The organism is Streptomyces hazeniae (genome assembly GCF_031845485.1).
GTDB lineage: Bacteria > Actinomycetota > Actinomycetes > Streptomycetales > Streptomycetaceae > Streptomyces > Streptomyces hazeniae.
The window spans coordinates 112,520-170,190 of the sequence record NZ_JAVREQ010000006.1; the positions used below are offsets into that span (position 1 = coordinate 112,520).

The window sequence follows — 57,671 nt, forward strand, 5'->3', positions numbered from 1 at the left end:
CGGCCCTCAATCGGTGTCCTCGGACGGATCCGGCGGGGTTCCACCCCGGTGCCGGGGCAGACCGCCCTTGTCCTGCGTGCTGCGCTCCTCCGGTGCCGTTTCGCGCCGGGAGGTGCGCCCGGTCCGCTCGCTCTCGATGAGCTCGTTGAGCCAGCGGACCTCGCGCTCCACGGACTCGAGTCCGTGTCGCTGAAGTTCGAGGGTGTAGTCGTCCAGGCGCTCGCGGGTGCGGGCGAGCGAGGCGCGCATGCGGTCCAGCCGCTCCTCGAGACGGCTGCGTCGGCCTTCCAGGACGCGCATCCGCACGTCGCGGGAGGTCTGGCCGAAGAAGGCGAAGCGGATGCCGAAGTGCTCGTCCTCCCAGGCGTCGGGGCCGGTCTGGGCGAGCAGGTCCTCGAAGTGCTCCTTCCCCTCGGCCGTCAGCCGGTAGACGATCTTGCCCCGTCTGCCGGTGAGGGGCGCCGAGAGGGGGTCCTCCGGCGGCGTCCCCGGCTCCTCTGTCAACCAGCCCTGCTGGACCAGCGTCTTCAGGCACGGGTACAGCGAGCCGTAGCTGAAGGCGCGGAACAGACCGAGCGAGGTGTTGAGCCGCTTGCGCAGCTCGTATCCGTGCATCGGGGACTCGCGGAGCAGACCGAGGACGGCGAACTCGAGGATGCCGGAGCGTCTGCTCATGGCCCGCCGTCACCTCCTCCCGGCGTTCGCCGGACGATGTAGCACCGTGATGTATCGAGTCGATACATCACGACGATAGAACGACCGGGGTACCTTCGGCAAGGGCGGGACGGGGGATGCGTGCGTGACGGGACGCACATCACGTATTCACAGCAGGCGAGTTGCACTGGATGGGGTGAATGTCGACAGAAGGGGGTTTTGGGGCTGCGTAGTCTGTCCGCGTGCAGACCAGACCGGGAACCGAGAGCCCCCGCCGGGCGTCCTCGTCCTGGGTGCAGTGCGGCCCCGCGCCGGATCGATCCGGTTCCACGGCCGCACTGATGGGGGGACCAACGTGAACTGCCGCCTTCAGGCGCGAGTGTCGCCTGCCCGAGGAGTAGCTGTTTCCCATGAGCGAGCACCGTCGTAAGCCGCCGCAGGGGCGCGGTCGACGCGCGCAGCAGCCGCCCCAGGCCCCGCAGGGCCGGCGCGCCGCACCACCGAACCAGGCGACCTCGCGCGCCTACGGAGCGGGCCCGGACCGCATGACCCCCGGGCCCCCCGGCGGGTACGCCGGACACCGGAGCGGAGGCGGCGACGAAACCCTCGTGGGCGCCCCCCGCCCGGGCGGCCGGGCCGAGGCCCGCCGCGCGGCGCAGCGCGGCGGCAGACGACGCGCCGCGAGCGCCGGCGCCGCCGCGGGAGCGGCGGTCGGCGGGCGCGCAGCGGCCCGCCAGCGGGCGCGCACGATGCAGCACGAGGGCACGAAGCGCTTCATCGACTACCCGCGCTCCGGCAAGTACGGCTGGCGCCGCTGGACGCCCTCCTGGAAGCAGTGGCTGGGCACCTTCGTCGGCTTCTGCGCGCTGATGCTGGGGCTGGCCGGCGTCGCCTACGCGATGGTCGAGGTGCCGGACGTGAAGAACGTCGACGCCACCTCCGAGTCCAACGTGTACTACTGGTCCGACGGCTCCCGCATGGTGGACCACGGCACGGGCAAGAACCGGCAGGTCATCACCTTCGAAGAGATCCCGGAGACGATGAAGGACGCCGTCATCTCCGCGGAGAACGAGACGTTCTACGAGGACTCGGGCATCTCCCCCGGGGGCATCGCACGCGCCGCCTTCCGGATGGCGACGGGTGGGCAGACCCAGTCCGGTTCCACCATCACCCAGCAGTACGTGAAGAACACCTACCTGAACCAGGATCAGACGCTCACCCGCAAGGCGAAGGAGCTGCTGATCTCCATCAAGGTGGACGCCCAGATGGAGAAGCAGGACATCCTCGCCGGCTACCTGAACACCGCCTACTACGGCCGCGGCGCCTACGGCATCCAGGCCGCGTCCCAGGCCTACTACGGCAAGAACGCCGAAGAGCTGGACCGCAGCGAGGCCGCCTTCATGGCGTCCCTGCTGAACGGCCCCAACCTGCACGACCCCGCCGGAGGCGAGGCGCAGGCCGTCAGCCCCGCACAGGCCCCGGAGAAGAACCGGGCCCGCGCCGAGAAGCGCTGGAGCTGGATCCTCAAGCGGCAGGTCGAGACGGGCGAGATCCCGGCGTCGGAGCGGCAGGAACTGCTCGCGAAGAAGTTCCCGGACCCCAAGGAGCCGGAGCGGGCGTCCTCCCTGGAGGGACAGATCGGCTACCTGGTCGAGCTGGCCAACAACGACGTCCTCAACGACCCGGACTCGACGCTCACCAAGAAGCAACTGGACGACGGCGGCTACCAGATCTACACCACCTTCGACAAGAAGAAGGTGCAGGCTCTGGAGAAGACCGTCCAGAAGGTGCGGAAGGACAACCTCAAGCCGGACAAGCGCGAGGAGGACAAGTTCGTCCAGTTCGGCGGCGCCTCCGTGCGGCCGGAGGACGGCGCCATCATGGCGGTCTACGGCGGCACCTCGGCCACCGAGCACTTCCGCAGCAACGCCGGCAGGACGGGAGCCGGCGTGGGCTCCACGTTCAAGCCGTACGTGATGGCCGCCGCGCTGGAGAACGGCATCCGCGACCCGGATCTCGGCGAGGACCAGGGCCCCGAGGACCGGATCGAGGTCTCCCCGAAGACGGTCTACGACGGCGACAGCAAGATCAAACTGCTGGACTACGCCGGCGAGACGTGGCTCAACGGCGACGGTGAACCGCAGTACACACCGAACGAGGGCGACACCGACTACGAGGAGATCACCCTGCGCGAGGCGATGAAGGTCTCCGCCAACACGCCCTTCATCCAGCTCGCCATGGACGTGGGGCTGGAGGAGGTCAAGGAGGCGGCCCTCGACGCCGGAGTCAGCGAGCGCGGGCTGATGGAGAACCCCACACCGGCGTTCGCCCTCGGCATCTCCAGCCCGACCGCCGTCGAGATGGCGAACGGCTACGCCACCTTCGCAAACAGCGGTCTGCAGAACGACACGTACGCGGTGAAGGAGGTCAAGGACGGCTCCAAGCGGGTGTACCAGCACAACCCGGGCCAGAAGCGGGCCTTCGACCCGAGCACCGCGGACACCGTCACGGACATGCTGGTGGACGTCGTGAAAGACGGCACGGGCACGGCGGTCATGGACTACATGGGCAGGCGTCCGGTCGCGGGCAAGACCGGTACCACGGACGGCAACAAGCAGGCGTGGTTCACGGGCTACACCCCGCAGCTGTCCACCTCGATCGGCATGTGGCGGTCCGACCCGGCGAACCCGAAGTTCCTGGAGATGTACGGCACGGCCGGGAAGCCGACCATTCATGGTGCCTCGTTCCCGGCGGAGATCTGGGGCAGCTACATGGGCAAGGCCCTGGAGGGCAAGGAGCAGCTGCCGTTCCCCGAGGCTCCCCCGATCACGGCCGAGGAGTACTGCGCACACGGCGCCTGCCCGACCGAGTCGCCGGAGCCGAGCCCGTCGCCCTCGGAGTCGAACCCGACGCCGTCGCCGTCGGTGCCCACCACCCCGTCTCCCAGCGTCACCCCCTCGCCGACCGGGTCGTGCGACAAGTGGTGGGGCTGTGACGACGAGGGCACCACGACCGGTCCCGGCGGCGGCCAGGACGGCGGCGCCAACCAGGGCACGAACGGCGGCGCCGATCAGGGCACGACCGAAGGAACGGACCAGGGGACCACCGGCGGAGACGACGGAGGCATCTTCGGCGGCCCGGACAACGACACGCGGGGCCGCATCCAGGAGGAGTAGCCGCTGCGTCGAGCACCTGGAAGCCCCGGCCGGGATCGTCCCGGCCGGGGCTTCCCGCATTCCGGTGTAGGCCCATGGGGCAGGATGTGCGCATGACGACCGTGCACACCGAGCAGCAGCCCGAGCGGGCGGACGACGACCCCCGAGAGCCGGTGCGCCCCACCGAGCAGGACGAGGTGGCCGCCGCCGGCAGCGAGCTGTTCGGCGGCCCGGTCGGACGCCGCGCCCTGACGGGCCGGGGATGGTGGTCTCCGGTGCGGGTGATCGCGCTGGTGATGATCGGGCTGTTCGCGCTCGGCATGGTGCAGAAGCTGCCGTGCTACAACGGCGGCTGGTTCTACGGGCAGACGACGCAATACGTGCACGCCTGCTACTCCGACATCCCGCACCTGTACAACGGGCGCGGCTTCGCCGACGGCCTCACGCCGTACTTCGACCGCATCCCCGCGGAGACCTCCGGCGGCATGGAGTACCTGGAGTATCCGGTGCTCACCGGCGTCTTCATGAAGGTCGCCGCCTGGATGACACCGGGAGGCGGCGACATCGTCGAGCGTGAGCAGATCTACTGGCTGGTCAACGCCGGGATGCTGATGGTGTGCGCGGTGGTGATCGCGGTGAGTGTCGCATGGACGCACCGGCGCCGCCCTTGGGACGCCCTCCTGGTGGCGCTCGCCCCGGCGTTCGCGCTGAACGCGACGATCAACTGGGATCTGCTCGCCGTGTCGCTGACCGCCGTCGGCATGCTGCTGTGGGCGCGCGGCCGTCCGCTCGGCGCGGGCGTGCTGCTCGGGCTGGCCACGGCGGCGAAGCTGTATCCGGTCCTCCTGCTGGGACCGCTGCTGGTGCTGTGCTGGCGTGCCGGGCGGTGGCGGGCGTTCGGCGCCGCGCTGGGCGGGGCCGCGTTGTCGTGGGCGGCGGTGAACCTGCCGGTGATGCTCGGCGCACCGCAGGGCTGGTCGAAGTTCTACACCTTCAGCCAGGAGCGCCCTGTGGACTTCGGCTCGTTCTGGCTGATCATCTCCCAGCGCACCGGCATCGCTCTGGACGGCGAGAGCGTGAACACCTGGGCGATCCTGCTGGTACTGGCCGGGTGCGCCGGGATCGCCGCACTGACCTTCTTCGCGCCTCGCCGGCCGCGGTTCGCCCAGCTCGCCTTCCTCGTGCTCGCTCTCTTCGTACTCACCAACAAGGTCTACTCGCCCCAGTACGTGCTGTGGCTGATCCCGCTGGCCGCACTGGCCCGTCCCCGCTGGCGGGACTTCCTGATCTGGCAGTCCTGTGAGGTCGTCTACTTCCTGGGCATCTGGATGTACCTGGCCTGGACCGGCAGCGGGGACGCCCACCAGGGCCTGCCGACCGAGGGCTACCAACTGGCCATTGCCGCACACCTGATCGGCACCCTGTACCTGTGTGCGATGGTCGTGCGGGACGTGCTCCGCCCCGAACACGATCCGGTGCGCCGGGACGGCTCGGACGACCCGTCGGGCGGTCCTCTGGACCACGCCCCGGACCGTTTCGTCCTGGGGCGGCGGGCCCGGTCCGCCCGGACCCCCGCACCGTTCGAGAACTCCCTGGTTCGCTGGGGGACTCGCCAGGCGGGCTGAAACGACAGGCAGGGTGCGCGATGTTTCACGTGAAACGTGTGTGAGGCTGAGCGCATGTCACTGGTCAGTGATCTCCGCACCCTGCTGAGATTCCCGGGCTTCCGTCGTCTCCTCAGCGTGCGACTGCTGTCCCAACTCGCCGACGGAGTCTTCCAGGTGGCCCTGGCCACACACGTGGTCTTCTCGCCGCAGAGCGAGACCTCGGCGGCAGCAGTCGCCTCGGCGATGGCGGTGCTGCTGCTCCCGTACTCGGTACTCGGACCGTTCGCCGGCGTCCTCCTGGACCGCTGGCGACGGCGGCAGGTGCTGCTCTTCGGCAACCTGCTCCGCGCCCTGATGGCCTCGGCGACGGCCGCACTGCTCATCGTCCAGGTGCCGCAGTGGCTGTTCTACCTCGCCGCGCTGTCGGTGACCGCGGTGAACCGCTTCATCCTGGCAGGACTCTCGGCGGCCCTGCCCCGGGTGGTGGACGAGGACCGGCTGGTGATCGGCAACTCGGTCTCTCCCACCGCGGGCACCGTCGCCGCCACGGCCGGCGGCGCAGTGGCGTTCCTGGTGCGCCTCGTCGTTCCCAGCGGCCCTGCCGCGGACGCGGTGGTGATGCTGTTCGGCTCGGCGGTGTACCTGCTCGCCGGACTGGCCGCGCTCCGTATGGGCCGGGACCTCCTCGGCCCCGACCCCCACCAGGTCCAGCCGCGGATCACCGCCGCCGTGGTCGGGACAGCCCGGGGACTGGTGGCCGGGCTGCGGCACCTGTCGCAGCGTCGTACGGCGGCGCGGGCACTCACGGCGATGACGCTGATGCGCTTCTGCTACGGCGCCCTGACCGTGATGGTGCTGATGCTCGCCCGTCACACCTGGGGGGACGGCGCGGGCGAGGGGGAGCAGGGTCTGCGCTGGCTCGGTATTGCCGTGGTGGTATCGGGCGTCGGCTTTCTGGCGGCTGCCGTGCTCACCCCCGTGGTCGTCGGACGCCTCACGGAGATGAGCTGGATGGCCGTGTGCGCCGCGGCGGCCGCGGTGCTGGAGCCCGCTCTGGCGTTGACTTTCGCCGCGGGGCCGATGCTGGTGGCCGCCTTCGTCCTGGGGCTGGTGACCCAGAGTTCGAAGATCGCCACCGACACCGTGGTGCAGTCCTCGGTGGACGACGCCTACCGCGGCAGGGTCTTCTCCCTCTACGACATGCTCTTCAACGTCGCCTTCGTCGGCGCTGCGGGCGTCGCCGCGCTGATACTTCCCCGAGACGGCCGCTCGGAGCTCTTGGTGGTCACGGTCGCCGTGATCTACGCCCTGGTGGCGCTCGGGCTCACGGCGCAGCGTCGACGTTTCACGTGAAACACGGGTGCCCGCGGGGCGCTCCGGGGCCGCTCAGCTCTGAGCGGCCCACCATTCCTTGAGGGCCGCGACCGCCGCGTCGTATCCCATGGGCCCGTGCTCCAGCCGCAGCTCCAGCAGATGCCGGTAGGCACGGCCGACTTCGGGGCCGGGTTTCATGCCGAGGATCTCCATGATCTGGTTGCCGTCCAGGTCCGGACGGATCGACTCCAGCTCCTCCTGCTCCTGCAGCAGGGCGATCCGCTCCTCCAGCCCGTCGTACGCCCGGGAGAGAGCGTTCGCCTTGCGCTTGTTGCGCGTGGTGCAGTCCGAGCGTGTCAGTTTGTGCAGCCGCTGCAGCAGCGGTCCGGCGTCCCGGACGTAACGACGCACCGCGGAGTCGGTCCACTCACCCGTCCCGTAACCGTGGAAGCGCAGGTGCAGCTCCACCAGGCGGGACACGTCCCTCACCAGATCCCCGGAGTACTTCAGCGCCGTCATGCGCTTCTTCGTCATCTTGGCGCCCACCACCTCGTGGTGGTGGAACGAGACCCGGCCGTCCTTCTCGAAGCGCCGCGTGCGCGGCTTCCCGATGTCGTGCAGCAGCGCCGCGAGCCGCAGGGTGAGGTCCGGACCGTCCTCCTCCAGGTCGATGGCCTGCTCGAGGACGGTGAGCGAGTGCTCGTAGACGTCCTTGTGCCGATGGTGCTCGTCCCGCTCCAGGCGCATGGCGGGAATCTCCGGAATCACCCGGTCCGCGAGCCCGGTGGCGACCAGGAGGCGCAACCCCTTGCGCGGTTCGGGGGAGAGCACCAGCTTGTTGAACTCCTCACGGACGCGTTCGGCGGAGACGATCTCGATGCGGTCGGCCATCGCCGTCATGGCCTCTACCACCTCCTCCGCCACCGTGAAGTCGAGCTGCGCCGCGAAGCGCACCGCCCGCATCATCCGCAGGGGGTCGTCGGAGAACGACTCCTGCGGAGTGCCGGGAGTCCGCAGCACCCGGTGCGCGAGGTCCTCCAGACCACCGTGGGGATCGATGAAGGTCTTGCCCGGCAGCGCCACCGCCATGGCGTTGACGGTGAAGTCGCGGCGGACCAGGTCTTCCTCGATCGAGTCGCCGTACGAGACCTCGGGTTTCCGCGAGGTGCGGTCGTAGGCCTCGGAGCGGTAGGTGGTGATCTCGATCTGATAGCCCGCCTTCTTGGCTCCGACCGTGCCGAAGGCGATGCCGACGTCCCACAGGGCATCCGCCCAGGGCCGCACCAGGGCCAGCACCTCTTCCGGGCGGGCGTCCGTGGTGAAGTCCAGGTCGTTCCCCAGCCTGCCCAGCAGCGCGTCGCGCACAGACCCGCCCACCAGCGCCAGGCGGTGGCCTGCCTGCTCGAAGCGGCGAGCGAGATCGTCGGCGACGGGGGAGACCCGTAGCAGCTCGCTCACGGCACGGCGCTGCACCTCGCTCAGCTCCTGCGTGGCGGGCGACGGGGACTGCGACATCGGCGGCACCTGCTGGCTGTTGTGGTCGGAGTTCGGCACGACAGAACAGAGTACGTGGCCCCTTGCCTGCGAGGAGAGGAGCACCCTGGCGCCCGGATCGCCCAAAGATCGTTCGAGGGCCCGAGCCGCGGCACTTCGGAGCCTCGGACGTCGTTACCATCAGAGGTTCAGGGCGACCACAGACCCCACGACAGACCCACGACGGATCGACGGGACGGACAAGCGCGTGGCCGAGGCGGCTGAGAAGCAGCACACCCAGACCGCTCCCACCACCCGCCGGCTACGGCGCGCAGCGGTGGCGGTACTCACCGCCGCTCCCCTGCTCGGCGGCCTTCTCCCGGCAGCCGCTGCGGCCCCGCAGCCGGCCACCGCACCCGTCACCGCCCCCGGGGACGCCACCCGTGCGCCCGCAGCGCCGCAGGACGGGGGAGCGGTCGAGGTCGAGCTCACCGAGCTCACTCCTGCCGTCCCCGACGAGGACGACACCCTCACGATCTCCGGCACCGTCACGAACAACGGCAGGTCACGGATCACCGAGGGCGTGGTCGACCTCCGCGTCGGCGCGACCCTGGACAGCCGCAGCGCCATGAATCAGGCCGCCGAACGTACCGGCTTCACCCCTGGCGTCGACCCGGCCGCGCTCGACGACCACGCGGCGAAAGTCCCGGAGCTCGCCCCCGGCGTGACCCGGCCGTTCACGCTCGAGGTCCCGGTCGAGGACCTCGGACTGGAGAGCAGCGGCATCCACGAGCTCGGCGTCTCCTACTCGGGCCACACCCCGTCCCAGCCCTTCGAGCAGATCCTCGGCATCCAGCGGACGTTCCTGCCGTGGCAGACCTCGGAGATGGACAAGCGCACCCGGTTCACCTACCTGTGGCCGCTGATCTCCTCCTCGCACCTGACCGCCCGTACGGAGGCGGACGAGCAGCAGACACCGATCTTCCGCAGCGACGACCTTGAGGAGGCCATCGCCCCCGGCGGGCGCCTCCAGCAGATGGTGCAGCTCGGCAAGGACCTGCCCGTCACCTGGGTCGTCGACCCGGATCTGCTGGCCAGCGTGCACGCCATGACACAGCCCTACGAGGTGCGCACCGAGGAGGGGGAGACCAAACCCGGCAAGGCCCAGGCGACCGCCCGCCAGTGGCTCTCGGACCTGACGAAGGCCGTGGAGGAGGACGAGGTGGTCGCCCTCCCCTTCGCCGACCCCGACGTGGCGTCCCTCGCCCACCGCGGGCAGGCCGTACCCGATGCCCTCAGCAGGCTCCGTTCGGCCACCACTCTGGCGCAGAAGACCGTCGGAAACATCCTCTACACCGACTTCTCCACGGACTTCGCCTGGCCCGTCGAGGGAGCCGTGGACACCTCGGTGGTGGACGTCGCCACCTCGGCCGGCGCGGACCACGTCATCGCGAGCAGCGAAAGCTTCAGCGACACGCGGAACCTGCCCTACACCCCGGCCGCGGCGCGGCCCATCGGCGGCGGCACCACAGCCGTCGTCGCCGACCAGGGCCTCTCCGAAGCCTTCGAGGGCGATCTCACCCATGCCGGCGCCTCCACCCTGGCCGTGCAGAAGTTCGTCGCCCACACCCTGGCGATCGGCATGCAGGTGCCCGGCAAACAGCGCAGCGTCCTCGTCGCCCCACAGCGCCGGCCCACCGTGTCGCAGGCCCGGGCCATGGCCGAGGCGATCGAGGCCCTCGACACCCACGACCGGTGGGCACAGCCCGCGGACCTCACCGAGACCGCGAACGCCCGGCCCGACCCGTCCGCCGACCGCAGCGTCCCGCGCCCCGGCGGCTACCCGGACCGGCTCCGGGAGAACGAGCTGCCCACGGAGGCGTTCCGCCAGATCCACGCCACCCAGGGCACCCTGGAGGACTTCCTCGAGATCCTCGCCGAACCGGACCGGCTCAGGGCACCGGTCGGCACCGCCACGGACCGTGCGCTGTCCACCTCCTGGCGCGGTCACCCCGGAGCGGCACGCGACTACCGGGAGTCGGTGCAGGACTACCTGGTCGGCCTGACCCGGCAGATCGAGCTCATCGACAAGTCCGACCTCACGCTCTCCGGCCGCAGCGCCACCCTCCCGGTCACCGTGCAGAACAACCTGGCGCAGAAGGTCGACGGTCTCACGCTGCACCTCACCTCCAGCCGCAGCATCGGCCTGCGGATCGAGGACCGGATGCAGCCAGTGGTGGTCGACGGCGGCCACAGCCAGTCGATCAAGTTCGACACCACCGCGAAGGCCAACGGCCGCACCACCGTCACCGCTCAGCTCTTCACCAAGGACGGCAAGCCGTGGGGCGATCCCGTGTCGTTCCAGGTGAAGGTCACCTCGATCACCTCTACGGTGCTCCTGGTGATCGCGGCCGGCGTCGGGCTGGTCGTCCTGGCGGGCATCCGGATGTACACCCAGCGCAAGCGGCGCGGACCGGCCGCCGACCCCGACGCCCCGCTGCCGGAACCGTCCGGCGACGACGAGCCGTCCCACTCTCACGAGAACCCCGAAACCCACGGGACGCAGGTCCCGGACGACGCGGAGCAGGCGGGTGAGCGGGAACAGGACACCCGGAAAACCGACGCCGAGAACGGTGGCCGGACGGGCACGGGTGAGAAAGTGGACCGTTGACCGAGCCGGGCGAGCAGGGGCAGGGAAGAAGACCGATGAACGCGCCGTACGACGGTGAACGTGGCAAGAACCCGCCCGGCGGTCCGTCGCCGGAGGGCTACTCCGGGATCGACGAGCTCTTCAGCGAGGTGCCCCAGGACCAGGCACGCCGTCGGCAGGACGCCTCACCGCAGCCCGGCGACGCGTTCGCCCACCTCTACCGCGACCAGGACCACCACCCCGACCCGCAGCAGCCCCCGCACCCGCGCACCGGCCCGGAGGAACCCGGTCCGCGCCGCGAGGACGACACCTTCCCGCTGCTGCCACCGATCCCCTCGGCCGCCCCGGAAGCAGCCTCCGGCCCCGCAGAGGCCGTCGAGGAACGCGATCTCGCCGACGAGCCGCCCGAGACGCCCACGGGCAAGCCCTCCGGCGGCAAGGCGGCCGGCCTGCTCCGCTCCAGCGCCGTCATGGCCGCCGGCACCATGGTCTCCCGGCTCACGGGCTTCGTCCGCTCCGCACTGATCGTGGTCGCGCTGGGCGCGGCGTTGCTCGGCGACACGTACCAGATCGCGATCACGCTGCCCACGATGCTCTACATCCTCACTGTGGGCGGCGGGCTGAACTCGGTGTTCGTACCGCAGCTGGTGCGGGCCATGAAGAACGACGCGGACGGCGGCGAGGCCTACGCCAACCGCCTCCTGACGCTGGTGTCCGTGATTCTGGGCGGGCTCACCGTGGCCTCCGTCCTCGCCGCCCCGCTGCTGGTGCGGCTGATGTCCGTGGACATCGCGAGCAACCCGGCGGCCAACGACGTGGCCGTGACCTTCGTGCGATTCTGCATGCCGTCGATCTTCTTCATGGGCATTCACGTCGTCATGGGCCAGATCCTCAACGCCCGCGGCCGCTTCGGCGCCATGATGTGGACGCCGGTGCTGAACAACGTCGTCATCATCTTCACCGTCGCGCTCTTCCTCGGCGTCTACGGCGCGGCCGACACCTCCGGGATGCAGGTCGACACCATCCCGCCGGAAGGCGTCCGGCTGCTGGGTGCGGGCACCCTGCTCGGCCTGGTGGTGCAGGCGCTCGCGATGATCCCGTACCTGCGCGCGACGGGCTTCCGCATCCGGCCCCGCTTCGACTGGAAGGGGCAGGGCCTGGGCAAGGCGATGAAGCTCGCCAAGTGGACGATCCTGTTCGTCCTCGCCAACCAGGCCGGTGTCATCGTCGTCAGCCAGCTCTCCACCGCGGCGGGGGAGACGGCCCTGACGGAAGGCGGGCACAACGGCACCGGCTTCATCGCCTACTCCAACGCCCAGCTGATCTGGAACATGCCGCAGGCCATCATCACCGTCTCCGTGATGGCAGCCCTGCTGCCCCGCCTGTCGCGGTCCGCGCACGACGGCGACACGGGCGCGGTCCGCGACGACATCTCCCACGGCCTGCGGAACTCCGCCGTGGCCATCGTCCCCATCGCCTTCGGCTTCCTCGCCCTCGGCGTCCCGATGTGCACGTTCATCTACGGCTCGGCCGGTACCGAGGGTGCCCGGAACATGGGTTTCATGCTGATGGCGTTCGGCATCGGTCTGATCCCGTTCTCGGTCCAGTACGTCGTGCTGCGCGCCTTCTACGCCTATGAGGACACGCGCACGCCGTTCTACAACACGGTCATCGTGGCCGCCGTCAACGCGGCCGCCTCCGCCCTGTGCTTCCTGCTGCTGCCCGCGCGCTGGGCCGTGATCGGCATGGCCGGGGCTTACGGCCTCGCCTACATCATCGGCGTCGGCATCGCCTGGCGGCGGCTGCGAGTCAAGCTCGACGGCGATCTCGACGGCGCCCACGTGGTCCGCACCTACGCACGGCTGGCCGGGGCGAGCCTGCCGGCCACACTGGCCGCAGGCGCTGCCGCCTACGGCATCATGCACGCTCTGGGCAGCGGCTACCTCGGTTCCTTCACCGCGCTGCTGGGCGGCAGTGTCGTCCTCGCGGTGGTCTTCGTGGCCGCGGCCCGGCGCATGCGGATCGCCGAGCTCAACGCCATGATCGGTATGGTGCGGACGCGACTCGGCAGATGACCGTGACGGCCCGCGAACAGCAGCGTTCAGGCGCGCGGCGCGGCCGACGCAACCTTCGCGCCCGGCCACGTGTCGTGCACCACGGCGACCTGTAGGCACAATTGTCGTTGGGCTGAGAGACGTACGACCCGACGCAATCGAATGGGGAGGCAGGAACGACGGTGGCGGAACGGAGCACGGCTGCCGTCGGCGTGACACACAGCGGCGGCGCACACGAGCCGCCGCCCGCCGACAAGGCGGGCGAGGTCACGGTCGACGGTGGAACCGAGGAACACAGCAGCCAGGACCCCACCGGAGCCACCGAGGAAAAGGCGGCGCCCGAGAAATCCCCGGCCCCGGAGCTGCACAGCGGCCACAAGATCGCCAAGAGGTACCGCCTCGAGGAGTGCGTGACCCGACTGGACGGCTTCAGCAGCTGGCGTGCCGTCGACGAGAAGCTGCGACGTGCCGTGGGAGTGCACATCCTGCCCGCGGATCATCCGCGGGCCCGGCGTGTGCTGGCGGCGGCCCGCTCGGCGGCTCTCCTCGGCGATCCGCGCTTCGTCCAGGTCCTCGACGCGGTCGAGGACGGCGACCTTGTCTACGTCGTGAACGAGTGGCTGCCGGACGCCACCCCCCTCACCGAACTGCTCGTCGGCGCACCCCTGCCCGCTCACGAGGCGTACCAGCTGGTGACGCAGCTCGCTCAGGCTCTCGCCGCTGCACACCGCGAAGGTCTCTCCCACCTCCGGCTCACCCCCGCCTCCGTCCTCCGCACCGGCTCGGGCCAGTACCGCATCCGCGGCCTCGCGGTCAGCGCCGCGCTGCGCGGGGTCACCAGCGACCACCCGCAGCGCACCGACACGGAAGCGATCGGGACGCTGCTGTACGCCTCCCTCACGCAGCGCTGGCCCTACGAGGAGGACGCCTACGGCCTGACCGGCGTCGGCAACCTGGCCAAGGGCACCCTCGTCGCTCCCGACCAGGTGCGGGCAGGCGTCCACCGCGGCCTCTCGGAACTCGCCATGCGGGCCCTCGTCAACGACGGGGCCACCGCTTCCCGCGAGGAACAGCCGTGCGCCACCCCCGAGGAACTCGCCAAGGCGGTGGCACTCCTCCCCCGCATCCGGACCCCTGAGCAGCACTTCGCGGCACCCCCGGGCTTCCGGCACACCACGCATCAGCACGGCACGTACGCGCCCGCGGCAGGAGCGGGCGGGGGCGGCAGGCCCGGTGCACACCCCGGTGAGACCACACCGCCCGCCCTCCCCGGCCGTACCGGGAAGGCCCTGAAGTGGAGTGTGTCCGCCCTCCTCATCGCCGCACTCGGGCTGGGCAGCTGGCAGGTGTCCGAGGCCTTGATGAACCGGGACTCGCCCACCGACAACACCTCCGCGCAGCCCGAGGAGGAACCGGAGGACGGTACGGGCGGCACACCGATCGAGATCGCCGGCGTCACCACCTTCGACCCCGAGGGCAACGGCACGGAGAACCCGGAGACCGCCATGCGTGCCGTCGACGGTGATCCGCAGTCCTTCTGGTACACGCAGAACTACTACGACCCGCTGCGCATGCTGAAGCCGGGCGTCGGTCTCGTCCTCGACCTGGGGAAGCGCCAGCAGGTCGGCAATGTGAAGGTGTACTTCGAGGGCCGTACCTCCGCCGAACTGCTTCTGGCGCCGGAAAGCACCGTCGGCATGCCCACCTCTTACGATTCTTTCGACCGGGTCACCCGGGCCACGGGCCCGGAGCTCTCCTACGAGGCAGGGGAACCGGCGACCACGCAGTACGTACTGGTCTGGCTCACGGAACTCCCGCAGGCGACCGACGGCAACTACCGTGGGCGCATCACGGAGATCCAGGTGTCGGGCTGACCGCACCAACGAGGACCGGGGACAGGCGACGGGAGGGGGTGGGGCAGTGCAGGAGGAGCAGGCGACCGGCACGGGGCGCACGCAGCCGGCGGAGGCGAGCGACGCCGAGTTGCTCGCCCGGCACGTGGGCGGCGATCCCGATGCCTTCGGTGAACTCGTACGGCGCCATCGGGACCGCCTCTGGGCCGTCGCCCTGCGCACCCTGGGCGACCGCGAGGAAGCCGCCGACGCCGTTCAGGACGCCCTGATCTCCGCCTACCGGCGGGCCCACACCTTCGCGGGCCGGTCGGCCGTCACCACCTGGCTGCACCGGATCACCGTCAACGCCTGCCTGGACCGAGCGCGCAAGGCCGCTTCCCGACGCACATCCCCCCTCGACGACACCGAACGCCTGGAGCAGATGCTCGAGCCGCACGAGTCGGCCGAGGCTCCTGCGGAGCGCAGCGACCTCCATCGAGAGCTGATCGACGCGCTCTCCGAGCTGCCGCCGGAGCAACGCGCCGCGCTCGTGCTGGTCGACATGCAGGGCTATCCGGTCTCGGAGGCCGCCGACGTCCTGGACGTGGCCGTCGGCACGGTGAAGAGCCGCTGCGCACGCGGCAGAGCCAGACTCCTGCCTCTGCTCACCCACCTGCGACCAAACAGTTCGCCGGCACGGGATTCCCGGAAGGTGAGCGGAAGAGGGAACCCACGCGGCGGGGCATCCGTCCCACCGGCGAAGGGCGCCCGGCGTGACGTCCCGGAACCAGGCGCAGTCAAGGGTGGAGGTGGAAGCAGGTGACAACCGAAGCAACACGGCACGGAGCCCGGGAACACCCGGAGGTCGCCGAGCTGTCCGACCTCATCGAGGGCCTGCTGCCCGAATCCCGGGGCGATGCGCTGCGGGCACACCTCGCAGAATGCCCGCTCTGCGCGGACGTCCACGCCTCGCTGACGGAGATCCGCGGCGCTCTCGGTACGTTGCCCGGCCCGCCACGTATGCCGGACGACGTCGCGGGACGCATAGACGCCGCACTCGCTGCCGAGGCGCTCCTCGACACCGAACGTCACGCCGCAGAGCCCGGTGTCGTTTCACGTGAAACCGCGCCGGACGAGCCGGTCGATGTTTCACGTGAAACCCGCCCTCACCGTCGAACCTCCCGGCCACCACGCTCGGGTCGGCGCACAACGAGCGCCTCCGGACCGGGCCGCAGGGCCAGAGCGTTCCGGCACCACCGTGCTCTCCTCACCGCCGCGGGCGCGGTGGGGGCCCTTGTCCTGGGCGGCGCGCTGCTCCAGGGCATCACCGGCGGCTCCTCCGCTGGTGGAGACGCGGGGTCGGCAGCCGGGGAACAGGACGCAGCGGGCGACGCGGGAGCGCTCGCCGCCGAGGGCCTCGAGCAGCGGGTCCAGGACCTGCTCTCCCGTTCCGCGAGCGGCGCGGAGGGCGGCCCCGACCTCAAGACGGAGACGAAGCCGCCGTCCAACGCTCCGTTGGCGGGCGGCCCCGCAGTGGTGCCGACGTGTGTCCGAGCAGGCATAGACCGGCCCGAGCAGCCACTCGCTGCCGAACCCGGCCAACCGTACAGCGGGCGCCCGTCCTACCTCGTCGTCCTGCCGCACCCCGGTGATCCGCAGCGCGTGGACGCGTACGTGGTGGACTCCTCCTGCACCACGGACGACAGCGGTGCCGCTGCGGAGCTCCTGCTCGAGCGCACCCTCCCGCGGGGCTGAGTCGTCCCGTACCGGCTCTGCCGCGGTAGGGACGCGCTGGGTCACCCCCGCCGTACCCCCGCGGGAATGTCCGGCCCCTAGGATCGGTTGGGTGTGGTGGAAGCGCCACCCGGCGACTCCGGACCGACACAGGGCCGGAGGGGCCCGATATGCAGTCGGCAGACAAGGAAGGCTCTCGTGAGCGACGTCCGTAACGTCATCATCATCGGCTCGGGGCCCGCGGGCTACACCGCAGCGCTCTACACCGCCCGCGCGTCGCTGAACCCGCTGGTCTTCGAGGGCTCCGTCACGGCCGGCGGCGCACTCATGAACACGACCGAGGTGGAGAACTACCCGGGTTTCCGCGAGGGGATCATGGGCCCGGACCTGATGGACCAGATGCGCGCCCAGTCCGAGCGCTTCGGAGCCGAACTGATCCCGGACGACGTCACCGCCGTGGACCTCTCCGGCGAGGTCAAGACCGTCACCGACTCCGTGGGCACCGTCCACCGTGCCCGCACCGTGATCGTGGCCACGGGGTCCCAACACCGCAAACTGGGTCTCCCCGGAGAGGACGAGCTGTCCGGCCGGGGCGTCTCCTACTGCGCCACCTGCGACGGATTCTTCTTCCGCGACCAGGACATCGCCGTCGTCGGCGGCGGAGACACCGCCATGGAAGAGGCCACGTTCCTCTCCCGCTTCGCCAAGTCGGTCACCGTCGTCCACCGCCGCGACACCCTGCGCGCCTCGAAGGCGATGCAGGAGCGGGCCTTCGCGGACGAGAAGATCAGCTTCGCCTGGGACAGCGAGGTCGCCGAGATCCACGACACGGACCGCAAGCTCTCCCGCCTGACCCTGCGCAACACCAAGACCGGCGACACGTCCGAGCTTCCCGTCACGGGCCTGTTCGTCGCCATCGGCCACGACCCCCGCACCGAGCTCTTCCAGGGCGTCCTCGAGCTGGACGAGGAGGGATACCTGACGGTCGACTCCCCCTCCACCCGCACCAAGATTCCGGGCGTGTTCGCTGCCGGTGACGTCGTCGACCACACCTATCGGCAGGCCATCACCGCCGCAGGCACGGGCTGCGCCGCCGCGCTGGACGCCGAACGCTACCTGGCCTCGATGACCGCCACCGCGCCCGAGGAGGCGGCAGAGCCGGAGAAGACCGCGGCCGTCTGACGGCCGAGCGTCGTCGTCCGTCCACCCCGCAAGCCCGTCAGCAGACCACAGCGCCCCACAGCTGGACACGACAAAGGAGAACTCATGGCCGGTGCCACCGTGACCGCGACCGACGCCAACTTCGACGAGGTCGTTCTCAAGAGCGACAAGCCGGTACTCGTCGACTTCTGGGCGGCCTGGTGCGGCCCTTGCCGTCAGATCGCCCCCTCGCTGGAGGCGATCGCCGAGGAGCACGGTGCAAAGCTCACCGTGGTCAAGCTCAACATCGACGAGAACCCGGGCGTGGCCGCCAAGTACGGCATCATGTCGATCCCGACGATGAACGTGTACAAGGGCGGCGAGGTCGTCAAGACGATCGTCGGCGCCAAGCCGAAGGCCGCCATCGAGCGCGACCTGGCCGACTACATCGGCTGAACGCCCCGGAGACCCACCACCTGCGGGCCGTCACACCGATCACCGGCGTGACGGCCCGCAGGTGTTTCACGTGAAACATGCCCTCACGTGCTGGACCACAGCCGGATGTCGCCGTCAGAGGGGCCGCAGAGCCGGCTCCTTCTGCACCGCCCCCAGCAACTGATCGAGTGCCCGTTCCACATCGGCCTTCCACGACACGGTCGAGCGCAGCTCCAGCCGCAGCCGCGGAAACCTCGGGTGCGGCCGCACGGTCTTGAAGCCGACGGCCAGCAGGTGCTCGGCAGGCAGCACACAGGCAGGCTCCGTCCAGCGGGCGTCCCCGAACGCCTCGATCGCCTTGAACCCGCGGCGCAGGACGTCCTTGGCCACCGTCTGCACCATCACCCGTCCCAGCCCTTGCCCCTGGTAACCGGGCAGCAGCGACGCAGTCATCAGCTGCACCGCGTCCGCCGACACCGGACTCGTCGGAAAGGCCGTCGAACGCGGCACATAGGCAGGCGGCGCGTACAACACGAATCCGACCGGCACCTCGTCGACATAGACGACCCGGCCGCACGACCCCCACTCCAGCAGGACCGCGGAGATCCAGGCCTCCTTCTCCAGATCCGGATGCCCGGCCTTGACGGCTGCCTCACCGCTGACCGGATCCAACTCCCAGAAGACGCAGCCGCGGCAACGCTTCGGCAGATCCGGAAGGTTGTCCAGCGTGAGCGGAACAAGCTGACGCCCCATGGACACATCGTATCCATGGGGCGTCGATTCGTCCGGTATCAGCAGAACGAGTGGCAGGCGACCGCTCACCCGTCCTCGGCGTCTCCCTCGCTCTCGGCGCCGTCGACGCTCTCGCGGTGCGCCAACTGCTCGCTGAGCATCCGCCTCTCACCCGGAGCGAACTGACCCAGAATGCGCTCCAGATCCTCCATCGAGGCGAACTCGACGACGATCTTGCCCTTCTTCTGCCCCAGATCGACCTTCACCCGGGTCTCGAAGCGGTCCGACAGCCGCCCAGCGAGGTGGTCCAGCGCCGGGGACAGCCGCTTGCCGGCCCTCGGCCCCTTGGCGCGCCCCGACGACTTCGGCTTCGACCCCATGAGGGTCACGATCTCCTCGACCGCACGCACCGAGAGCCCTTCGGCCACGATGCGATGGGCCAGCCGGTCCTGCTCCTCGCCATCGTCCACGGACAGCAGGGCGCGTGCGTGGCCGGCCGAGAGCACGCCCGCAGCCACCCGGCGCTGCACCGGCGGTGAAAGCCTCAGCAGACGCAGGGTGTTGGACACCTGAGGACGCGACCGCCCGATGCGATCGGCGAGCTGGTCGTGCGTGCACGTGAAGTCGCGCAGCAGCTGGTCGTACGCCGCCGCCTCCTCCAAGGGGTTCAGTTGCGCGCGGTGCAGGTTCTCCAGCAGCGCGTCCAGGAGAAGCTTCTCGTCCTCCGTCGCCCGCACGATCGCCGGAATGGCCTCCAGGCCGGCTTCCCGGCAGGCCCGCCAGCGCCGCTCACCCATGATGAGCTCGTAGCGCTCCGGCCCCAGCTGACGTACGACGACGGGCTGGAGAAGACCGACCTCGTTGATCGAGGTGACCAGTTCGGCGAGGGCGTCCTCGTCGAACACCTCGCGCGGCTGCCGCGGGTTGGGCGTGATGGCGTCCAGCGGCAGCTCGGCGAAGTGGGCACCGGTGGGAACACCCTCGACCGCTTCGGCTTGTGCCGCGCCGGCACTCGTCGGCTCCCCGGCTCCGTTGAGATGCCGCGCATCCTCCCCGTCCGCGCGCGATGCCGCCTTGGCTGCCGCCGCACCGCGCTCGGAGGGCAGCAGGGGGACCGCCGTCGGGGACGTCGCGCCGTTACCGCTCACCGTGGGACGCTCGGTCGGCTCACCGCTCTGCGGGGCAGCGGGGATGAGGGCGCCGAGTCCACGCCCCAGTCCTCTACGTCGATCGCTCACTGCGTCCCCTCCGGCATGCCGTGCTGTTGTGCTGACTGGTTCTGCTGCGCGTGCGGATCGCGCAGTGCGATCTCGCGGGCCGCCTCGAGGTAGGAGAGGGAGCCGCTGGACCCGGGGTCGTACGTCAGGACCGTCTGACCGTAGCTGGGGGCCTCGGAGATCCGGACCGACCGCGGGATGTTCGTCCGCAGCACCTCCTTGCCGAAGTGAGTGCGCACCTCGTCCGCCACCTGCGAGGCCAATCGGGTCCGGCCGTCGTACATGGTGAGGATGATCGTGGAGACATGAAGGTCCGGGTTGAGGTGGCCACGGACCAACTCCACGTTCCGCAGCAGCTGTCCGAGCCCTTCCAGCGCGTAGTACTCGCACTGGATCGGGATGACCACCTCGGCACCGGCGACCAATGCGTTGACCGTGAGCAGCCCCAGCGACGGAGGGCAGTCGATCAGCACGTAGTCGAGCGGCTGCTCGTAGGCGGAGATGGCCCGCTGCAGTCTGCTCTCCCGCGCGACCAGCGACACCAGCTCGATCTCCGCACCGGCGAGATCGATGGTGGCGGGGGCGCAGAAGAGTCCCTCGATGTCGGGGACGGGCTGCACCACGTCGGACAACGGCTTGCTGTCCACCAGGACGTCGTAGATGGACGGCACTTCCGAGTGGTGGTCGACCCCCAATGCGGTCGAAGCGTTGCCCTGGGGGTCGAGGTCGATCACCAGCACGCGGGCCCCGTGCAGCGCGAGCGAAGCCGCCAGGTTCACCGTCGTGGTCGTTTTCCCCACGCCGCCCTTCTGGTTGGCGACCACCATCACACGGGTCTGCTCCGGCCTCGGCAGTCCTTCGCCGGCACGGGTCATCGCTTCGACGGCCTGCTGCGCCGCCCGGCCGACCGGAGCGGAGGGGTCACCCTCATAGCCGGACGACACATCCATCGGGGGCGGGGTTTCACGTGAAACATCCCCGGACTCGGTACGGGGACCGGGGACCGGGTCGGCCATCGGCCCCGCGAGGTTGGCGTCGGACCGCAACGGTTCACTCTCCTCGGCAGTACCTTCGTGAGCTTCACAGACTGCCATGTCTTCGGGGTCGTGAACCAGCGAGCCCCGCTTACCTGTGGATGAATCCGTCGCCGGAGGCGACTCCGAGGGCGCGGAACGGTCGTCCAGCGGCTTGCGGTCACGTGGAGTGGCGGCCGCACGACCACGGCTGATGATTCCCTGCAACAGCGAGCGTCGTTTCACGTGAAACACGATGCCGCCGCGTACGGCAGCACCGTGGACGACACTCCGCAATGCATATGCTTTGGCGCTTTTAGGCGTAACCGGACGCCTCTACCCGGACTACCGACGCCGCTTCCCGCGTGCCGCCTTCGCCCGCTTGGCCGCGAACCGGATCCCGCCCGGACTCTCCCCGACCTCGGCGCGCACCACGGTGGAGAGCGGATCGACCACACCCTCGCCCACCTGGACCACCGACGTCTCCACGACACCGAGCTTCTGCAGAGCGGCACGCGCTCCTTTCAGCTCCTCCTCCGCCGTGTCCCCCTTGAGCGCCAGCATCTCCCCGTACGGCCGCAGTAGCGGCACCCCCCAGCCGGCGAGCCGGTCGAGGGGTGCGACCGCTCGCGCGGTCACCACGTGGACGGGCTTCAGCGTGCCGAGAACCTCCTCCGCCCGACCGCGCACCACGGTGACGTGGTCCAGGCCCAGCAGTTCCACCGCTTCCTGAAGAAACGTGGTCCGCCGCAGCAGCGGTTCGAGCAGGGTGATCCGCAGATCCGGGCGCACCATCGCCAGCGGAATACCCGGAAGCCCCGCGCCGGAGCCCACATCGCAGACGGTCACGCCGTCCGGAACGACCTCGGAGAGCACCGCGCAATTGAGCAGGTGCCGCTCCCAGAGCCGCGGCACCTCGCGCGGGCCGATCAGTCCGCGCCGCACACCGACGTCGGCCAGCAGCTCGCCGTAGCGCACAGCGTCCCCGAAACGGTCGCCGAAGTACTTCCGCGCCGCCTCCGGTGCCTCGCCGAGCTCCTCCGTCTCGGACGGCTGCTCGTTCACGGCAGCACGACCACGCAGCGCTGCGGCTCCTCGCCCTCGGACTCGCTGCGCAGACCGGCGGCGGCGACCGCGTCGTGCACGACCTTGCGCTCGAACGGCGACATGGGGCGCAGCTTCACCGACTCGCCGGAGCCCTTGGCGTCCTCAGCGGCCTTGGTACCGAGCTCGGTGAGCTCCTCACGCTTCCGCGCCCGGAAGCCGGCGACGTCCAGCATCAGCCTGCTCCGGTCACCGGTCTCCCGGTGCACGGCCAGCCGGGTCAGCTCCTGAAGCGCCTCCAGCACCTCGCCGTCCCGGCCCACCAGCTTCTGCAGGTCGCGCGCGGGGCCGTCACCGATGATGGAGACGGCGGCACGGTCGGCCTCCACGTCCATGTCGATGTCACCGTCCAGGTCGGCGATGTCGAGCAGCCCCTCGAGGTAGTCGGCTGCGATCTCGCCTTCCTGCTCCAGACGGGACAGGGTGTCGGTGCCCTCTGCGGCGGTCGTGTCCGTCACTGATGGACTCCTGTTCTTACTTCTTGGACTTCGCGGACTGGGGCTTCTTCTTGCCGTGCGCCTGCTGGGGCTTGCGGCCACCGGCTGCGGACTTCTGGTCACCGCCGCCCTGGCCTCCCGCGGCCTTCGGGGCACCGGCGGTCTTCTTCATCGCAGGCTGCTGAGCGCCGGCGGAGGACCGCTGCGACTTGCTCTGACGCTTCGGCTGGGTGCGGTTGGCCCGGGCCTCCTCGACGGCGCGCTTCGCCTCGACCTCGGCCGGGTCCTCCTTGATCTTGCCCTTGGCGCGCAGCTTGTCCTGACGCTGCTGGAAGGCGATGCTGCCCGGCGTCGGGTTGCGCTTGATCACGTACATCTGCTGGCCCAGCGTCCACACGTTGGTGGTCAGCCAGTACACCAGGACACCCACGGGGAAGTTGATGCCGAAGACGGCGAACATGACCGGGAAGATGTACATCAGCATCTTCTGCTGCTGCATGAACGGCGTCTTGACCGTCAGGTCGACGTTCTTGGTCATCAGCTGGCGCTGCGTGAAGAACTGCGACGCCGACATCAGCAGGATCATGATGACCGTGACGACCCGCACGTCGGTGAGGTTGGCCGCCAGGTCGCGCACCTCGGCGGCCGTGTCCATGAACGACGCCGCGATAGGTGCCCCGAAGATCTTCGCCGTACGCGCCTGCTCGACCAGGTCGCCTTTCATCACGCCGACGTTCTGGTCGTTCGCGATCTTGTTCAGCACCTGGTAGAGCGCGATGAAGAACGGTGACTGCGCCAGGATCGGCAGGCAGCTGGAGAGCGGGTTGGTGCCCGTCTCCTTGTACAGCTTCATCATCTCTTCGGACTGACGCTGCCGGTCGCTCTTGTACCGCTCCTGGATCGCCTTCATCTTCGGCTGGAGCGCCTGCATGTTCCGCGTCGACTTGATCTGCTTCACGAAGAGCGGGATCAGTGCGATCCGGATCACGATCACCAGCGACATGATCGACAGACCCCAGGACCACCCGCTGGCCTCCCCGAACGGGATGCTGTACAGCTTGTGGAACTGGACGATGATCCAGGAAACAGCGGTATACAGAGGACCGAGGATCGAATCGATCGTGTCCACGAATCAGGCTCCTTGGGCATGGGACTGGGACCGGTGCTGCTGCCAGCGGCTGCGCAGCCACTGATGCCACACCGGACGCTTCCGGGCGGGAACATGGTCGACGCCACCGGGTGACCACGGGTTGCAGCGCAGGATGCGCCACGCGGTGAGCGCCGTGCCCTTCACCGCTCCGTGCCGGTCGATCGCGCCGTACCCGTAGTGCGAACACGACGGGTAGTACCGGCAGACCGGGCCCAGCAGTGGGCTGATGGTCCACTGGTAGACCTTGATCAACAGCAGCAGCAGATACTTCACGGCTTGGCTCCCAGCAGCCGCTGCAACGCGGTGTCCAGGTCGCGGGCCAGTTGGTCGTGGCTCGCGTCTCCCGCACCGGGCAGCGCCCGTACCACCACCAGGCTACCCGCGGGAAGCGAACCGAGGCGGTCCCGTATGAGGTGACGCAGACGACGCTTCACGAGGTTGCGTATGACCGCGCCGCCGATGGCCTTGCTCACGACGAAACCCGCGCGGGCCGGGGAGAGCGTTCCCCCCGCCTCGCGCGGGTCGTCGGTGTCGCGGTGACCGCGGAAGAGATGCACCACGAGGAGCGGGCGCCCGGCCCTGCGTCCTCGTCGTACCGCGGTCGCGAAGTCCTCGCGCCGCCTCAGCCGGTGCTCGGAAGGCAGCACGTCATGGACCTGAGGGTACGGCGTCAGGCCGACAGGCGGGCGCGGCCCTTGCTGCGGCGGTTCGCGACGATGGCACGACCGGCGCGGGTCCGCATGCGCAGCCGGAAGCCGTGGGTCTTCGCGCGGCGGCGGTTGTTCGGCTGGAAGGTGCGCTTGCTCACTCGGGGGCTCCAGGGATGCTCGGTCTCTGCGAGACGGGTGTGGGGCGCCGACCGGCTGTCACCGTGCGCCCACGAGTAGCTCGCAACGCCCGAGTGTGCACCGCTTCGTCATGCCCATCGGAGGCAGGCGGCAGCAGCCGTCGACAACTCGACCTCGATACGGTACGCGGGCGCGCAGCCTCTGGTCAAACCAGCACTCTTCCCCGGCCGACACGCTCCCACACCCCGGGCCGACCACCCGTACGGACCAGCCGCACCCACCGGCCTTGCGCCACTCGTGCACAGCCTGTGGACAACGACTTGAACGCGGCAGGTCGGCGTGGCTACCGTGGCCGAACTTCCCTTCCTTCCCGACCATCCCGAGAATCACACATTCGCGGGATCTCGTCTTTCGTTCCGGGCCGGACCGGAACCGCAGCCGACCGCCGAGAACCACCCAGCGAATGAGAGAGCGTGCCCGTGGCTGACCTCCCTGCCGATCTTGCCGCAGTGTGGCCACGCGTCCTCGACCAGCTCCTCTCCGACGGGCAGGGAGTCGAAGCGAAGGACCAGCGGTGGCTCAAGGACTGCCAGCCGCTGGTGCTGGTCTCCGGCACCGCACTGCTCGGCGTGCCGAACGAGTACGCCAAGGGGGTGCTGGAGGGCCGCCTCTCCCCGCTGATCAGTGATGCGCTCAGCCGCGAGTGCCAGCAGCCCATCCGGCTGGCGATCACGGTGACGGGACCGGCGACTCCCCCCGCCCCGCCTGCGCCGCCGGCCGAGGACGAGCCCGGCACACCGGAGGGATACGAGGCCCCGCAGCTTCCCAGCCCGCGCCCGGCCTACCCGGACTACCCGCAGGCGCCCCGCACGCAGCCCCCGCCCCCGCCCCCGCACCAGCAGCACCACCAGCCATCCGGCTGGCAGCAGCCGCATCACACCTACCCGGGCCGGCAGCGCGCCCCGCACCCGTACGAGCAGCAGGAGTACGAGCGGCCCGACTACGACCAGCAGCGGGACTACGAGCCGCGCGACTACGACCCGCAGGGTTACGACCCCCACCGCGGGGGCCACGACCCACAGCACGTCCAGCGGGGCCCCCACGCCCGGCCGCCCGGCTACGAGCCCTACGACCAGCAGGGTCCCCACCCCGGCGCTCCAGGCGCCGGCGGTTCCGGTGGGCCGGGGAGCGGCCCCGGCAACCCCGCGGGCCACGCCGCCCACCCGCAGGGCCCGCCGCAGCACCACGCCCGGCACCCAGAGCCGCCGGCCGGGCCGTGGACCCCGCGTCCGGCCGGGGACGGCGGCGCGCCCGTACCGGGCAGGCCACCCGCCGCACGCTACGACGGTCCGCCCCAGCTTCCCGCCCCGTCCGGAGCACCCGGCCCGCTGGCCGCCCAGCCGGCGCCCGCGACGGGTCCCGGTGAGCCGACCGCGCGGCTGAACCCGAAGTACCTCTTCGACACGTTCGTCATCGGTGCGTCCAACCGGTTCGCGCACGCTGCGGCGGTGGCCGTCGCCGAGGCGCCCGCCAAGGCGTACAACCCGTTGTTCATCTACGGCGAGTCCGGCCTGGGCAAGACGCACCTGCTGCACGCCATCGGTCACTACGCCCGCAGCCTCTACCCGGGCACCCGGGTGCGGTACGTGAGCTCCGAGGAGTTCACCAACGAGTTCATCAACTCGATCCGCGACGGCAAGGCCGACGCGTTCCGCAAGCGGTACCGGGACATGGACATCCTGCTCGTCGACGACGTGCAGTTCCTCGCCGACAAGGAGTCGACGCAGGAGGAGTTCTTCCACACCTTCAACACGCTGCACAACGCGAACAAGCAGATCGTGCTGTCCTCCGACCGGCCGCCGAAGGCCCTGGTCACGCTGGAGGACCGGCTCCGCAACCGCTTCGAGTGGGGCCTGATCACGGACGTGCAGCCGCCGGAGCTGGAGACGCGCATCGCGATCCTCCGGAAGAAGGCCGTGCAGGAGCAGCTCAACGCTCCGCCGGAGGTGCTGGAGTTCATCGCGTCCCGCATCTCCCGCAACATCCGGGAGCTGGAGGGGGCGCTGATCCGCGTGACCGCCTTCGCCAGCCTGAACCGGCAGCCGGTGGACCTGGGGCTCACCGAGATCGTCCTCAAGGACCTGATCCCGGGCGGTGAGGACGCGGCCCCGGAGATCACCGCCACGGACATCATGGCGTCCACCGCCGACTACTTCGGGCTTTCGGTGGACGACCTCTGCGGTTCCTCCCGCAGCCGGGTCCTGGTGACGGCCCGGCAGATCGCCATGTACCTGTGCCGGGAGCTCACCGATCTCTCGCTGCCCAAGATCGGTGCCCAGTTCGGCGGCCGCGACCACACGACCGTGATGCACGCCGACCGCAAGATCCGCGCGCTGATGGCGGAGCGGCGGTCCATCTACAACCAGGTCACCGAGCTCACCAACCGCATCAAGAACGGCTGACTCCCGCTCCTCGGCCCGCTCCACGAGGCGTCTCCGGAACGCGTTCCGGAGACGCCTCTCGTCGTTCCCGGGGCCTCTCGACACGTCCGGGCAGGGCACGGATCGTCCTCGGGAGGGCACCCCGGCATCCCCGGCGCGCCACCCGCTGTTCGATTTCCCTCCCCGCAGGCCGCTCGTTCCACAGAAATCCCGCCCACCCGGCATCCACACCCTGGGGACCGCAGAGTTGTCCAGATCGTCTCCACAGCTGCGGAGCGTCGGCAACCGTCCGAGGAGGTCAGGCGCCTGTGGAACTGTGGACGCGGGGACTCCACAGGATGTGGACCGTCCGGCGCTCCGCGCGACGGCCGCCGACTTGTCCACCGCCCGCCCACAGGAAGAGGTGACTTGTCCCCAGCCTGTCCACACCTCTGTCCACTGTTCGGCAACACGACGCGCCTGCTCACCGCCGCGAGTGAATCGGCTCACACCGAGCGGCCACCGACCCGTGTGGAGAAGTCGGCGATTCCTGTGGGCGCGGCTGTTGAGAAGTCGGTCCGTGCTGTGGGCGGGCTGTGGGGAAGTTCGCGGCGTCCACAGCGACCCCCCGTTCGTCCACCGCCCGGCCCACAGGCGACGTGGACAAAATCTGGGCGCTGACCTGCGAAGACCAAGTTATCCCCGGTTTCCACAGCCCCTACTACTACGACTCCCCTTAGAGAGAGCGAGATTCGTTTCGAAGCGGGTGCTGTGCACAACTCGGGGCGACGGACTCCTACCCACCCGGCGACGAGTTGACCCACGAGGGCTCCGACTGTCGGTGCGGTGCGTCAGACTGGGACACGGCAAGGGGCCGACAGGAGGCCAGCAGCAAGAGCAGGAGGCGGCTGAAGGTGAAGATCCGGGTAGAGCGCGATGTACTCGCGGAGGCGGTGGCGTGGACCGCCAAGAGCCTCCCCGCCCGTCCGCCGGTGCCGGTACTCGCCGGCCTGCTCCTGAAGACCGAGGACGGCTCCCTCAGCCTCTCCGGCTTCGACTACGAGGTCTCGTCCCGTGTCTCGGTGGAGGCGGAGATCGAGGAGGAGGGCACGGTCCTGGTCTCCGGCCGGCTGCTCGCCGACATCTGCCGCTCGCTGCCGAACCGTCCGGTCGAGATCTCCACCGACGGCGTGCGCGCCACCGTGGTCTGCGGCTCGTCGCGGTTCACCCTGCACACGCTGCCGGTGGACGAGTACCCGTCGCTGCCGGAGATGCCGACCGCCACCGGCACGGTGCCGGGCGAGGTCTTCGCCGCCGCCGTCGCCCAGGTCGCCATCGCGGCCGGGCGCGACGACACCCTGCCGGTGCTCACCGGTGTGCGGATCGAGATCGAGGGCGACACCGTCACCCTGGCCTCCACCGACCGCTACCGCTTCGCCGTCCGCGAGTTCCTGTGGAAGCCGGAGGTGCCGGACACCTCCGCCGTCGCGCTGGTCCCCGCGAAGACGCTGCTGGACACCGCGAAGTCGCTCAGCGGCGGGGACCACGTGTCCCTGGCGCTCTCCGGCTCCGGTTCCGGTGAGGGCCTCATCGGCTTCGAGGGCTCCGGCCGGCGGACGACGACCCGCCTGCTGGAGGGCGACCTCCCCAAGTACCGGACGCTGTTCCCGACGGAGTTCAACTCCGTCGCGGTGATCGAGACGGCGCCGTTCGTCGAGGCGGTGAAGCGCGTCGCGCTGGTCGCCGAGCGCAACACCCCGGTGCGGCTCAGCTTCGAGCAGGGCGTCCTCACGCTGGAGGCCGGTTCGAGCGACGACGCACAGGCTGTGGAGCGGGTGGACGCCGACCTGGAGGGCGACGACATCTCGATCGCCTTCAACCCGGGCTTCCTGCTCGAGGGCCTGAGCGCCATCGACTCCCCCGTGGCCCAGCTCTCCTTCACCACCTCCACCAAGCCGGCGCTGCTCAGCGGCCGTCCGGCGAAGGACGTGGAGGCGGACGACGCGTACAAGTACCTGATCATGCCGGTGCGGCTGAGCGGCTGAGCGGCCCGGGGACCCGCCGTACGCGGCCGCGGCACGGCGGAGTGCGGCGGGTTGTGGCGGGTTGTGGCGGTCCTCCGGGCCGCCACGCGTCGGGCCAGGTGAGCGGCGGTGCCCACAGCTGTGCACGCCCCCTCGGGCGTAGGCTCGTACCCGGGTACGAAGCGCACGGAGAACATGAGGAGAGGCGCACAGATGGAGCTCGGTCTCGTCGGTCTCGGCAAGATGGGCGGCAACATGCGTGAGCGCATCCGCCGCGCCGGCCACACCGTCGTCGGTTACGACCGCAACGCGGACATCGCTGACGTCCACAGCCTCGAGGAGCTGGTGGCGAAGCTGAAGGGCCCGCGGGTCGTGTGGGTGATGGTCCCGGCCGGTGGGGCGACCCAGTCCACCATCGACGAGCTGGCCGAGCTGCTCTCCCCCGGCGACGTCGTGGTCGACGGCGGCAACTCGCGCTGGACGGACGACGAGAAGCACGCCGGGGAGCTGGCGGCGAAGGGCATCGGTTTCGTCGACTGCGGCGTCTCCGGCGGCGTCTGGGGGCTGGAGAACGGCTACGCGCTGATGTACGGCGGCGACGCCGAACACGTCGCGAAGGTGCAGCCGGTCTTCGACGCCCTGAAGCCGGAGGGGGACTTCGGCTCGGTCCACGCGGGCAAGGTGGGCGCCGGCCACTTCGCGAAGATGGTCCACAACGGCATCGAGTACGCCATGATGCAGGCCTTCGCCGAGGGCTGGGAGCTGCTGGAGGCGGTGGACTCGGTCACCGACGTGCGCGAGGTCTTCCGTTCCTGGCAGGAGGGCACGGTCATCCGCTCCTGGCTGCTGGACCTGGCGGTCAAGGCCCTGGACGACGACGAGCACCTGGCCGCCCTGCGCGGTTACGCCGCCGACTCCGGCGAGGGCCGCTGGACGGTGGAGGCCGCGATCGACAACGCGGTGCCGCTGCCGGCGATCACCGCCTCGCTCTTCGCACGGTTCTCCTCCCGGCAGGACGACTCCCCGCAGATGAAGATGATCGCCGCGCTGCGCAACCAGTTCGGCGGTCACGCGGTGGAGAGCAGCAAGAAGTAGTCCACAGCTGTGCACGTCACGCATCTGTCGCTGGCCGACTTCCGCAGCTACCCCCGGGCCGAGGTCTCCCTCGACCCGGGGGTGACGGCGTTCGTCGGCCCGAACGGCCAGGGCAAGACCAACCTGGTGGAGGCGGTCGGCTATCTGGCGACGCTGGGCAGCCACCGGGTGTCGTCGGACGCGCCGCTGGTGCGGGTCGGCGCGGAGCGGGCCGTCGTTCGGGCGCAGGTGCGTCAGGGGGAGCGGCAGCAGCTGGTGGAGCTGGAGCTGAATCCGGGGAGGGCGAACCGCGCGCGGATCAACCGGTCCTCGCAGGTGCGGCCGCGGGACGTGCTGGGCATTCTGCGCACGGTGCTGTTCGCGCCGGAGGATCTGGCGCTGGTGAAGGGCGATCCGGGGGAGCGGCGCCGCTTCCTGGACGAGCTGGTCACGGCGCGGTCGCCGCGCATGGCGGGCGTGCGGTCGGACTACGAGCGGGTGCTGAAGCAGCGCAACAGCCTGTTGAAGTCGGCGGCGATGGCGCGGCGGCACGGCGGGCGGGGCGCGGACCTGTCGACGCTCGACGTGTGGGATCAGCATCTGGCGCGGGCGGGGGCCGAGCTGCTGGGGCGGCGGCTGGAGGTGGTGGCCGCGCTGCAGCCGCTGGCGGACAAGGCGTACGAGCAGCTGGCGCCCGGTGGCGGGCCGGTGTCGCTGGAGTACCGCGGCCCGTCGGTGGAGGGCGGGTTCTCGGAGGGCGGGCATCCGCAGGGTGCCGGTGCGCGGGAGGAGCTGGAGGCGGGGCTGCTAACCGCGCTGGGCGAGGCGCGGAAGCGGGAGATCGAGCGCGGGGTGACTCTCGTCGGCCCGCACCGGGACGACCTGCTGCTGAAGCTGGGGCGGATGCCGGCGAAGGGCTACGCGAGTCACGGTGAGTCGTGGAGTTATGCGCTGGCGCTGCGCCTGGCGTCGTACGAGTTGCTGCGCGGGGAGGGGAACGAGCCGGTGCTGGTGCTGGATGACGTGTTTGCTGAGCTGGACGTGAAGCGCCGGGCGCGGCTGGCGGAGCTGGTGGCGCCGGGTGAGCAGGTGCTGGTGACGGCGGCCGTGGAGGAGGATGTGCCCGCGGTGCTGTCGGGGGCGCGTTTCGCGGTGGCCGAGGGGGAGGTGGTCCGGCGGTGAGTCCGCAGGGCGCGGACGGCGCGCAGGAGCGGGAGCCCGGGCGGGAGCCGGCCGAGGGGCAGGCGGCGCCGAAGCCGGCGGCCGCCGAGCCGACGGGTGTGGATCTGGCGCGGGTGGCGCTGCGGGCGGCGAAGGAGCAGGCGAAGGCCCGTGGCGCGGCGGCGCAGCAGCGGAAGCAGGGCCGTCGGGGCGGTGTGCGGTCGGGCGCGGGGCGGGACGGCCGGGACCCGATGTCGCTGGGGCGTGCGGTGAGTTCCCTGATCACCGAGCGGGGCTGGGAGGCGCCGGCGGCGGTGGGTGGGGTGATGGGCCGCTGGCCGCAGCTGGTGGGACCGCAGGTGGCGCAGCACTGCGAGCCGGTGCGGTACGACGAGGAGGAGCGCGCGCTGCTGGTGGCGTGCGATTCGACGGCGTGGGCGACGCAGTTGCGGTTGCTGGCGCCGAGTCTGGTGGCGCGGCTGAACGAGGATCTCGGGCACGGCACCGTGCGCGTGATCAAGGTGCGGGGCCCTCAGGCGCCGGCGCCGCGGTACGGGCCGCTGCGCGCTCCGGGGAGTCGTGGGCCGCGCGACACCTACGGATAGGTGTGCGGGAGCGCCCTCACGCGCGGGCGTGCGCACGCGCGTGAGGGGTGGGTCTGTGCGCGGGTGTGGAGGCGGGTGTGCGGGGCTGCGACGGCCGGTGACGGCCCGAAGCGCTGAGTGCCGCTGTGAGCCTCTCGGCCCCCCGGTCCGCATATGGGGAGTCGCCGGATGGCGATTGAGGGCGGCACGTGGGAACTCAGGCACCGGCAAACCACCATTCATGTCCGAGCCACCGGTACACTGGAGGGCAAGCCGCCCCGTTGCGGAAATCGTCGAACATCGCAGCCGCTCCGCCATGCCCCGGAGACGGCCTGTGCTGTGCCAGAAAGGGCGCTTCGTGGCCGATCCCGGCAAGGAGAACCAGAGCAACACGTCCGAGACCGGCGCCGTGGAGGAGATCCCGGCGGCCGGGCCCAGTGAGGGGCCCGGTTCGCCGTCGTACGACGCGAGTGCGATCACCGTCCTCGAGGGCCTGGACGCGGTCCGTAAGCGTCCGGGCATGTACATCGGGTCGACCGGTGAACGTGGTCTGCATCACCTCGTGCAGGAGGTCGTCGACAACTCGGTCGACGAGGCGCTGGCGGGTCATGCGGACACCATCGACGTGACGCTGCTCGCCGACGGCGGTGTGCGGGTCGTCGACAACGGGCGCGGCATCCCGGTCGGCATCGTGCCGTCGGAGGGGAAGCCGGCCGTGGAGGTCGTGCTCACGGTGCTGCACGCGGGCGGCAAGTTCGGGGGCGGCGGGTACGCGGTCTCGGGCGGTCTGCACGGTGTGGGCGTGTCCGTGGTGAACGCGCTGTCCACGAAGGTCGCGGTCGAGGTCCGGACGGACGGCTACCGCTGGACGCAGGACTACAAGCTGGGTCTGCCCACCGCGCCGCTGCAGCAGAACGAGGCGACGGAGGAGACCGGTACCTCGGTCACCTTCTGGGCCGACGGGGACATCTTCGAGACGACGGACTACTCGTTCGAGACGCTGGCCCGGCGTTTCCAGGAGATGGCCTTCCTCAACAAGGGTGTGACGATCTCGCTGCGCGACGAGCGCAAGGAGCACGTCGACGAGGAGGGCAACCAGAACGCCGTCCGGTACCACTACGAGGGCGGTATCGCGGACTTCGTGAAGCACCTGAACTCGCGCAAGGGCGAGCCGGTGCATCCGACGATCATCGAGTTCGAGGCTGAGGACGCGGAGCGTCAGCTGTCCCTCGACATCGCGATGCAGTGGAACAGCCAGTACAGCGAGGGCGTGTACTCCTTCGCGAACGTCATCCACACGCACGAGGGCGGTACGCACGAGGAGGGTTTCCGTGCGGCGATGACCGGCCTGATCAACCGGTACGCGCGGGACCGGAAGCTGCTGCGGGAGAAGGACGACAACCTCACGGGTGAGGACATCCGCGAGGGTCTGACGGCGATCATCTCGATCAAGCTGAGCGAGCCGCAGTTCGAGGGCCAGACGAAGACGAAGCTGGGCAACACGGAGGCGAAGACCTTCGTGCAGCGCATCGTGCACGAGCAGCTCACCGACTGGCTGGACCGGAACCCGAACGAGGCCGCGGACATCATCCGCAAGGGCATCCAGGCGGCGACGGCGCGGGTGGCGGCGCGCAAGGCGCGCGACCTGACCCGCCGCAAGGGTCTGCTGGAGACGGCGTCGCTGCCGGGCAAGCTGTCGGACTGCCAGTCCAACGACCCGGCGAAGTGCGAGATCTTCATCGTGGAGGGCGACTCCGCGGGCGGCAGCGCGAAGTCGGGCCGCGACCCGCAGTACCAGGCGATCCTTCCGATCCGCGGCAAGATCCTCAACGTGGAGAAGGCGCGCATCGACAAGGTGCTGCAGAACGCCGAGGTGCAGGCGCTGATCTCGGCGTTCGGTACCGGCATCCACGAGGACTTCGACATCAGCAGGCTCCGCTATCACAAGATCATCCTGATGGCGGACGCCGACGTCGACGGCCAGCACATCAACACGCTGCTGCTGACGCTGCTGTTCCGCTTCATGCGGCCGCTGGTCGAGGAGAACCACGTCTTCCTGTCGCAGCCGCCGCTCTACAAGATCAAGTGGGGCCGGGACGAGCACCAGTACGCGTACTCCGACCGGGAGCGCGACAAGCTGATCCAGCTCGGCCGCGAGCAGGGCAAGCGGATCAAGGACGACTCGATCCAGCGCTTCAAGGGTCTGGGCGAGATGAACGCCGAGGAGCTGCGGGTGACCACCATGGACCAGGACCACCGCGTCCTGCGCCAGGTCACGCTGGACGACGCGGCCGCGGCCGACGACCTGTTCTCGATCCTGATGGGTGAGGACGTGGAGGCGCGGAGGTCGTTCATCCAGCGCAACGCCAAGGACGTCCGCTTCCTCGACATCTGAGTCGGCCGGATCCGGCTGGATCCGGCTGTCCCCCTCCTCATCCGCGCCGTAGCTAGTTAAGGACTGACTTCGAAGCATGGCCGACGAGAATCTTCCTCCCGAGCCGCACAACCTGCCCGTGGAGAGCGCGATCGTCGACGAGACCGCCGGAGCCCGTGTGGAGCCGGTGAGCCTCGAGACGGAGATGCAGCGCTCCTACCTCGACTACGCGATGAGCGTGATCGTGTCGCGTGCGCTGCCCGACGTGCGCGACGGCCTGAAGCCGGTGCACCGGCGGGTGCTGTACGCGATGTACGACGGCGGCTACCGGCCGGAGCGCGGCTTCTACAAGTGCGCCCGCGTGGTGGGCGACGTGATGGGCACCTACCACCCGCACGGTGACACCTCGATCTACGACGCCCTGGTCCGCCTGGCGCAGACCTGGTCGATGCGGATGCCGCTGGTCGACTCGAACGGCAACTTCGGTTCGCCGGGCAACGACCCGGCCGCGGCCATGCGGTACACCGAGTGCAAGATGGCGCCGCTGGCCATGGAGATGCTCCGGGACATCGACGAGGAGACCGTCGACTTCCAGGACAACTACGACGGCCGCAACCAGGAGCCGACGGTGCTGCCGTCGCGGTTCCCGAACCTGCTGATCAACGGCAGCGCCGGCATCGCGGTCGGCATGGCGACGAACATCCCGCCGCACAACCTGCGGGAGGTCGCCTCGGGTGCGCGGTGGTACCTGGAGAACCCGGAGGCGAGCAACGAGGAGCTGCTCGAAGCGCTGATCGAGCGGATCAAGGGCCCGGACTTCCCGAGCGGCGCGCTGGTGGTGGGCCGCAGGGGCATCGAGGAGGCGTACCGCACCGGGCGGGGCTCGATCACGATGCGCGCGGTGGTCGAGGTGGAGGAGATCCAGGGCCGGCAGTGCCTGGTGGTCACCGAGCTGCCGTACCAGGTGAACCCGGACAACCTGGCGCTGAAGATCGCCGACCTGGTGAAGGACGGCCGGGTGGGCGGCATCGCCGACGTCCGGGACGAGACGTCCTCCCGCACCGGGCAGCGCCTGGTCATCGTGCTGAAGCGGGACGCGGTCGCGAAGGTCGTGCTGAACAACCTGTACAAGCACACCGACCTGCAGACCAACTTCAGCGCCAACATGCTGGCGCTGGTCGAGGGCGTGCCGCGCACCCTGTCGCTGGACGCGTTCATCCGGCACTGGGTGACGCACCAGATCGACGTGATCGTGCGCCGTACCCGGTACCGGCTGCGGAAGGCCGAGGAGCGGGCGCACATCCTGCGCGGTCTGCTGAAGGCGCTGGACGCGATCGACGAGGTCATCGCGCTGATCCGCCGCAGCCAGACCGTGGACGAGGCGCGCGGCGGCCTGATGGACCTGCTGCGCATCGACGAGATCCAGGCGAACGCGATCCTGGAGATGCAGCTGCGCCGGCTGGCCGCGCTGGAGCGGCAGAAGATCACCACCGAGCACGACGAACTCCAGGCGAAGATCGACGAGTACAACGCGATCCTGGCCTCGCCGGCCCGGCAGCGCGAGATCATCGGTGCCGAACTCACCGCGATCGTCGACAAGTACGGCGACGACCGCCGTACCCAGCTGGTGCCCTTCGAGGGCGACATGTCCATCGAGGACCTGATCGCCGAGGAGGACATCGTCGTCACCATCACGCGTGGCGGCTACGTCAAGCGGACGAAGACCGACGACTACCGGGCGCAGAAGCGCGGCGGCAAGGGCGTGCGCGGCACGAAGCTGCGCGAGGACGACATCGTCGACCACTTCTTCGTCTCCACCACGCACCACTGGCTGCTGTTCTTCACCAACAAGGGCCGGGTGTACCGGGCGAAGGCGTACGAGCTCCCGGACGCCGGGCGGGACGCGCGCGGCCAGCACGTGGCGAACCTGCTCGCGTTCCAGCCGGACGAGCAGATCGCGGAGATCCTGGCGATCCGCGACTACGAGGCGGTGCCGTACCTGGTGCTGGCCACCAAGTCGGGCCTGGTGAAGAAGACTCCGCTGAAGGACTACGACTCGCCGCGCTCCGGCGGCGTCATCGCCGTCAACCTGCGGCAGATGGACGACGGCCGGGACGACGAACTGATCGGCGCCGAACTGGTCTCCCCGGACGACGACCTGCTGCTGGTCAGCAAGAAGGCGCAGTCGATCCGCTTCACGGCGAGCGACGACACGCTGCGGCCGATGGGACGGGCGACGTCCGGTGTGAAGGGCATGAGTTTCCGCGAGGGCGACGAACTGCTCTCGATGAACGTCGTGCGGGCCGGTACCTTCGTCTTCACCGCCACCGACGGCGGGTACGGGAAGCGCACGTCGGTGGACGACTACCGCGTCCAGGGGCGCGGCGGTCTGGGCATCAAGGCCGCGAAGATCGTGGAGGACCGCGGTGAGCTGGTCGGTGCGCTGGTGGTCGAGGAGAGCGACGAGATCCTGGCCATCACGCGCAGCGGTGGCGTGATCCGTACCCGCGTGAGCGAGGTGCGGGAGACCGGGCGTGACACCATGGGCGTCTCCCTGATCAACCTGGGCAAGCGCGACGCCGTCGTGGGCATGGCGCGCAACGCCGAGGCCGGTCGGGAGGCCGAGGAGGTCGAGGCCGTGGTCGACGCCGCCGTGGAGGCCGCGGCCGCCGCGGCCGCCGGGACCGGCGAGTCCCCGGCCGATGGCCCGGCCGGTTCCCCGGCCACGTCGAGCGACGAGGAGTAAGGCGTGAGTGGTGCCCAGTCCCAGCAGGCGTATCCTCAGCAGCCCTCGCAGGCCCCGCCGGGTCCGCAGCCGCAGGCTCAGCCGCATCACCCGCCGCGGGCGTACGACGCCCCGGCGGGGGCGGAGGACGGCGGCGCCGGGGGCGGCGGGGAGGGCGTCGGCGTCCTGCGCAAGCCCCGCACGGGCGCGCGTACGGTCCCGCGCACGCGCAAGGCGCGGCTCCGGGTGGCCAAGCTGGACCCGTGGTCGGTGATGAAGGTGAGCTTCCTGCTGGCCATCGCCCTGGGGCTGTGCACCGTGGTCGCGGTCGCCGTGCTGTGGATGGTCATGGACGCGATGGGCGTCTTCGCGGCGGTGGGCGGCACCATAAGCGAGGCCACCTCCAGCGACGGGTCCGACGGGTTCGACCTCGAGGGCTTCCTGTCGCTGCCGCGGGTGCTGACGTTCACCGGCGTCGTGGCCCTCATCGACGTCGTCCTGATGACGGCGCTGGCCACGCTGGGCGCGTTCATCTACAACCTGTCGGCGGGCTTCGTCGGCGGCGTCGAGGTGACCCTCGCCGAGGACGAGTGAACCGCCGCCGTCGCGGCGCCGGCCCGGCCCCGGAACCGATTTTGGGGCATGGCCCACAGTGCGCTAATCTTTCCGTGCAGCGCGGGGCTATAGCTCAGATGGTTAGAGCGCATCCCTGATAAGGATGAGGCCACAGGTTCAAGTCCTGTTAGCCCCACCGCGACGTCGGAAGGCCCGGCACCTCCCCGGAGGTGCCGGGCCTTCCGTGTCGTGTGCCCGGCGAAAGGCGTGGTGGCCGGGCGTAGCGGTGGGAGGTGGGCCACGGCGGGTGTTCCCGTCGGCGCGGGGGTCGGTGTGGGTATCATCGGGCGCCAGAAGGTCCCATACGTCTATGAAGGACGAGGTAGCGCGGTGAAGAAGCTTCTCCTGGTCGCACTGGCCGCCGTCGGCGGGCTCCTCGTGTACCGCCAGATCCAGGCGGACCGCGCCGAGCAGGATCTGTGGACGGAGGCGACCGACTCCGTACCTGCAGGTACGAGCGTGTGACCCCACAGCAGTAGTCCGCGAGGCCCCGGGTGCGAAACCGCGCGCGGGGCCTCGTCGTCTACGCCCGCGAGACGCGGTGCGGGCGTGGGGCCGGAAAGTGGTGAACGAGATGCGGGGGCGTGGTGCGGTGAGACGGGGAACCACCGGGCGGGTGGCGGGGCGTGCCGTCCCGCGGGCCCTCGCGACCGCGGTCGTGCTGGGGGTGACGGCGGGCCTCCTGGGCGGTGCCGCCGTCGCGGACGCGGGCGACGTGCCGGCGTACCGCACGGCCGAGGACGCACAGGCTGTGGACGGGGCGCGGAGCAGCGCCGACGGCCCGCGGCTGGCGTCCGGCCGGATCTACACCGACGACATCGGTCCGGGCGAGGAGAAGTACTACACCGTCGAGTTGGACGCGGAGTCGCAGCCCCGGATCTCGGTCGCGGCGCTGCCGGAGGCGGGTTCGGAGGTGGCCTACGGCGACGGCGTCAGCGTGCTGCTGGAGGGAGCCGACGGCACGTCCTGCGGTGAGGGCGAGGCCGACTTCGGAAGCGACGGCGCCGCCCGTCCGATCGCGGCCTGGGTCGCCCGCGTCACCGAGCCGGACGGCGCGTGCCAGTCCGCCGGCGTCTACAACCTCTCGGTGACCCGGGAGAGCGACCCGGCGTCCGGCCAGGCCGCGTGGCCGGTCGAGCTCCGTCTGATGAGCGAGCCGGGCCTGAACAGCCTGACCTCGACCGAGGCGCCGGACACCGACGACCTGCCGACCGAGCCGCCCGGTCTGCCGACCGGCACGGCGCGGCGGCTCGAGGGCGGCACGGGCTTCAACGACGCGGCCGGCATGGGCGAAGGCGTGTGGAAGGACCGGCTGCGGCCGGGCGGGACCCGTTTCTACCGGGTGCCGGTCGACTGGGGCCAGTCGCTCGCGCTGAGCGCGGAGTTCGGCACGGCGAAGACCGGCGACGAGACCGCGTACACCTCGGACGGCGTGCAGGTCGCCGTGTACAACCCGGCTCGCGGCTACGTGGCGGGCGAGGGCGCCATGTACGAGGCGGACGCCCCCGCGGCCGTGCCGGTCCGTACGCCGCCGGCGGTGTACGGGCACCGGTACGCGTACGACGACGAGGTGGCCGCGGCGTCCGTCGCCGGCTGGTACTACGTCGCCGTGCACGCGCACGCCGACCTCGGCCGTTTCGTGGACGGCACGGTGCCGGTGACGCTGCGCACCGAACTCGTCGGGAAGCCGGGCGAGGACCCGGACTATGCCGGGGATCCCGTTGCGGCGGGATTCGGGGTGAGCGACGCCGACCGGGACCAGGCGGAGGAGGGGCTGACGCCGCAGGCGGCGCGGCGCAGCGACACCCTGACGGTGGTCGGCTGGTCCGGCGTGGGCACCGGCACGCTGCTGCTGGCCGGGCTGGCCCTGTGGTGGGGCCTCGCACGCCGGTCCGCGGGCGGGACTGCGGGCAGGCCCGCGGCGGGGTTCGGCACGCCACCCCCGCAGCGCCACTGACCGGCGGGGACATCGGCCGGTCGCCCGTGGAAACGCCCGCCCACCGAGCCTGCGCGGGCGCTCAGGCGGCCGCGAGAGCCCAGACGCCCACGGCCAGGCACACCAGAGCCACCAGCAGCACCGGCACCGCGATCTTCGCGGGCGGCCCCGGCCGTCGTACGGGTGTCCCCGGCCGCTGGGCGGCTGGTCCCGCTGCGGGGGGTGCGGGCGGGGCCGTGGGGCCGGAGGCCGGGTGCGGTGCGCCGTACCCCGCGGTGAGCGTCGGGCTGTGCGCGAGCGTCGGCGGCGCAGCCGGCCGGGGCGGCGCGAGGTGGTAGCTCCCGGTGTCCGAGGCCGTGTCCGAGGCCGTGTCCGAGGCCGTGCTCGCGCCGGGATCGTTCGCCGTCTGCCGCGCGCTCCGGGGGCCGTCCGGCCCGAATCCCTCCGGCAGCGGGCCGAGATGGTCCCGCACCTCCACCGCGACCGCACCGGCGCCGCCGTCGCCCAGCACCTCCGCCGCGCCCGCCAGGGCCTTCCGGGCGCCGGTGGCCGTACGGAAACGGTCCTGCGGGTCCGGGTGCAGCAGCGTCCCCACGACCTGCCACAGCGGTTCCGGTACCCGCGCCGGTGCGGGCGGCACGCCGCCCGCCCGCTCGTAGTCGTCCAGCAGCGCGAACGCGTCCGGCTTCTCCCCCGTCAGCAGGTAGAGCGCGACGAGTCCGACGGCGTACAGGTCCGCGGTGAAGTCCGGTTCGGCGCCCTGCATCTGCTCGGGCGCGAAGTAGCCGGGCGTGCCCACGATGAAGTCGGCGTCGGTGAGGCGCGGCTCGCCCTTGCGCATGGAGATGCCGAAGTCGGACAGCCGCAGGCGCGGCCGTCCCGTCCCGGTGGGCTCCAGCAGGATGTTGGCGGGCTTGATGTCCCGGTGCACCACGTCCTCCGCGTGCACGGCGGCGAGCCCGGCCAGCAACTGGTCCAGCAGCACGCACACGTAGACGGGGGGCAGCGGCCCGTAGTCGCCGATCAGGTGGGCCAGCGACCCGCCGCCCACCAGGTCCATGGTGAACAGCACCTTGTCGTCGTCCGCCGCCCAGCTCGCCGGGGCGAGCACGTGCGGGTGGTCGATGCGCAGCGCCTGCTCGCGGACGAAGCGCAGCAGCGCGTGCGCGTCCCGCTGCTGCAGCACCTTCGCCGCCACGTACCGCTGCCGCCGGTGGTCCCAGGCGCGCCACACCGCGCCCGCCCCGCCGCGGCCGATGGGGTCGACCAGTTCGTAGCGCCCCGCGAAGACCTCCCCCATGACTAGTTCGCGTGCTCCTCGTAGTGCTTGACGGCGTCCGCGGTGCGCCCGGCCCCGTAGACCCGCAGGAACTCCGCCAGTTCCGGGTGCCTGTCGGCCAGAGCGGCGGAGGCGTCGAGGATGTCGGCCGCGTCCGACACCGACCGCATCAGCGCCTGGATCTCCCGCACGATCCGCTTCACCGGCGTCTGCGAGGCGCCGGCCGCCCCGCCCTGGACCGTGTTGTTCAGCACACTGCCCCCGGCGGTGCGCTTGATCTCCTCCATGCGCGCGGTCGCGTCCCCGGCGCTGATGTCGCCGCGGGCCACCTCGCCGGCGAGCTCCTGGAGGGCCTGCACCCGCTGCACCACCGCGGGATTGCCGATCTTCGCCCGCTGTCCGCTCATGAGCTGCGACAGCATGGGAGCGGACAGGCCCAGCACGGTCGCGAGGCGCGCCTGGTTGAGCCCGAGGTCGTCGATGAGCCGCCGGAACAGCGTCCCCAGCGGTTCCCCGTACCACTGGCTCTGCAGTTCCCGCGCTCTGGCGGCCGCTTCCTGCTGTGCTGCGTCCATGTGCCTCTCCCCGGGAACTCCCTGCGGACCTTCGCTGGCGCGAACTTGCGGTGCATCCTACGGAGGGTGATGGCCGTGGGGCGATACCCGGTCGGAATCTCCTGCCGCGACCCGGTACGCTGTTCTCCAGCGGGGCCTTAGCTCAGTTGGTAGAGCGCCGTCTTTGCATGGCGGATGTCAGGAGTTCGACTCTCCTAGGCTCCACCGCAGCCGATCAGCGCGTCTCCCCTTCCGGGAGGCGCGCTGATCGCGTTCACGGCCCTTCCGCGCTCCTCCGGCCGGGTGTTCAGAGCTTGCGGAGGCGGATGCGGCGGACGGTGTGGTCGGGGGCCTTGTGGAGGACGAGGGTGGCGCGGCCGCGGGTGGGGACGATGTTCTGGCGGAGGTTGGGCTCGTTGACGGTGGCCCAGGTGTCGCGGGCGTAGGCGAGGGCCTCGGCTTCGCTGACGCGCGTGTAGGTGCGGAAGTACGAGGCGGGGTCGCGGAACGCGGTGGCGCGCAGGGCGCGGAAGCGCTCCAGGTACCAGCGGCGGATGTCCTCGGTGCGGGCGTCGACGTAGACGGAGAAGTCGAAGTGGTCACTGAGGGCGAGCCGGGTGCGGCCGTCCTTGCCGGGAAGCGCGGGCTGCAGGACGTTGAGGCCCTCGACCACGAGGATGTCCGGCCGCCGCACGACGAGGCGTTCGCCGGGGACGATGTCGTAGGCGAGGTGCGAGTAGACGGGCGCGGAGACCTCCGGCAGCCCGGACTTGACGTCCGCGACGAAGCGGGTGAGGGCGCGGCGGTCGTAGGACTCGGGGAAGCCCTTGCGGCGCATCAGGCCGCGCCGCTCCAGCTCCGCGTTGGGGTACAGGAAGCCGTCGGTGGTGACGAGGGCGACGTGCGGGTGTTCCGGGCGGCGGGCCAGCAGGGCCTGCAGGAGCCGGGAGACGGTGGACTTGCCCACGGCGACGCTGCCGGCCACGCCGATGACGAACGGTGTGCCGGGCTGTGCCCCGCCGCCGCCCGGGCCGTCGCCGAGGAAGGTGTTGAGCGCGTTCCGCAGGCCGTGGGTGGCGCCGACGTACAGGTTCAGCAGCCGGGACAGCGGCAGGTAGACGTCCCGTACCTCGTCGAGGTCGATGACGTCGCCGAGGCCGCGCAGGGCCTCCACCTCGTCGGCGGTGAGCGGCAGCGGCGTCGTGCCCGGCGTCGCCCCCGGGGCGCGGGTGGGAGGCACACCCCTGCGCAGGGCGCTCCACTCGGCGCGGGACAGGTCGACGTACGGGGAGGGCGTGGCGGTTCTGGTCGGCACGGACCCATTGTGCGGCGGGGGCGGCGGCGGTCCTCGAACGGGTGTCCGCAGGCCCCCCAGCGCCGGCCCTGTCTGAGCGCTACGCGGCGGCGCGCCCCGGCTGGAACGCGCTCTCCAGACGCGCGTACGCCTCGTGGAGGAGTGCGGTCTCCTCGTCGTCGAGGGAGAGCACCAGAGAGCGTTCCACGCCGCCCGCGCCGACGACGCACGGCAGCGACAGCACCGCCCGCTGCGGCAGGCCGTACGCGGGCGGGGCGGGCGCGGAGACGCTGAGGATGCGCCGTTCGTCGCGCAGCACGCACTCGACGATGCTGACGGCGGCCGCGGCGGCCCCGTAGTTGGTGTAGCCCTTGCGGCGGTGGATCTCGCGGCCGCGGGCGTGCGTGAAGTCGACCAGTTCGCGCTTCATCGCCGCGAAGTCGACGTCCGGGTCCAGGGGGAAGTCCGCGAGCCGCACGCCGCCGACGTGGGCGGAGGACCAGACGCAGAAGGAGCAGTCGCCGTGCTCGCCGACCATGTACGCGTGCACGTTGCGGTGGTCGACGCCGAGGCGGCGGGCGAGGGCGTACTTGAGCCGGGCGGTGTCGTTGACGGTGCCGCTGCCGATCACGGAGCCGGGCGGGCGCCGCGTGCAGTCCCGCGCGATGCGGGTGAGCAGGTCGACGGGATTGGTGACGAGGAGGACGACGGCGTCCGGTGCGGCCTCGTCCAGCCCGGCCATGAGGGAGCGGACGACGGGGGCGTTGCGGCCGCACAGTTCCAGACGGCTCTGCCCGGCGGTCATGGTGGGCCCGGCGGCGAGGACGATCACGGCGGCGCCCTCCATGGCTGCCAGGTCGTCGGTGACGGAGACCTCCTGCTCCCGCAGGTGGGGCACGGCGTCGGCGATGTCCCAGCCCTCGCCCTCGACCTTGGCGAGGGTGCGGTCGTACAGGACGAGGCGGCGGCAGGTCTCCCGGAGGACGAGGGCGTCGGCGATGGCGGCGCCCAGGTGGCCCGCGCCGACGACGCCCACCTTCGCCCGTGGCCGTGTGTCACCCATGGCATGCCCCTTCCGGGTCCGGCGCAGGTTGCCCGACGGGTCACCCCAGGCTACGTCCGCGCCCGGGCGCGCGCCTGCGACGCCGCAGGGGAGGGCGAGGGGAGGGCGAGGAAACCCGGAGCGTGTCCCGCACGTCACAGAGGCGACGACCGCGACGGAGGAGGCGCCCATGGGACGGGAAGCGGCGAGAGGGCGACGGCGGGGCGCGGCGCTCGTGGCCGCGGGCGCCCTGGTGGCGGGATCGGTGCTGCTGGCGACGTCGGCGGACGGGGCGGCGGACGACCGCTACCGTGGCTGCGACGGCGCCGACGCGAACTACGACGCCATGTACCCGGACTTCCCCGCCGACTCCGCGCAGCAGTGGCTCTCCTACGGCGACCACGTCGCCGTCTTCCACGCGCGGCCGGGCAGCGAACGGCGGGCGCGGGGCGTCGACGCCCCGCGCAGCGCGGTGCTCGTGGTGGACGAGGTGCTGCACAGCCGCGAGGGGGCGAAGCCGCTGCCGGACTCCTTCCGCGCCGTGCTGTGGGAGGTGCCCTGCGACTCCCGGGTCGAGCCCGGGCACACCTACCTCGGCCTGCTCGTGTTCGACGCGGTCCGCGGCGAACCGGCCGCGTGGCGGCCGGTGCACGGAGGCGGCCTGCTCCCCTACGACGGGGAGTCCATCGGCACCGGGGAGATCGAGGGCAGGGTGGGTGAGACGCCCGCCGAGGAGCGGTCGCCGTTCGGCCTGGAGAAGCAGATGCACGGCGAGCACGCCGGGACGCTGCAGAGTCTGCTGGAGGTGACCGAGCCGTACGCGCTCGCCGCCCGGCACCCGGACCTGTCCCCCGGCGAACGTCACCAGCTGGTGTACCGGGCCCGCACCGGCGCGCGCTGACCACGCGCGGGGATGCGGAGCGGGCAGGTCCTAGACCGGCACGCTGGTGTCCGGGAAGGAGTGGTGCTCGTGCGCGACGACCCACCGGCCGTCCTCCCGGCGCAGGCCGATGGTCAGCCGCAGCCGGTTCCGCGGGTTCTCCGCCAGCTCCTCGGGCATCCCGCAGCGCAGCAGGGCGTGTGCCCAGGCGACGTCCTCGCCCGCGGTCACGTCGAGGTCGGTGATCTCGAACGCCGCGCCCTGCGCCTGCCAGTCGAAGAACGGCGGCCAGGTGTCGCGGTAGGCGTCGATGCCGCGGGCGCCCTCGTACGGCGGCGGCACGTCGTACATCACGATGTCGTCGCTGTGGTCGGCGAGCACGGCCGGCAGGTCGCCGCGGTGCACGGCCGCCGCCCATCGCTCGATCAGCCCGCGGATCTCCTCGCGGTCGCGTTCCGGGTCCCGGTGCATGGCCGGCTCCTTCCGTGGTGCGCCGACGGCTTCCACAGGGGTGGACCCCGGCGCGCCCCGGAACTCATCGCGTCTCTTCGCGTCTCTTCGCCCCGGGTTCGCGCCGGCTCGGCGGGAAGGGCGCACGGGTGCGGGTGCCGGTCACCCGCGCTGGTCGTCCTTCGGCTCCTCGGCGATCTCGCGCAGCCGCCGGTCGGTGCGGCCCGTATGCGCCTCGGTGCGGTGGCCGCGCGCGATGTAGTCGCGGACGACGGCCTCCACGGCGTCCTGCGGGGAGTTCACCCCGGCCAGGACCATGACCTCGACGGCCAGCTCCGCGTCGAGACTGACGGTGACTTTCGCCATGAACAACCCCCCAGGTGGTCGGAATTCGACTGTAGGCGGCCGGCGGGCACCCTGCCCAGAGGGCGTCCCGCGCACGCCGCGGGGCGGGACCGGCAGGGCGCCGGTCCCGCCCCGCGGGAGGGGGATCACCGCGTCAGCGGGCGTCCTCGTCGCGCTGCTTGGCCTCGACCTCCGGGTCGAGTACCGCACGGTCCGCCTCGTCCATCGCGGCCATCTCTTCGTCGATGACCTCGGTGGGCGGCGGCGGCTCGACCAGCCAGTCGGGGTTGGCCTGCTTGTCCCACCAGCGCCAGGCGGCGTACGCGCCGCCGGCCAGCAGGCCGAGCACGGCCAGCCGCTTGGCGAACCGGCCCGCGCCGGCCCGGCGGGAGCGGCGGCGGGCGAGCTTCTCGATGTCGCGGGCGCTCACCCCGTAGCGCACGGCGGCGAAGGCCGCCGTGCTGCGGGAGGCGGCCTCGCGGCCCGCCGGGGCGGCGGCCGCGCGGGCCTGCTCCAGGTGCGGCCGGGCGTAGTCGTTCGCCTGCTGCGCCGCCTTCCGGGTGCGCTTCGCGGCGTGGGTGGCGGCCTTGTCGACCTCCGGCGGCAGGGATTTGCGCGCCTTGGCCAGCCGCGGCACCACGTGTGCGTCGTAGTTGTCCCGGGCCGCGCTGCGTGCCTGATGCGCTGCGGACGACACCCTGGGGCCCAGGTACGCGCCCGCTTCGTGCGCGTAGTGGGAGGCGTTGTCCCGGGCACTCTCCGCGTAGGGCGCCACCGCCTCCGCGGCGTGCCGCACGCTCTCGATGGCGCTGTCGGCTGCGGCGCGGGCGCTGTCGATGCGGGTCACTTCTCCTCCTCGGTGGCGTGTTCAAGGCCCTGTCGGATCTGCTGCCGCCTGACGCCGGGGAGGCGCCTCGGTGTCCGGGGCCCTGAAGGAACGGCACTGTTTCGCCTTCCACTCGTAGCCAGGATCATGCCTGGCTACCGCCTGCGAAGCACGTACGGACGCGCCATTGGGGGTAGGTGTGCCCGCGGAGCGCGCCGGAGCGCGCCGGACCGGGCCGATCCGGACCGGGCGGGACGCGGGTGGCGCCCGGGGCGGGGACGTGTCCGTCCGGCGGGGACCGCGGGCGTGGGAGGATCGGGGCAGAGTCGATTCGTACAGATGGAAGGTAGATCGTGGCTGAGCAGCTTTACGCCACCCTGAAGACCAACCAGGGCGACATCGTGGTGCGTCTCTTCCCGGACCACGCTCCGAAGACGGTCAAGAACTTCACGGAGCTCGCCGAGGGCGCGCGCGCGTGGACGCACCCGGAGACCGGTCAGAAGACCACCGACCGTCTGTACGACGGCACCGTCTTCCACCGGGTGATCAGCGGGTTCATGATCCAGGGTGGTGACCCGCTGGGTAACGGAACCGGCGGCCCGGGTTACGAGTTCGGTGACGAGTTCCACCCGGACCTGTCCTTCGACCGGCCCTACCTGCTGGCGATGGCGAACGCCGGCCCGGGCACCAACGGTTCGCAGTTCTTCGTCACCGTCGCGCCGACGGCCTGGCTGACCGGCAAGCACACCATCTTCGGCGAGGTCGCCGACGAGGCCGGCAAGAAGGTCGTGGACGCGATCGGCAGCACCCAGACCAACCCGCGCACCGACCGCCCGGTCCAGGACGTGGTCATCGAGTCGGTGGTCATCGAGCGCCGCTGACGCGGGTCGCGCACGCACACACGCCCGGCAGCGCCGGGAACCGTTCCGCCCCGCCGTCCGTACACCAGGACAGCGGGGCGGGGCATTCTGTAGGGGAGAGGGAGCGGAGCGCCCATGGATCGGCAGCACGGGTCGGAGCACGGGTCGGAGCGCGAGCCGGAACACCGTTCGGAGCATGTGCCGGCCGTCACCTGCTACCGGCATCCGGACCGGGAGACGGGCATCCGCTGCACGCGCTGCGACCGGCTGATCTGCCCGGACTGCATGATCTCCGCCTCCGTCGGCTACCAGTGCCCCCAGTGCGTGCGCGGCGGCTCCGGCACCGGACACAAGCCGGGGGCGAACCGGCCGCGGACCCTGGCCGGCGGCGCGGTCGCCGGGGACACCTGGCTGGTCACCAAGGTCCTTCTGGGCATCAACCTGGCCGTCTTCGTCGCGGTCCTGGCCGTGGGCAGGCCGCTCACCGACGAGCTGCTGCTCTTCGGGCGGGCCACCACCGAGGCGTACGGGCCGCTGGAGGGCGTCGCGGAGGGGCAGTGGTACCGGCTGCTGACCTCGGCGTTCGCACACCAGGAGTTCTGGCACGTCGGCATGAACATGCTGGCGCTGTGGATTCTGGGCCCGCAGCTGGAGGCCGCGCTGGGCCGTGGCCGCTATCTTGCGCTGTACCTGCTGTCCGCCGTCGGCGGCAGCGTCCTCGCGTACGTGGTGTCCGATCCGCAGCAGGCGTCGCTCGGTGCCTCGGGCGCCATCTACGGCCTGTTCGGTGCGATGGCGGTGCTGGTCAGGCGGCTCCGGTACGACATGCGGCCGATCCTGATCCTGCTGGCCGTCAATCTGATCTTCACCTTCACCGTGGCGTCGATCTCCTGGCAGGCACACGTCGGCGGGCTGGTCGTCGGCGCGGTGATCGCGTACGCCATGGTCCACGCCCCGCGGGAACGGCGCGCACTGGTGCAGTGGGGGGCGTGCGGGGCGGTGCTCGCACTGGAGGTCGTGGCGCTCATGGTGCGCACGGCGGTCCTCACCGGGTGAGAACACCGGGTGAGGACGGGTGCGCGCCGCCCCCGCCGCGCCAAGTTGTCCACAGGCGAGCGGGGATCTTGTGCATGAGTGAACCCCTGCGGGTGCGGACTCGCGCAGACGTACGTTTTCCCAGTGGGTTCAAGGTTTCCGGCCGACCGTCGACCAGCGGTGACAGTCGGACCGGCGTCAACCTCAGTTGAGTTATCCACAGATCGTCTGAACTTTACCCAGGCTGTGGATCACCCTGTGGATAACTCAGGGGTGGGGCATGTGGCCGCGGAAGGCTACTTCCACTGGGTGGAGACGACGAACCCGCCGGCGATGAAGCCGAAGCCGACCACGATGTTCCAGTTGCCGATGGCCTCCAGCGGCAGGGAGGCGTCGGTCACGTAGAAGACCACGATCCAGGCCAGCCCGATGCCGAACAGCGCGAGCATCAGGGGCGCGACCCAGCGGCGGCCGCCCCCACCGAGGTCGATCTCGGTCTTCTTCGCCGGCGGCGGGGTGAAATCGTCCTTCTTGCGGATACGTGACTTCGGCACGAGGGAGCTCCTGTCGATGCGCTTCGTTACCGCGCGGGGTGAATCGCTAAGGGTCTGGTCCGTTAGCGTAGTGCGTACCAGGCGTGGAGGGAGACTAGGGTACGTGTCCAGGATCCGCATCAGGCCTGCGCGGCTGGCGTCCATCGGGATCTTCGCCCTGGCCGGGCTCATCTTCTGGATCAGCTTCGACACCGCCGAGGGCCACAACATCCGCACCGACGAAACGATGCTGCGGCTGTCCGACCTGATACGCGAACGCAGCGACCGCAACGCGCGGCTGGAGTCGTCGGCCGCCGGCCTGCGCAACGACGTCGACGCCCTCGCCGAGGGCGACAACGGCACCACCGACGCCGAACGCCGCGCCCTGCGCGACGCCAAGCGCGCGGCCGGCACCTCGGCCGTCACCGGCTCCGGCCTCACCGTGACGCTCACCGACGCCCCACCGGACGCCGTCCCCCTGATCCCCGGCGTTCCCGACCCCTCGCCCAACGACCTGGTCATCCACCAGCAGGACCTCCAGGCCGTCGTCAACGCGCTGTGGAAGGGCGGGGCGAAGGGCATCAAGGTCATGGACCAGCGCCTGATCAGTACGAGCGCGGTGCGATGCGTGGGCAACACCCTGATCCTCCAGGGCCGCGTCTACTCCCCGCCGTACACGATCACCGCTGTGGGTGACCCCGCCGGCCTGCGGCAGGCCATGGACACCTCGCCCTCCATCCAGAACTACCTCGGCTACGTCGACGCCTACGGCCTCGGCTGGGACGTGCAGCAGCACCGCAGGACGACCGTGCCCGGCTATTCCGGCACGGTGGACCTCCAGCACGCCGAGCCCGCCGAGCCCGCCGAGCCGGCCGAGTGAGGACGGCGGTTCGGGACGGTTCGCCCGGCCGTGTCGGGCCGACGGTGACGCACGGCACGTGCGGGCGCCGCGCGCGTATCCCCACTGACGCACACCCGCCGCGGCTCGCCCCTTAGTCTGGAGGCCGCGCCGCCGGTGGCGGCGGCGCGTGAGAAGGGAAGGACGGCAACACCGGATGTACGGCTGGATCTGGCGGCATCTGCCCGGCAACACCGTCGTGCGGGCGCTCCTCTCGCTCGTTCTCTCGCTCGTGGTGGTCTTTCTCCTCTTCCAGTACGTCTTCCCGTGGGTGGACCCGCTGCTGCCGTTCAACGACGTGACGGTCGACGGCGAAGGAGCGTAGGCGGACCCATGGGCGCGCGGATTCTCGTCGTGGACAACTACGACAGCTTCGTCTTCAACCTCGTGCAGTACCTCTACCAACTCGGCGCCGAGTGCGAGGTGGTGCGGAACGACGAGGTGCGCACGGAGCACGCACAGGACGGTTTCGACGGCGTACTGCTGTCGCCCGGGCCGGGCACGCCCGAGGAGGCCGGGGTGTGCGTCGACATGGTGCGGCACTGCGCCGGGACCGGCGTGCCGGTGTTCGGGGTGTGCCTGGGGATGCAGTCCTTGGCCGTCGCCTACGGCGCGGTCGTCGACCGGGCGCCCGAGCTGCTGCACGGCAAGACCTCCAGGGTCGCCCACGAGGGGCACGGCGTGTTCGCCGGTCTCCCGTCGCCGTTCACCGCCACCCGCTACCACTCGCTCGGTGTGGAGCGGTCGACCGTGCCGGAGGCCGACCTGCGGGTCACCGCCTGGACGGACTCCGGCCTGGTGATGGGACTGCGGCACCGGGAACTGGCCGTCGAGGGCGTCCAGTTCCACCCCGAGTCGGTGCTGACCGAGTGGGGGCACCGGATGCTGGCCAACTGGCTGACCGAGTGCGGCGACCCGGCCGCGGTGGAGCGTTCCACGGGGCTCGCTCCCGTCGTGGGCACGTGACGCCTCCGGGGAACGGCGACCCGTACCGCGATCCGTACGGGCAGGAGGGGTACGGGCAGGACGACCCGTACGGCCCGGACGCGTACGGCTCGGACCCGTACGGGGCCGGGGAGCAGCGCGCGCCCCGGGAGGAGCCGGCCTGGAACCCGGAGCCCTACGCCTACCCGTACGAGCGTCCGGCGCAGGACTACCGGGCGGCCGTCGACGCGCTCGCCGACCCGCTGAACGACCCGCTGCCGTCCTCGGGCGCGGAAGCCGGGCCGCGGGTGCCCTCCTGGGCCCCGCAGGCCACGAACACCCCGCAGGCACAGGCACAGGTACCGCAGCAGCAGCCGGGTGGGGCGGGCGAGGGCACCTCGCCGTGGTTCCGCCCCTCACAGCCGCAGCAGCCGCAGCAGCCGCAGCAGGGGCAGCAGCAGAGCCGCCCGCCGCAGCATCCGCAGCAGGGACAGCGGGCGGCCCACCGGTCGCCCGGTACCCACCCCGGCCCGCACGCCGAGCAGCCCGCCGTCCCGTCGCAGCAGTCCCTGCCCGGCGTACGGCCGGTGGCCCCCGGTCAGGGGCGGCCGCCGCAGCAGCGGCGCCGGCCCACCGACGTGGACGAGACCGCCGCGCTGCCGGCCATCGACGTGCCCGACGGGCCCGGCCCCCGACGTCGTCGGCCCGAAGGTCGACGCGACGACCGGGACGGGCGGCCCGCTGCTGCCCCGGACGTCTCCGGAACCGACGCGGACGCCGCACCGGACGACGACGAGCCCCGCACGGTCGCCCTGCGCCGCCCCAGCGAGGCCGAGCTGGGAGGCCGTGCCGCCCGGCGCAAGGCCGCCGCCAAGGGGCGTGGCGGCCGTCGTGGCGCCCCCGCGGCGCCCGCACGGCCCATGACGCGGCTGGAGGCCCGCCGAGCCGCCAGAGCGGCCAAGGACGGGCCTGTGGTGCTGCTCAGCCGCGCCATCGGCGAGGTGTTCATCACCTGCGGCGTGCTGATGCTGCTCTTCGTCGCCTACCAGCTCTGGTGGACGAACGTGCTCGCCGGCCAGTACGCGGGCGGCGCCAAGGACAGCCTGACGCAGAAGTGGGAGGAGAACCCAGAGCGCAAGCCCGGTGCGTTCTCCCCCGGCCAGGGTTTCGCGCTGCTGCACATACCCAAGCTCGACGTGGTGGTGCCCGTCGCGCAGGGCATCGACAAGCAGTCGGTGCTGGACAACGGCCTGGCCGGGCACTACGACGAGAAGTCCGGCCTGAAGACCGCGATGCCGTGGGACGAGCAGGGCAACTTCGGCGTCGCCGGTCACCGCAACACCCACGGCGAGCCGTTCCGGTACATCAACCGCCTCGTCTCCGGCGACGAGATCATCGTGGAGACCGCGGACACCTACTACGTCTACGAGATGTACAGCCGGCTCCCCTCCACCACCCCCGCGAACACGAGCGTGCTGGATCCGGTGCCGCCCCAGTCGGGCTTCAAGGAGCCCGGCCGCTACATCACGCTGACGACGTGCACGCCGGAGTTCACCTCGAAGTACCGGCTCATCGTCTGGGGCAGAATGGTGGACGAGCGTCCGCGCAGCGAAGGCAAGCCGGACGCTCTCGTCGGGTAGCGGGACCCCGGCGAGGGGGTGCAGGGGGCTGAGCATGTCGAGGGGAAACGGGCGGTCAGCGGTGGCACGGAACGCGCAGGACGTCGGAGCCGGAGAGGACGTCGGGGGCGACGCGGAGCCGGACCGGGAGCCGCGGGCGGAACGTTCCGCCGACGCCGTGGCCCCCGAGCGTCCCCCGCGCAGCGGCCGTCGCCGCCGGGTCGTCCGCCGGATCGCCGCCGTCGTCAGCGTCGTCGGCGAACTCCTCATCACCGCGGGGCTGGTGCTGGCACTGTTCGTCGTCTACTCGCTCTGGTGGACGAACGTCGTCGCCGACCGGCAGTCCGACGAGCAGAGCGACCGGGTGCGCGAGAGCTGGGCCGCGAGCGAGGACCGCACCGAGCCCGGCGAACGGGGCCCCGGCGAGCGGAACCTGAAGAACGGCATCGGCTTCCTGCACGTGCCCGCGATGTCCGACGACGACATCCTCGTCACCCGGGGCACCGACATCGGCGACCTCAACAAGGGCGCCGCCGGCTACTACACCGACCCGGTGAAGTCGGCGCTTCCCTGGGACCAGTCCGGCAACTTCTCGCTCGCCGCCCACCGCGACGGGCACGGCGCCAGGTTCCACGACATCCACGAGATCGACGAGGGCGACCCGATCGTCTTCGAGACCGAACACACCTGGTACGTCTACGAGGTGTACGACATCCTCCCGGAGACCTCCAAGTACAACGTCGACGTGCTGGCGGACGTCCCGAAGGTGTCGGGGAAGACCGAGGAGGGCCGCTACATCACGCTGACGACGTGCACGCCGATGTACACCTCCGAGCACCGCTACATCGTGTGGGGCGAGCTGAAGCGCACCGTCCCCGTCGACGCCGACCGCACCCCGCCGTCGGAGCTGCCCTGAGGCGGCGCGGCCGGACGGCGTGACCGGGCGTGGGACGCGGCGAGGGCCGGGCTCGTGACGAGCCCGGCCCTCACCGGTGGAGCGTGCGGTGCGCCGCGGGTCAGTCGTCGTCGCCGCGCCGGTCGCCGCCGTCGGGGCCGCCGAAGAACCCGCCGTTGTCGCCACCGGGGTTGGGCGCGGCGTAGAGCGTGACCACCGACCCCTGCGGCGCCTGTGTACCCGGTGCCGGGTTGGTGTTGACGACCTTGGCGTTCGGGTCGGTCGACCCCTGCACCTGGACGGAGAAGCCTGCGCCTTCGAGCTCCGCCTTGGCATCCTTGACCGCCTTGTTCCGCACGTCCGGCACGGCGGTGGGCTGCGGGGTGGCCGGGGCCTTGGCGACGGTGAGGACGATCGTGCTGCCCGGGGCCGCCTGGCCGGTCGGGCTCTGCTCGATGACCTGGTCCGCCGGGGTGCCGGGGCTGTCCTTCTCCTTGCGGGCGACCTCGAAGCCGTTCTGCTGGAGCTGGGACGCCGCCTGGTCGTAGGGCTTGCCCACCACGTCCGGCACCGTCTCCACGTTCTGCTTCGCCACCGTCAGGGTGATGGTCGCGCCGCGGTCGGCCTTGGAGCCGCCGGCCGGGTCCTGGCCGAGGACGGTGCCGACCTCCTCGTCGGACTCCTCGTCGACCCGCTTCACCTCGAAGCCGGCCTCCTGGAGCTCCTCCTCGGCGGCGTCGTAGTCGTCACCGTCGACGTCGGGGACCTCCAGCGGAGCCGGGCCCTTCGACATGATGATGGTGATCGTGTCGCCCTCGGTGACCTGATCGCCCTCGGCCGGGTCGGTCTTGCAGACCGTCTTCTTCTCCTGCTCGCAGTACTCCGCCTGCCCCTTCTGGACCTCCAGCCCGCGGCCCTCGGCCGCCGACTGGGCATCGGAGTAGCTCTGCCCCGCGAGGCTCGGCATCTCGAACGTGTCGTCGTCGTTGCTGCCGCCGAAGATGACCTGCCCCATGAAGATGGCGCCGATCAGCACCAGCACCAGCGCGACGATCAGCAGGATCGTGGAGGTGTTGCTCTTCTTGCCGCCGCGGCGCCCGCCGCGGCCGTCCTCGTCGTAGTAGCCGCCGTCGTCGTCGCGCATCGGCGGCAGCATGGACGTACGGGCGTCCTGGGTGCGCAGCGCGGTCGTCGGGCGGTCGTCGTGGTCGGAGTAGCCGCCGCCGGAGGCGTAGCCGACCGAGCCCATGGCGGCGGTGGCGGCGACGGGCTGGCCGTCGAGGGAGGCCTCGATGTCGGCGCGCATCTCGTCGGCGCTCTGGTAGCGGTAGTCGGGGTCCTTGACCAGGGCGCGCATGACGATGGCGTCCTGGCCGGGCGTGATCTCCGGGTCGAACGCGCTCGGCGGCGTCGGCTCCTCGCGCACGTGCTGGTAGGCGACGGCGACGGGGGAGTCGCCGACGAACGGCGGCCGGACGGTGAGCAGCTCGTAGAGCAGGCAGCCGGTGGAGTACAGGTCGGAGCGGGCGTCGACCTGCTCGCCCTTGGCCTGCTCGGGGGAGAGGTACTGGGCGGTGCCGATGACGGCCGCGGTCTGGGTCATCGTCATCCCGGAGTCGCCCATGGCGCGGGCGATGCCGAAGTCCATGACCTTGACCTGCCCGTTGCGCGTCAGCATGACGTTGGCGGGCTTGATGTCGCGGTGGACGATGCCGTTGCGGTGGGAGTACTCCAGCGCCTGGAGGATGCCGATGCACATCTCCATGGCGCGCTCGGGCAGCAGCTTGCGCCCGGAGTGCAGCAGTTCGCGCAGTGTCGAGCCGTCGACGTACTCCATCACGATGTACGGGATGGACACCTGGTCGACGTAGTCCTCGCCGGTGTCGTAGACGGCGACGATGGCCGGGTGGTTCAGCGAGGCCGCGGACTGGGCCTCGCGACGGAACCGGGCCTGGAACGACGGGTCGCGGGCGAGGTCGACGCGGAGCGTCTTGACCGCCACGGTGCGTCCCAGGCGGGTGTCGTGGGCGAGGTAGACCTCGGCCATCCCGCCTCGGCCGAGCACCGAGCCCAGCTCGTACCGGCCGCCGAGGCGACGCGGCTCTTCCATAGTCTCCAGCCCTCTCCGTCTTTCCGGGACGCCCCCTGGCGTGCGGGCGCCGGCGGTGTGCTGCTCGGCATACGGTACCGGCACGCTTCCCGGGGGTTCACGTGACCGGGGTCACCCTCCGCGGGGTGCCCGGTTCACGGCTTTTCCTCAAGTACGGCCTCCATCACGGCCTTGGCGACCGGAGCGGCCAGCGTGCTGCCGCCGATCTCGTCGCGGACTGTGTCGGAACTCTCGATGACCACCGCGACGGCCACCGGCGACTCGCCGTTCTGGTCCTTGGCGTAGCTGACGAACCAGGCGTAGGGCTTCTCGCTGTTGCCCACGCCGCGCTGCGCGGTACCGGTCTTGCCGCCGACCGTGTAGCCGGGGATCTGCGCGGACTCGCCGGTGCCCTCGCTGACGACGGTCTCCATGCCCTCCTGGAGCTTCTGCGCGGTGGCGCCGGACATCGGCTCGCTCAGCTCCTCCGGCTTGGTCTCCTCGATGATGTCGAGGTCGGGCGAGCGGAGCTTGTCGACCATGTACGGCTGCATCAGTGCGCCGTCGTTGGCGATGGCGGCGGTGACCATGGCCATCTGCAGCGGGGTGGAGGTGACGGAGCCCTGGCCGATGCCGGCGTAGGCGTTCAGGTCGGGCTCGGCCTGGGGAAACCCGCTGGCCACGGCGCGGACGGGGACGAACTGCTGCTCGTTGAAGCCGAACTTCTCCGCCGCCTCCTTCATCTCCTCGTTGCCCAGCTCCTCGCTGATCTTGGCGAACACGTTGTTGCAGGAGTACTGGAGCGCGACGCGGATGGAGGCGTTCTTGCAGGGGATGGTCTCCGACCAGTTGGGCAGTTCGTTCCCGGAGATCGGCGCGTTGTACGGGCTCGGGGAGTCCGTCTTGCCGTCGAGTGTGTACCGGCCGCTCTCCAGCGCCGCCGCCGCGGTGACCAGCTTGAAGGTGGAGCCGGGCGGATAGGTCTGCCGCAGGGCCCGGTTGAGCATGGGCTGCGAGGGGTTGTTCTCCTTCTGCAGCGAGGTCCAGGTCTGCTGGTCCTCCTCCGACATGCCGGCGATCTTCGACGGGTCGTACGAGGGGGTGTTCGCCAGCGCGAGGATCTCGCCCGTCTGCGGGTCGATGGCGACGGCCGCGCCCTCCTTGCCCTGGAGGCCGTCGAAGGCGGCCTTCTGGGCGGACGGCATCAGGGTGGTGGTGACGTTCCCGCCGCCCGGCTGCTCCCCGGTCAGCATGCCGATGGTGCGGTCGAAGAACAGCCGGTCGTCGGTGCCGGTGAGGAACTCGTCGTAGACGCCCTCGAGGAGGGTCTCGCCGTAGATCTGGGCGGAGAAGCCGGTGACCGGCGCCCACATCTCGCCGTTCTTGTAGGTCCGCTTGTACGCGAAGTCGCTGGCTTCGGTCTTGGTGGAGCCGGTCAGCGGGGTGCCGTCGGCGGCGAAGATGTCGCCGCGCGGCTGGCTGTAGCGCGCGATGAGGCCGCGGCGGTTGTTGTCGTCGCTCTGGAGTTCGTCCGCCTGGACGAACTGGAGCCAGTTGGCGCGGGCGAGCAGTGCGAAGATCAGCACGCCGGCGAAGATCGCGATGCGGCGCAGGGGCTTGTTCACGGGCGGACCACCTGTGTCATTTCTGCGTCGGTTGAGGGCGCCGGGGTGGGTGCGGGGCGCCGGGCGGTGTCGCTGACGCGCAACAGGATGGCGACGAGCGCCCAGTTGGCGATCACGGACGAACCGCCCTGCGCCAGGAAGGGCATCGTCATACCGGTGAGCGGGATCAGCGCGGTGACGCCGCCCGCGACGATGAAGATCTGGAGGGCGAAGGCGCCGGAGAGGCCGACGGCGAGCAGCTTGCCGAACGGGTCGCGCGCGGCGAGCGCCGTGCGGACACCCCGCTCGATCAGCAGAGCGTAGAGGATGATGATCGCCATCAGGCCGGTGAGGCCGAGTTCCTCGCCGGCGGTGGAGAGAATGTAGTCGCTCTTGATGCCGATGCCGCCGATGAGGCGAGAGTACCCCTGTCCAAGGCCTGAGCCGAGCAAGCCCCCCGCGCCGAACGAGTACAGGGACTGCGCGATCTCCGTGACGCCGTCGTCCGCGTTGAGCGGGTCGAGCCAGAGGCTGACGCGCTTGCCGACGTGGCTGTTGAACGAAGCGACGAATACGGCGCCACCTGCGGAGAGCAGCATGCCGAAGACGATCCAGCTGGTGCGCTCGGTTGCGACATACAGCATGATCACGAACATGCCGAAGAAGAGCAGCGAGGTGCCGAGGTCGGTCTCGAAGACCAGGATCAGCAGGCTGAGGACCCAGATGGTGACGATGGGGCCCAGGTCGCGGCCGCGGGGCAGGTAGAGACCCATGAAGCGGCGGCTGGCCAGGGCGAGGGCGTCGCGCTTGACCATGAGGTAGCCGGCGAAGAACACCGCGATGATGATCTTGGCGAACTCGCCGGGCTGGAGCGAGCCGACGCCGGGAATGGTGATCCAGATGCGCGCGCCGTACCGTGCGGGGAAGAACATCGGCAGGGCCAGCAGCACCAGCGCGACGACCATGGAGATGTAGGTGTAGCGCTGCAGGACGCGGTGGTCCTTGAGGAAGATCAGCACGGCCACGAAGAGGCCGATGCCGATCGCGGACCACAGCAGCTGGCCGGGTGCGGCGTCCGGCGGCTGCAGGTACGCGACCTGGTCGAGGCGGTAGATGAGGACCAGCCCGAGGCCGTTGAGCAG

The 57,671-nt window shown here is 70.9% G+C and carries 50 protein-coding genes and 2 tRNA genes (1 of these 52 cut by a window edge); 30 read left to right on the forward strand and 22 right to left on the reverse strand.

What is annotated here, in order from left to right:
• Positions 1–6 precede the first annotated feature (6 nt).
• Positions 7–675: a PadR family transcriptional regulator gene (locus RM572_RS09220; RefSeq protein WP_311672774.1), complete on the reverse strand. Its 669-nt coding sequence runs from the start codon at positions 673–675 to the stop codon at positions 7–9.
• Positions 676–1,064: 389 nt separating this feature from the next.
• Here RM572_RS09220 and RM572_RS09225 point away from each other — a divergent pair, with 389 nt between their 5' ends.
• From RM572_RS09225 to RM572_RS09235, 3 genes are all read left to right on the forward strand, one after another.
• Complete coding sequence (locus RM572_RS09225) at positions 1,065–3,830, forward strand: transglycosylase domain-containing protein (protein ID WP_311672775.1); 2,766 nt, start codon at positions 1,065–1,067, stop codon at positions 3,828–3,830.
• Between the two features lie 92 nt (positions 3,831–3,922).
• On the forward strand, positions 3,923–5,434 hold the full coding sequence (locus RM572_RS09230; RefSeq protein WP_311672776.1) for a glycosyltransferase family 87 protein: 1,512 nt from the start codon (positions 3,923–3,925) through the stop codon (positions 5,432–5,434).
• Between the two features lie 54 nt (positions 5,435–5,488).
• Positions 5,489–6,769, forward strand: coding sequence for an MFS transporter (locus RM572_RS09235; RefSeq protein WP_311672777.1), 1,281 nt, complete (start codon positions 5,489–5,491; stop codon positions 6,767–6,769).
• A 33-nt stretch (positions 6,770–6,802) separates the two neighbouring features.
• Here RM572_RS09235 and RM572_RS09240 read toward each other — a convergent pair whose 3' ends face one another.
• Positions 6,803–8,245, reverse strand: a complete 1,443-nt coding sequence (locus RM572_RS09240) for a CCA tRNA nucleotidyltransferase (protein WP_311672873.1) — start codon at positions 8,243–8,245, stop codon at positions 6,803–6,805.
• Between the two features lie 226 nt (positions 8,246–8,471).
• Between RM572_RS09240 and RM572_RS09245 the strand changes: the two genes are divergently transcribed.
• The 7 genes from RM572_RS09245 to trxA all read left to right on the forward strand — a co-directional run bounded on the left by RM572_RS09245 (position 8,472) and on the right by trxA (position 18,069).
• Positions 8,472–10,874, forward strand: coding sequence for a DUF6049 family protein (locus RM572_RS09245; RefSeq protein ID WP_311672779.1), 2,403 nt, complete (start codon positions 8,472–8,474; stop codon positions 10,872–10,874).
• 35 nt (positions 10,875–10,909) lie between these two features.
• Positions 10,910–12,928, forward strand: coding sequence for a murein biosynthesis integral membrane protein MurJ (murJ, locus tag RM572_RS09250; RefSeq protein ID WP_311672780.1), 2,019 nt, complete (start codon positions 10,910–10,912; stop codon positions 12,926–12,928).
• 161 nt (positions 12,929–13,089) lie between these two features.
• Positions 13,090–14,781, forward strand: a complete 1,692-nt coding sequence (locus RM572_RS09255; protein ID WP_311672781.1) for a protein kinase family protein — start codon at positions 13,090–13,092, stop codon at positions 14,779–14,781.
• A 46-nt stretch (positions 14,782–14,827) separates the two neighbouring features.
• Positions 14,828–15,562, forward strand: a complete 735-nt coding sequence (gene sigM, locus RM572_RS09260; protein ID WP_311672782.1) for an RNA polymerase sigma factor SigM — start codon at positions 14,828–14,830, stop codon at positions 15,560–15,562.
• 461 nt (positions 15,563–16,023) lie between these two features.
• Positions 16,024–16,494: a hypothetical protein gene (locus RM572_RS09265; RefSeq protein ID WP_311672784.1), complete on the forward strand. Its 471-nt coding sequence runs from the start codon at positions 16,024–16,026 to the stop codon at positions 16,492–16,494.
• A gap of 177 nt (positions 16,495–16,671) precedes the next feature.
• Positions 16,672–17,655 (forward strand): thioredoxin-disulfide reductase, encoded by a 984-nt coding sequence (gene trxB / locus RM572_RS09270; protein WP_311672785.1) that lies wholly within the window; start codon positions 16,672–16,674, stop codon positions 17,653–17,655.
• Positions 17,656–17,739: 84 nt separating this feature from the next.
• Complete coding sequence (gene trxA, locus RM572_RS09275) at positions 17,740–18,069, forward strand: thioredoxin (RefSeq protein ID WP_136183265.1); 330 nt, start codon at positions 17,740–17,742, stop codon at positions 18,067–18,069.
• 114 nt (positions 18,070–18,183) lie between these two features.
• On the opposite strand, the gene RM572_RS09280 is transcribed toward trxA, so the two are convergent.
• The 9 genes from RM572_RS09280 to rpmH form a co-directional block, all read right to left on the reverse strand.
• A complete protein-coding gene (locus RM572_RS09280; protein WP_311672874.1) occupies positions 18,184–18,801 on the reverse strand; it encodes a GNAT family N-acetyltransferase in 618 nt (205 codons plus the stop codon).
• Positions 18,802–18,866: 65 nt separating this feature from the next.
• Positions 18,867–20,018 carry a ParB/RepB/Spo0J family partition protein gene (locus RM572_RS09285; protein ID WP_311672787.1) on the reverse strand — a complete coding sequence of 384 codons (1,152 nt, stop codon included), beginning with the start codon at positions 20,016–20,018 and terminating at the stop codon, positions 18,867–18,869.
• Positions 20,015–21,091, reverse strand: a complete 1,077-nt coding sequence (locus RM572_RS09290) for a ParA family protein (protein ID WP_311672788.1) — start codon at positions 21,089–21,091, stop codon at positions 20,015–20,017. Before RM572_RS09290 ends, RM572_RS09285 begins: the two co-directional genes overlap by 4 nt.
• A 264-nt stretch (positions 21,092–21,355) precedes the next feature.
• Entirely contained in the window at positions 21,356–22,075 is a 720-nt protein-coding gene (gene rsmG, locus RM572_RS09295; protein WP_311672789.1) for a 16S rRNA (guanine(527)-N(7))-methyltransferase RsmG, read from the reverse strand.
• Complete coding sequence (locus RM572_RS09300) at positions 22,072–22,572, reverse strand: Jag family protein (RefSeq protein WP_311672790.1); 501 nt, start codon at positions 22,570–22,572, stop codon at positions 22,072–22,074. The genes rsmG and RM572_RS09300 overlap by 4 nt, the downstream gene beginning before the upstream one ends.
• A gap of 16 nt (positions 22,573–22,588) precedes the next feature.
• Positions 22,589–23,671 carry a membrane protein insertase YidC gene (gene yidC / locus RM572_RS09305; protein ID WP_311672875.1) on the reverse strand — a complete coding sequence of 361 codons (1,083 nt, stop codon included), beginning with the start codon at positions 23,669–23,671 and terminating at the stop codon, positions 22,589–22,591.
• Positions 23,672–23,683: 12 nt separating this feature from the next.
• Positions 23,684–23,974 (reverse strand): membrane protein insertion efficiency factor YidD, encoded by a 291-nt coding sequence (gene yidD, locus RM572_RS09310; RefSeq protein ID WP_311672791.1) that lies wholly within the window; start codon positions 23,972–23,974, stop codon positions 23,684–23,686.
• A complete protein-coding gene (rnpA, locus tag RM572_RS09315; RefSeq protein ID WP_311672792.1) occupies positions 23,971–24,348 on the reverse strand; it encodes a ribonuclease P protein component in 378 nt (125 codons plus the stop codon). The genes yidD and rnpA overlap by 4 nt, the downstream gene beginning before the upstream one ends.
• 23 nt (positions 24,349–24,371) lie before the next feature.
• Positions 24,372–24,509: a 50S ribosomal protein L34 gene (gene rpmH / locus RM572_RS09320; protein ID WP_016906158.1), complete on the reverse strand. Its 138-nt coding sequence runs from the start codon at positions 24,507–24,509 to the stop codon at positions 24,372–24,374.
• 459 nt (positions 24,510–24,968) lie between these two features.
• Here rpmH and dnaA point away from each other — a divergent pair, with 459 nt between their 5' ends.
• From dnaA to RM572_RS09375, 11 genes are all read left to right on the forward strand, one after another.
• Positions 24,969–26,951, forward strand: coding sequence for a chromosomal replication initiator protein DnaA (gene dnaA, locus RM572_RS09325; RefSeq protein WP_311672793.1), 1,983 nt, complete (start codon positions 24,969–24,971; stop codon positions 26,949–26,951).
• Between the two features lie 872 nt (positions 26,952–27,823).
• Positions 27,824–28,954 (forward strand): DNA polymerase III subunit beta, encoded by a 1,131-nt coding sequence (dnaN, locus tag RM572_RS09330; RefSeq protein WP_311672794.1) that lies wholly within the window; start codon positions 27,824–27,826, stop codon positions 28,952–28,954.
• Between the two features lie 174 nt (positions 28,955–29,128).
• On the forward strand, positions 29,129–30,028 hold the full coding sequence (gnd, locus tag RM572_RS09335) for a phosphogluconate dehydrogenase (NAD(+)-dependent, decarboxylating) (RefSeq protein ID WP_394813562.1): 900 nt from the start codon (positions 29,129–29,131) through the stop codon (positions 30,026–30,028).
• A 9-nt stretch (positions 30,029–30,037) separates the two neighbouring features.
• A complete protein-coding gene (gene recF, locus RM572_RS09340) occupies positions 30,038–31,189 on the forward strand; it encodes a DNA replication/repair protein RecF (RefSeq protein WP_311672795.1) in 1,152 nt (383 codons plus the stop codon).
• 98 nt (positions 31,190–31,287) lie between these two features.
• Complete coding sequence (locus RM572_RS09345; protein ID WP_311672876.1) at positions 31,288–31,773, forward strand: DUF721 domain-containing protein; 486 nt, start codon at positions 31,288–31,290, stop codon at positions 31,771–31,773.
• 313 nt (positions 31,774–32,086) lie between these two features.
• Positions 32,087–34,147, forward strand: a complete 2,061-nt coding sequence (gene gyrB, locus RM572_RS09350) for a DNA topoisomerase (ATP-hydrolyzing) subunit B (protein WP_311672796.1) — start codon at positions 32,087–32,089, stop codon at positions 34,145–34,147.
• 76 nt (positions 34,148–34,223) lie between these two features.
• A complete protein-coding gene (gene gyrA, locus RM572_RS09355) occupies positions 34,224–36,872 on the forward strand; it encodes a DNA gyrase subunit A (protein WP_311672798.1) in 2,649 nt (882 codons plus the stop codon).
• Positions 36,873–36,875: 3 nt separating this feature from the next.
• On the forward strand, positions 36,876–37,445 hold the full coding sequence (locus RM572_RS09360; RefSeq protein ID WP_311672799.1) for a DUF3566 domain-containing protein: 570 nt from the start codon (positions 36,876–36,878) through the stop codon (positions 37,443–37,445).
• 83 nt (positions 37,446–37,528) lie between these two features.
• A tRNA-Ile gene (locus tag RM572_RS09365) sits at positions 37,529–37,602 on the forward strand.
• Positions 37,603–37,796: 194 nt separating this feature from the next.
• Entirely contained in the window at positions 37,797–37,931 is a 135-nt protein-coding gene (locus RM572_RS09370; protein ID WP_023529481.1) for a DLW-39 family protein, read from the forward strand.
• Positions 37,932–38,058: 127 nt separating this feature from the next.
• Positions 38,059–39,423 carry a hypothetical protein gene (locus RM572_RS09375; protein ID WP_311672800.1) on the forward strand — a complete coding sequence of 455 codons (1,365 nt, stop codon included), beginning with the start codon at positions 38,059–38,061 and terminating at the stop codon, positions 39,421–39,423.
• A 61-nt stretch (positions 39,424–39,484) separates the two neighbouring features.
• On the opposite strand, the gene RM572_RS09380 is transcribed toward RM572_RS09375, so the two are convergent.
• Positions 39,485–40,702: a serine/threonine-protein kinase gene (locus RM572_RS09380; RefSeq protein WP_311672801.1), complete on the reverse strand. Its 1,218-nt coding sequence runs from the start codon at positions 40,700–40,702 to the stop codon at positions 39,485–39,487.
• Between the two features lie 2 nt (positions 40,703–40,704).
• Positions 40,705–41,256 carry a DNA-binding protein gene (locus RM572_RS09385; RefSeq protein WP_027765480.1) on the reverse strand — a complete coding sequence of 184 codons (552 nt, stop codon included), beginning with the start codon at positions 41,254–41,256 and terminating at the stop codon, positions 40,705–40,707.
• Positions 41,257–41,387: 131 nt separating this feature from the next.
• Between RM572_RS09385 and RM572_RS09390 the strand changes: the two genes are divergently transcribed.
• Positions 41,388–41,460, forward strand: a tRNA-Ala gene (locus RM572_RS09390).
• An 82-nt stretch (positions 41,461–41,542) separates the two neighbouring features.
• On the opposite strand, the gene coaA is transcribed toward RM572_RS09390, so the two are convergent.
• Both coaA and RM572_RS09400 read right to left on the reverse strand, forming a co-directional pair.
• The gene (coaA, locus tag RM572_RS09395; RefSeq protein ID WP_311672802.1) at positions 41,543–42,550 is read right to left on the reverse strand and encodes a type I pantothenate kinase; all 1,008 of its coding nucleotides are present in this window, start codon (positions 42,548–42,550) and stop codon (positions 41,543–41,545) included.
• A 79-nt stretch (positions 42,551–42,629) separates the two neighbouring features.
• Positions 42,630–43,592 carry a malate dehydrogenase gene (locus tag RM572_RS09400; RefSeq protein ID WP_311672803.1) on the reverse strand — a complete coding sequence of 321 codons (963 nt, stop codon included), beginning with the start codon at positions 43,590–43,592 and terminating at the stop codon, positions 42,630–42,632.
• 169 nt (positions 43,593–43,761) lie between these two features.
• On the opposite strand from RM572_RS09400, the gene RM572_RS09405 reads away from it, so the two are divergent.
• Complete coding sequence (locus tag RM572_RS09405) at positions 43,762–44,472, forward strand: hypothetical protein (protein ID WP_311672804.1); 711 nt, start codon at positions 43,762–43,764, stop codon at positions 44,470–44,472.
• 30 nt (positions 44,473–44,502) lie between these two features.
• Here the strand turns inward: RM572_RS09405 and RM572_RS09410 are convergent, their stop codons facing one another.
• From RM572_RS09410 to RM572_RS09420, 3 genes are all read right to left on the reverse strand, one after another.
• Positions 44,503–44,922, reverse strand: coding sequence for a nuclear transport factor 2 family protein (locus tag RM572_RS09410; RefSeq protein ID WP_311672805.1), 420 nt, complete (start codon positions 44,920–44,922; stop codon positions 44,503–44,505).
• A 141-nt stretch (positions 44,923–45,063) separates the two neighbouring features.
• Complete coding sequence (locus RM572_RS09415) at positions 45,064–45,267, reverse strand: DUF2191 domain-containing protein (RefSeq protein WP_311672806.1); 204 nt, start codon at positions 45,265–45,267, stop codon at positions 45,064–45,066.
• A 133-nt stretch (positions 45,268–45,400) separates the two neighbouring features.
• Positions 45,401–46,093, reverse strand: coding sequence for a DUF5324 family protein (locus RM572_RS09420; protein WP_311672807.1), 693 nt, complete (start codon positions 46,091–46,093; stop codon positions 45,401–45,403).
• A gap of 332 nt (positions 46,094–46,425) precedes the next feature.
• Here RM572_RS09420 and RM572_RS09425 point away from each other — a divergent pair, with 332 nt between their 5' ends.
• The gene (locus RM572_RS09425; RefSeq protein ID WP_311672808.1) at positions 46,426–46,953 is read left to right on the forward strand and encodes a peptidylprolyl isomerase; all 528 of its coding nucleotides are present in this window, start codon (positions 46,426–46,428) and stop codon (positions 46,951–46,953) included.
• Between the two features lie 114 nt (positions 46,954–47,067).
• On the forward strand, positions 47,068–47,988 hold the full coding sequence (locus RM572_RS09430) for a rhomboid family intramembrane serine protease (protein WP_311672809.1): 921 nt from the start codon (positions 47,068–47,070) through the stop codon (positions 47,986–47,988).
• A gap of 275 nt (positions 47,989–48,263) precedes the next feature.
• Here the strand turns inward: RM572_RS09430 and crgA are convergent, their stop codons facing one another.
• The gene (crgA, locus tag RM572_RS09435; protein WP_311672810.1) at positions 48,264–48,521 is read right to left on the reverse strand and encodes a cell division protein CrgA; all 258 of its coding nucleotides are present in this window, start codon (positions 48,519–48,521) and stop codon (positions 48,264–48,266) included.
• 103 nt (positions 48,522–48,624) lie between these two features.
• Between crgA and RM572_RS09440 the strand changes: the two genes are divergently transcribed.
• The 5 genes from RM572_RS09440 to RM572_RS09460 all read left to right on the forward strand — a co-directional run bounded on the left by RM572_RS09440 (position 48,625) and on the right by RM572_RS09460 (position 52,857).
• On the forward strand, positions 48,625–49,380 hold the full coding sequence (locus RM572_RS09440) for a DUF881 domain-containing protein (protein WP_311672811.1): 756 nt from the start codon (positions 48,625–48,627) through the stop codon (positions 49,378–49,380).
• A 175-nt stretch (positions 49,381–49,555) separates the two neighbouring features.
• Positions 49,556–49,723: a hypothetical protein gene (locus RM572_RS09445; protein ID WP_168711423.1), complete on the forward strand. Its 168-nt coding sequence runs from the start codon at positions 49,556–49,558 to the stop codon at positions 49,721–49,723.
• Between the two features lie 8 nt (positions 49,724–49,731).
• The gene (locus tag RM572_RS09450; protein ID WP_311672812.1) at positions 49,732–50,364 is read left to right on the forward strand and encodes an aminodeoxychorismate/anthranilate synthase component II; all 633 of its coding nucleotides are present in this window, start codon (positions 49,732–49,734) and stop codon (positions 50,362–50,364) included.
• Positions 50,361–51,962 carry a class E sortase gene (locus tag RM572_RS09455; RefSeq protein WP_311672813.1) on the forward strand — a complete coding sequence of 534 codons (1,602 nt, stop codon included), beginning with the start codon at positions 50,361–50,363 and terminating at the stop codon, positions 51,960–51,962. The genes RM572_RS09450 and RM572_RS09455 overlap by 4 nt, the downstream gene beginning before the upstream one ends.
• A 157-nt stretch (positions 51,963–52,119) precedes the next feature.
• Complete coding sequence (locus RM572_RS09460; RefSeq protein ID WP_311672877.1) at positions 52,120–52,857, forward strand: class E sortase; 738 nt, start codon at positions 52,120–52,122, stop codon at positions 52,855–52,857.
• A gap of 100 nt (positions 52,858–52,957) precedes the next feature.
• Here RM572_RS09460 and pknB read toward each other — a convergent pair whose 3' ends face one another.
• From pknB to RM572_RS09475, 3 genes are all read right to left on the reverse strand, one after another.
• Entirely contained in the window at positions 52,958–54,946 is a 1,989-nt protein-coding gene (gene pknB, locus RM572_RS09465; protein WP_311672814.1) for a Stk1 family PASTA domain-containing Ser/Thr kinase, read from the reverse strand.
• 134 nt (positions 54,947–55,080) lie between these two features.
• Entirely contained in the window at positions 55,081–56,550 is a 1,470-nt protein-coding gene (locus tag RM572_RS09470; protein WP_311672815.1) for a peptidoglycan D,D-transpeptidase FtsI family protein, read from the reverse strand.
• A protein-coding gene (locus tag RM572_RS09475; protein ID WP_311672816.1) for an FtsW/RodA/SpoVE family cell cycle protein crosses the window boundary here: on the reverse strand, positions 56,547–57,671 show its 3' portion. The gene runs 273 nt beyond the window's last position; the window shows 1,125 of its 1,398 coding nt (coding positions 274–1,398); its start codon lies beyond the right edge, outside the window; its stop codon occupies positions 56,547–56,549. The genes RM572_RS09470 and RM572_RS09475 overlap by 4 nt, the downstream gene beginning before the upstream one ends.

What these genes read in the sequence shown, in the direction of transcription:
- murJ (WP_311672780.1), top strand. Translation starts at nt 10,910, where the DNA reads ATGAACGCGCCGTACGACGGTGAACGTGGCAAGAACCCGCCCGGCGGT.
- RM572_RS09385 (WP_027765480.1), bottom strand. Translation starts at nt 41,256, where the DNA reads ATGGACGCAGCACAGCAGGAAGCGGCCGCCAGAGCGCGGGAACTGCAG.
- gnd (WP_394813562.1), top strand. Translation starts at nt 29,129, where the DNA reads ATGAGGAGAGGCGCACAGATGGAGCTCGGTCTCGTCGGTCTCGGCAAG.
- RM572_RS09450 (WP_311672812.1), top strand. Translation starts at nt 49,732, where the DNA reads ATGGGCGCGCGGATTCTCGTCGTGGACAACTACGACAGCTTCGTCTTC.
- RM572_RS09430 (WP_311672809.1), top strand. Translation starts at nt 47,068, where the DNA reads ATGGATCGGCAGCACGGGTCGGAGCACGGGTCGGAGCGCGAGCCGGAA.
- RM572_RS09410 (WP_311672805.1), bottom strand. Translation starts at nt 44,922, where the DNA reads ATGCACCGGGACCCGGAACGCGACCGCGAGGAGATCCGCGGGCTGATC.
- RM572_RS09380 (WP_311672801.1), bottom strand. Translation starts at nt 40,702, where the DNA reads ATGGGGGAGGTCTTCGCGGGGCGCTACGAACTGGTCGACCCCATCGGC.
- pknB (WP_311672814.1), bottom strand. Translation starts at nt 54,946, where the DNA reads ATGGAAGAGCCGCGTCGCCTCGGCGGCCGGTACGAGCTGGGCTCGGTG.
- trxA (WP_136183265.1), top strand. Translation starts at nt 17,740, where the DNA reads ATGGCCGGTGCCACCGTGACCGCGACCGACGCCAACTTCGACGAGGTC.
- RM572_RS09445 (WP_168711423.1), top strand. Translation starts at nt 49,556, where the DNA reads ATGTACGGCTGGATCTGGCGGCATCTGCCCGGCAACACCGTCGTGCGG.
- RM572_RS09400 (WP_311672803.1), bottom strand. Translation starts at nt 43,592, where the DNA reads ATGGGTGACACACGGCCACGGGCGAAGGTGGGCGTCGTCGGCGCGGGC.
- RM572_RS09225 (WP_311672775.1), top strand. Translation starts at nt 1,065, where the DNA reads ATGAGCGAGCACCGTCGTAAGCCGCCGCAGGGGCGCGGTCGACGCGCG.
- RM572_RS09290 (WP_311672788.1), bottom strand. Translation starts at nt 21,091, where the DNA reads ATGGCAGTCTGTGAAGCTCACGAAGGTACTGCCGAGGAGAGTGAACCG.
- RM572_RS09405 (WP_311672804.1), top strand. Translation starts at nt 43,762, where the DNA reads ATGGGACGGGAAGCGGCGAGAGGGCGACGGCGGGGCGCGGCGCTCGTG.
- gyrA (WP_311672798.1), top strand. Translation starts at nt 34,224, where the DNA reads ATGGCCGACGAGAATCTTCCTCCCGAGCCGCACAACCTGCCCGTGGAG.
- RM572_RS09220 (WP_311672774.1), bottom strand. Translation starts at nt 675, where the DNA reads ATGAGCAGACGCTCCGGCATCCTCGAGTTCGCCGTCCTCGGTCTGCTC.
- RM572_RS09230 (WP_311672776.1), top strand. Translation starts at nt 3,923, where the DNA reads ATGACGACCGTGCACACCGAGCAGCAGCCCGAGCGGGCGGACGACGAC.
- RM572_RS09235 (WP_311672777.1), top strand. Translation starts at nt 5,489, where the DNA reads ATGTCACTGGTCAGTGATCTCCGCACCCTGCTGAGATTCCCGGGCTTC.
- RM572_RS09280 (WP_311672874.1), bottom strand. Translation starts at nt 18,801, where the DNA reads ATGGGGCGTCAGCTTGTTCCGCTCACGCTGGACAACCTTCCGGATCTG.
- RM572_RS09240 (WP_311672873.1), bottom strand. Translation starts at nt 8,245, where the DNA reads ATGTCGCAGTCCCCGTCGCCCGCCACGCAGGAGCTGAGCGAGGTGCAG.
- RM572_RS09415 (WP_311672806.1), bottom strand. Translation starts at nt 45,267, where the DNA reads ATGGCGAAAGTCACCGTCAGTCTCGACGCGGAGCTGGCCGTCGAGGTC.